Genomic DNA, 57671 nt, shown 5'->3' with positions numbered 1-57671 from the left:
AGCAGTGACATAGAAGTAGAGGAGATTTTTTAAAACCGTATTATATCGCCTGTTCAATTTTTTGCATGATTGCAGCTTTAAATAATTTAGATAAAAATCTAGAACATAAAAAAGCCGAATCCTCTTGATTCGGCTTAAAAATATCATTTAAAAAATTATTTTTTCACATCTTTCATTTCAATTTTTTTCGCTTCGGGTGTCACTTCACGCGCTTCACCATCAATAATGCTGGAATCGCGACGCTGTGAACCGCCCTGTTGCATGTCTTGCATTTGACGCATTAAATCGGCAAATGGATTCTGACCCTGAGCATCACCACCCATGCCATTCATATTGCCCATCATGCCACCCATCATTTTATCCATCATGGCTTGCTGACGTTTGGCCATGGTTTTCATCATGACATTTTTAAATGCATTCTGAACGCCCGGAATCAAAATCAGTAATGCCAAAACATCGGTTATTAAACCTGGAATCAGTAGGAAAAAACCGGCCAGAATTTTAGGCAGATTATTGGTCAATGCAGGGTCGCCACTCATTTGCCCCATTTGCATCTGCTGCATTTGCGGCATTAAACCCGCTGAATATTTACGAATCAGGTTCATACCGATAAAAAAGGCTGCAACAAACCAGAAAAACACGTACCACATGCTGCCGACGAGGTCGCCCACGCCAATCCAGACAAAGACTTCCAGGATTAAGCCAACCAGTACAATAAGAAATAATTTCATGAAAATTAATCTAATCTCAACAAAATGAATAAGGTGTAGTCATTTACGGCTTAATCACCATCAAGCTTTTTTGCTACGCTTATGTAACAATATGGGCATTATTTTATTTTTAAAGGCTTTGCATGTCATTAATTATCGGTATTGACCCCGGTTCACGTTTAACAGGTTATGGCATCGTCGAAAAAGATGGGCAGAAACTGACTTTTGTAGATGCAGGAACCATTCGTACCGAAACTCCGGAAATGCCTGAGCGTTTAAAACGGATTTTTGCAGGTGTGGAACGGATTGTTAAATTTCATGGCCCTACTGAAGCCGCAGTCGAACAGGTGTTTATGGCACAAAACCCGGACTCTGCTTTAAAACTCGGTCAGGCCCGTGGTGCAGCCATTGCGGCTTTGGTCAATCTGGATTTGCAGGTTGCTGAATATACGGCCCGCCAAATCAAGCAATCGGTCGTGGGTTATGGGGCAGCGGATAAAGAACAGGTACAGATGATGGTGATGCGGATTTTAAATTTAAGCATTAAACCACAGCAGGATGCTGCCGATGCACTGGCCGCAGCCATTTGCCATGCACATGCGTCAGGCAGCATGAGTAAAATGGCGGTACTGAATGCCTTAGGGGGCATGGCCCGTGGTCGTAGCCGATATAGTGTTCGCAGACGCTAAGTTCATTCATGAAAGATATGGCGCAAAATCCTGACGCATTTCCCGGACTGAGGGTTGCTTGCTATAGGTAAAAGTGATTCTCCGCCCAAAGTTCCTGAAGTTCTTTTTCTGGCTCGGATCAATTCGGATCAACACCAGCTCATCCAGTTCGTTACGATGGTTAATTTCACAAATTATAATGGTTTGATTCTTTTCAATGACCTTATATTTGTTGAATTCTTTTTGCACAATGTCTTTAAATGACCTGCTCGCTGAACCTGTATCAGCGCGCTGCGTATAAATAACGATGAATATACATACGATCACGACTATAGCCACCACCAGATATTTATCCATCTTTCCCTCTTAGATCATTATTCTCATTACGTTTTCATTGAATACAATATTTTAAAATCTTTCAGATTCGAATCTGGCTGAACTGGTGTTTGAATAATATGGGAAACTTCTGCCCGATAAGGCCCTGCCCAACTTCGCTGCACAAGTTCCTGAATAGTCAGTTCATCACCGACAAGCATGGCCTCCACTTCACCCGTGGGCAAATTTTTCACATAACCTTTCAGTTTTAATTCCTGGGCCTGCTGTTCAAACCAGCGACGATAACCGACACCTTGAACCTTGCCCTGAATAATGAGTTTGATCGCCTGATTCATTTGTGACTTCCCTGATTCACCACATGATAAATTGCTGCATGCATATGATGGGCCTGCAAACCGCGCATGCCTTGTTTCGCTAGCCAGTCTCCCGCCAAAGCATGCAAGCTTACAATTTCATGCAGCTGGATTTTCCCGGTAAACTGGGCTTTTAAGCTGGCAGTCATACCGGCCAATACATCCCCCATACCGCCAGTTCCCATGCCTGCATTACCGGCGGTACAAATCCACAGCTGATCTTGCAGAATCAGACTGCCTGAACCTTTCAACACCCATTGTCCGGCATATTTTTCCTGAAGTTGATGAATGGCGGCTATCCGGTCGCTTTCAACTTCTTTGACCGAGCAAGCTAACAATTTTGCTGCTTCACCCGGATGTGGTGTGGCATAAGTATCCGATTTTAATGCTTCTGGATGCTCGGCTAGAAACCACAGTGCATCTGCATCCAGCACGACCTGTAAATGATCGGCGGCATTGATTTTAGGGAACCATTTAAAATATTGCTGTTCCGACCAGCTGTCACGGCCAAGTCCCATCCCGAAACTCACCGCATCAACATGATCTAAAAGTTGCTGAATTTCGACTTTAGTCAAGGCATTGATATCACGCAGCATGATATTCGGTGCACGGGCCAAAATCGCGGTGTGATGTTTTTCATGGCAGACAATGGTGACTTTGCCTGCACCCGCACTAAAGGCCGATTCTGCCGCCATCATCACTGCGCCGCCCATATTTTCATGACCACCCACCACCAGCACATGGCCATAACTGCCTTTATGACCAAAAGCCTCACGCTGTGGCAGAGAAATAGACCTTGGCGAAAGCTGGGCAATCGGCTGTAATTCAGCATCGGCAGGAATGAGGGAAATCACCTCCACCTGTCCGGCAAACTCTTTGCCTTGACCGGTAAAAAGTCCTGCCTTTAAGCCTAGCGCGGTATAGGTATAATCTGCCTTAATGGCACAAGGTAAAGGCTGACCGCTATTGGCGTGTAAGCCGCTTGGAATATCAATGGCGATTTTCAGACCTTTTTGAACATTAATTCCTTGAATGATCTGTTGCCAGTCTGCACCCAGCTCACGGTTTAAACCAATACCAAACAGTGCATCAATATAAGCGTCATATTTTTTTTGAAATGCAAACCCTGCATAGATGTTGATTTCAGCATCTACTGTCTCCTGATAGGCAGTGTGCAAATCTTTGGATGCACCCAATTCAGCTGCGTAAATCTCGACATCAAAACCGTATTGTTTTAGATATTTAGCCGTGAGATATCCATCTCCGGCATTATTGCCCTGCCCACAGCAAACTGCGATATTTTGTATATTCTGTTGCTGAAAAACAGGAACTAAGCGCCGTGCAATGCTCCAGGCCACTTGCTGCATGAGGCCATAAGAACTGTTTTGCCGGGCAAACCAGCGTTGCTCCCAGGCTTGAATACTTTGGCTATGATAAACAGGGCTATGGTAAACTTGCTGAGGCATTGTTTTTCCTTTTTTATATCATTATGGCTTCTTCCACAGCATCACAAAAAATTCCTTTAGATCAAACCGATCCTGAAGCGCTGAAGGCGTGGATTAAAGCCCAGGCATTGCAATTAGGCTTTAGTGATTGTGTCATTGCCAAACCGGATGCTCAAGAAGAATTGCCACGTTTTCAGGAATATTTAAAACGTGGCTACCACGGTGACATGAAATTTCTGCAAGAAAATCTAGAAAAACGTGCCGACCCGACTTTGCTGGTTCCGGGGACCAAAAGCATCATCTGTGTACGCATGAATTATCTGGTCGAAACACCTAAACCGCGTTATGTACCGGATGAACCGAATGCCGCCATCATTGCGCGTTATGCCCGTGGCCGTGATTACCACAAAACCATGCGCGGTCGCTTAAAGACTCTCGCCACGAAAATCCGGGAAAAGGTGGGAGATTTTGAATCCCGTCCCTTTGCGGATTCTGCCCCAATCTTTGAAAAGTCCTTGGCTGAAAATGCCGGCATGGGCTGGACCGGAAAACATACCCTGCTCATTCATAAAAAATCAGGTTCATTCTTTGTTCTGGGCGAGCTATTTACCTCGCTGGATTTGCCCTTTGATGGTCCAAGCAGCAAGCACTGCGGCTCGTGTACAGCGTGTATTGATATTTGTCCAACCCAGGCGATTGTTGAGCCCTACATGCTGGATGCACGTAAATGTATTGCCTATCTGACCATTGAATATCAAGGCATCATTCCTGAAGAATTGCGCCGCGGGATTGGCAACCGTGTATTCGGCTGTGATGATTGCCAGCTGATTTGTCCCTGGAACAGTTTTGCCAAGAAAGCCACAATTGAAGATTTTAATCCGCGGCATGGTCTGGATCAGGTGAGTTTACTGGACTTATGGCATTGGGATGAACAGACTTTTTTAGCCCATACCGAAGGTAGTCCACTACGGCGTACCGGTTACCAAAGCTTTATGCGTAATATTGCCATTGGTTTGGGTAATGCGCCTTTTTCCCGTGAAATTATGAAAACTTTAAAGCAAACTCGCGACCAGCATGATGAGATTGTGCAAGTCCATATTGACTGGGCAATTCAAGAACAGCGGGCCAAATCTAGTTCAATAATGAACCAGAATTAACAGCTGTCATTCCAGTTTTTTAATTTCAAGATACTGACAAAGTTTTGCCCTAATAAAAAACATAAACTCCAGATCAGGACAAACTTATAAAAATAATAAAAAAACTTTGCAGTGATATTTACATTAAACTGGTTCAGTTTGCGACTAAATATAAAATCTTACAATAAGCATAAATTTTAAAAACCCAGTGTGAGATACTCTTATTTTTGGTCGTTTATGCCTTTGGATTTGCCATAAATTATGTATGATAAACGCAATAATGAAGATGATTATGGAATTTCACTAATGAATGTACGTAATGACTGGACACGAGAAGAAATTCAGGATTTATATAACCGGCCTTTTTTAGATCTGGTTTTTGAAGCACAGCGCATTCATCGTGAACATTTTGCTGCAAATACCATTCAGGTCAGCACCCTGCTTTCAATCAAAACAGGTAAATGTCCGGAAGACTGTAAGTATTGTTCACAATCTGCACATTACGATTCAAAACTGGAAGCCGAAAAACGTATTGCCGTGGACAAAGTAATTCAGGAAGCCAAAGAAGCGCTTGCTTCTGGCTCATCACGTTTCTGCATGGGAGCCGCGTGGCGCAATCCGCATGAACGCGATATGCCCTATGTGCTGGAAATGGTAAGAGAAGTCAAGTCACTAGGTCTGGAAACCTGCATGACTTTAGGCATGCTTAATCAGTCGCAAGCAGAACGTTTAAAAGATGCCGGTCTCGATTACTACAACCACAATCTGGATACCTCACGCGAATATTATTCCAATGTGATCAGTACCCGTACCTTTGATGACCGTTTAAATACACTGGACTTTGTCCGTCAGGCCGGCATGAAAGTCTGTAGTGGCGGTATTGTCGGCTTGGGTGAAAGCAGTCAGGACCGTATTGGTTTGTTACATGAGTTAGCCACATTAGCGATTCACCCTGAATCGGTACCCATCAATATGTTGGTGCCTATTGAAGGTACGCCACTGGCTGATGTGGAAAAACTGGATGTCACTGAATGGATTCGTACCATTGCAGTTGCCCGCATTATTATGCCGAAGAGCTATATCCGCCTGTCTGCGGGTCGTGAATCCTTATCTGATTCTGATCAGGCACTGGCTTTTATGGCGGGTGCCAACTCGCTTTTCTCTGGTGAAAAACTTTTGACAACCCCGAATGCCGGTGAAGGCAAGGACAGACAGTTATTTAGCAAGTTAGGTTTAATCGCAGAAAAAGCCAAGCCAACAGTCAAAGAACTCTCCGTCGATGCCATGGCCAGTTAAACTGAGTAAATTAAAAAAAAGCCCACTTGGGCTTTTTTTATTTACTTTTTTATTTAGCTAGAGGTAAGCAAAAGGCCATAACGTGCATTTAAATAATTTCCCCTACGGATAATGTCTGCCCCATTGGCATGGTAAACCACCAACTCCTGAGTAAAAGTGTCATAACTGAACGAATCAAAACAGTCCTGATGATGACTTAACCAGACCAAAGTGTCTGCCAATTGATCAGTAACAATGTAAGTATCTGCGGTAAAATCAATGCTCATGACTACAATTTCAAATAGCTTTAAATTGGTAGTTTAATCTTTTTTTCAATTTTTTCTAAGCATTAAAAAGTGAGCCTGAAGCTCACTTTTTAATGTTCCCCATAGTTTCATTTAAAGCGGTTTATTCACTCCACACTTTCTGCATTCCTTATGATGTTCCCCTATCTCTTCCATGTGTTCATACTCATACACATGTAAGCAAAATAATTTCATAAGTAATTGAAGCATCTTCCCAACTCCCTTCTGATTGTTTTTAAAATTTAAATTTTTTAAAAATACATTTCATCCCGAAATATCAATGTGATTAAAAAAACATCACAATTTATTTATTACCATATTTTTATGAAAATTCAAATAACTTAACTCATAATTTTTCAATAAAATTACACAATAAACTTCATCTTAATGACTTAAAAAAGTAAGGCTGTTTTTAAAAAGTATGTGGCTATTTATGTTCAACGTCATTCACTTAAGATATATCCAGAGTCGGTATCATGACCGATTGTACAAAAAGAGAAGCTCTACACGGTTAGACATAACCCTATTAAAAAAATAGTTTTCCGAGAAAGCCGGGTATTTATTTCTACTTTTTACTATTTTCAAGAGGCAGCTTATTTTGCTTCTATTTTGATAGGCAATAAAAAAGCCCAATACTGAATTGGGCTTATTCTTTACTCTTCAATTTCGATGGGATCTCCATCTTCAGGACGAATATGGCACGTTCCATCATCTGCCGGGTCAACACTTGAACCATCTTTAGTAATGGTGTTGTACATTTCATCCTCTTTCTTATCATTGATAAATTCTTCATCTTCAAGATCTAGAGGCTCATCATCATCTTCGAAATCCAAGGGCTTTTCTTCATCTATCATGGCGATCCATCACTTATTTAACCAGGATGACTTCATATTCAAACATTCGATAACCTTATTCAATAGTGGCTTTGTTGCAGAAACCCATGACCACGGATTTATGCAGGCCTATAATCTGGCAATGAGTAAACCCACCACTAAAATCTATCAAACAGGCAATTGGTCTTTTTACAACCAAGCCTTGATTAATCGAGGAAATATAACGCTTTGGTTTGATGACAACCTATTCGATCAGATTTTTGAAGTGGAATATATTGATTCAGTCTATATCGATGGGCTTTTGATACATAACAATGCCGTCAGACAGTTTCAAAATGACAAGTGCATGCACCTGTTCCACCTAGGAAAAATACTAAGCCCTGGAACAACTCAAGGACAAGTTCCTGTGGGCGAAATGAATCGCTGAAGACAATAAAGCATTTAGATTGGACAATATGGAAAAAATGGTCGGGTTACCATCGTCGAAGTCTGGTAGAAACCAAGATGCCCAGCGTCAAATTATCAGCAATAAATTGTCAGCAAAACATTTTTCAAGTCAGGAAATCCATGCACGTGTGGCAGTACTCAATAAATTTACTGAATGAGGCAGACCACCTACCCGAGTTGTATCTTAAATTTGGATGGTTTGAGAAAAGTTCAGCTTTTGAATATTTGTGCAAAAAATCCAACTTATATTTTTTAATATAGAATTTTATGACCCTCTATATTTTACCTTAATTTTTATTATTAATCTTAACCTTAAAAGAGACTTAGTGTCCTCAGCAAGCTTGAAAAAAAACTGAAATTAGGGCAAATTACACGCAACTCAAGAAAGTTTCAAAAAATATACAAATAAACACATTATGAATAAAGAATCTTTTGTTTTTTGCTTAGGAATAATCTCAGGTATTTTATCAATAGGATGTTCTAATCAAGTATATGCTGATGATTTATCAGGCTTATTTAGCAAAGCAAAAAAGTTTTCACCCCATCTTCCACTCGCCCATAGTCAACAAGAAATAGCCAGGCAAAAAATTAATCAAGCTAAAGCAGCCCATGAACCCAAAATAAACTTTAGCGCACAGGAAAAGAAAGGAATAAGTGCACGCAGTGCTGGGGAAGAAATCGATTATCGGTTACGAAATTATGCGATCCAGATGTCATTTCCAATTATTAACAACTCTATACAAGAAGACATTTCCTCTGCAGAAATAGCTGAAAAAGTTGCTTTGATACAATCTCAAGTGACCTATGATGAACTGTTATTAAATATTGTTGATCAATATTTCAAGATATTAAATCTGGATTCAAAATATCAGTTAATGCAGCAACAAAAAAAATTGATTGATGAACAAAAAAGAATGGCGATTGCTAATTTTAATCAAGGTATGGTTTCAATTACCGATTTAAAAGAAGCCGAAGCCAAACTTACAACTCTACATAGTCAAAAACAAAGCCTGTATCTGGAAATTGCTCGAGAAAAAAATATTTTGTCGCAGTTCATCGGGAGCAATGATTTCACAATTCAGCAGATCCAAAGTTCTATTGCAGTACTTCCCATTTTATCCATATCGGATCAAGATTTTTTATCTCGGCTCTTGCTAAAGAACAATAAGCAAATCCAAATATCGGAACTCAATTTAGAAGCAACAAAAATAGAGCTAAAACAAGCAAAAGCTGCCAGATATCCAAACCTGAATTTTTCAGCAAAACTTAGCCGGAATTTTGAATCTCAAGATACGGCTTTTTCAAATAAACAGGATGGCTGGGACTATTTATACGGGTTTGAATTGAATGTTCCCATGTATAACTCCGGAACCCATTTTAAGATTAAAGAGAAACAGGCTTCTGTTGATAAAAGTAAGCATGAATTAAATTTAGCCATTCAAAAACAACAAAGCCAAATGCTTGAAAGTTTTTATACCACGCTTTCATCCATCTCGAAAGCCAGTGGCATGAAGGAAGCGGAATCGTCATTATTGATGGCATGGCAATCCAATAAACGGGCCTATGAAGTAGGTATGCGAGTGAATGCAGATGTACTGGAAGCACAATCAAAATACTTTGAAATAAAACAAGAAAGAATAAGTGCATGGTATGAAGCCTGGCAAAATTACATTAAATGTAAAATCATACTCGGCACTTTCACGGATGAAGATTTATTGAATATAGATCAAATTTTTTATGTAAAAAACTAATAAATTAAACGTATATGACAGACAATAAAATGCTAGAGCAAACCATAAAAATGCCCGAACCGATTCAGCACTGGCTGAATAACCTGAAGCAACTGAATATTAATGTCATGGATGTTTGCTTTGAAAATTTTTTAAGTTTTGGAACTCAGCCATTTAAAGAAATTCCAATGGAAGAATGGAACAGCATCAAAACCATGCTGTCTCAGGAAAAGCCAATTCATCTTCAAAGTCGAAATTCAGGTTACTTGCTGGGCTATCTACTGAACCAGCAAGAGTCTTTATCCTGTTTTGGTCTTTATCTGGCGCCTCCCATTAATGAATCTACCTTAGAAATCATTCGTACCAGTCTGGGTTGGGTATTTTATCAACATCAGAACCAGCAATTGCGTCAGGGCTGGAATTCGGAACAGCTGCTTGAAATTTTTGCACACGTTATAAATCAATCAGAATTTCGAATTGCGGCACAAGAATGGATTAACCAAACCACGACCTTTATTCGGAACCAATTTTCAGAATATGAAAATATTCAATTGAACTATTTTTATGTTCAACCGGCAGATCATGTCGAATGGCTGGTGTCGTCAGATTTGTCCTGGACCGAAAAAGGTTCTGCCGATATGCAAAAAATGAAAGAAATCGCCCTGCAGGCAGTGATGCTGCAGCATGAAATTAATGAGCCGTTCTGGTGGGCATATCCTGTCTTTAACCATGGGGTTGTACAGGCTGTGCTGGTGGCGAAAGACCGAAAATTTGAACAGACATCCGATCATACAGCGCTCACCATGTATTTGCAGAATAATGTTGATTTAATGCAGCCCTTATTATCTTTATGGAAAAATGCGGAACAAGGTCTGGTTCAACACGGTATTCGTACGGGTCGTAATTTTTTTGGCAAATATACTCAACAAGGTAATTATGCCTGGAAAATCATCACCCTGTTGCTTGGAATTTTTCTGCTCGGAATTACCCTGATTCCTGTCGATAAACTGGTTACTTCAAAATTGAATGTTGAAGGAAAAACCAGATGGATTATCGCAGCTCCGATGCAAGGATTTATTACACAAGTTCTGGTCCGTCCCGGAGATAAAGTCACAGCGAACCAGACCTTAATTAAACTTGATGATACAGACTTAAAGATTCAACTGGCGGAACAACAGAGTTTACTCGATCAGGCACAGCATCAATTTCGTGTGGCGATGGCTGAACAGAATCTGACCGATAGCGGTCTTGCTGCCAATCAGATAAGACAGCAAGAGACAAAGATACAAACCATTCAAAGAAAATTAATACAGACCCATGTTGTCTCTCCCTTGCATGGAACCGTGATTGATGGTGACTGGGTACAGCAAACAGGAACACCTATAGAAACAGGAAAAGAGCTGTTTCAAATCGCATCGCAGGATGCTTATAAGGTTATCCTTCATGTTGCGGATCAAGACATTCATCTGGTTAAAACCGGGCAGAACGGTGTTTTAAAACTCACCAGCTTTCCTGATCAAACTTTTAAATTCAAAATTACACGAATTATGCCAGTTGCTACCGTGCAGAATAATATTAATGGATTCAGGGTTGAAGCAGCCTGGCAAAACTCTCCCCCTGCCCTGACTCCAGGTATGCAAGGTGTGGGAAAAATCACCGTGGGTCAAACCAATCTGCTATTCCGCTGGTCAAGAGATTTTATCAACTGGATGAAACTCAAGATCTGGTCTACCTGGTAAGCATATGCAAAGCCTGTTTTCTGAACATTGGCATGTCGTTCGCCATCTAAGACCTCAGCTACGTCAGAATGTAGAAGTATTACCACGTATCCTGCGCGGGAAATCATGGTTCCTGCTGTTTGAGCCGATGTCACAACGCTTTGTTCGGGTAAATCCTGAAACCTGGTACGTCATTACTTTGTTGAACGGCCAATTGAATGTTGAACAAATATGGGATAAGGCGGCAGAGCATATTGAACAGCAAAATGTTCAGTTTAATCAGCAACACAGAGCCATCAGCCAAAATGAATTGGTTCAATTACTCAGCCAACTGTACAATAACGACCTACTGCAGACTGAAGTTTCATTTGATGCAGAGGAAATGTCCAAACGTTATAAAAAACATAAATTTAATAAACTCAAACAGTCTTTTCTGAATCCAATCAGTCTCAAAGTTCCGCTCATTTATCCGGATGTCTTTTTCAGTCAATGCAAAAAACTTTCTCAAGCTATATTTAATGTGTGGGGAGTGATGTTATGGCTACTCATTGTTATTCCAGCATTATTGTTGTTGGCAGAAAACTGGCAAAGTTTAAGCAGTAATTTATCAGACCGGGTTCTCTCAACCAGTAACCTTTTTATCCTTTGGCTGACCTATCCCATTGTTAAAATTATTCACGAATTTGCACATGGTCTTGCCATAAAAGCATGGAATGGAAATGTCAGGGAAATGGGATTGATGTTTATTCTTTTTATTCCTATTCCCTATGTAGATGCTTCTTCTTCTAACCATTTTGTTTCCAAGTGGCAAAGAATTGCGGTTTCGGTTGCTGGCATCATGACGGAATTGTTACTTGGTGCCCTTACAATCTACCTATGGGTTTCAACCGAAACAGGACTCATCCATGCCTTTGCCTATAATGTCATCTTCATCGCCGTCGTTTCTACGGTACTGGTCAATGGTAATCCATTGATGCGCTATGATGGCTATTACATTCTTTCAGACCTGCTGGAAATTCCAAATCTTGCAGGCCGGGCAACCAAATACTGGGTTTACCTTTCAGACAAATATCTGTTTGGAGCCAATACCGCCCAGCCCCCCTTTGCCTCCGAGAAGGAACGGTTCTGGCTCATCGTGTACGGATTTTTCTCTCCCCTGTACCGTATTAGCATTATGCTGGGTTTGATCTGGTTTGTGGCACAAAAATATTTCATGTTTGGTGTCTTGCTTGCCATTATTTCTGCATTTATGACCATTGTCATGCCTATCTACAAAGGCATTAAGCATATTTATCAGGGGGCAAGTTTGTCTAAATATCGCGACCAGGCCATTCAGCGTTTTCATTGGATCATGCTAGCCCTTATTTTTATCCTCTGCATTTTGCCATTTCCTTATTACACTACCCAGCAGGCCGTGGTCTGGTTACCCGAGGAATCCATGATCCGGGCCATGGAATCAGGTAGTTTAAAAACCATTCATTTAAAAAATAACCAAATTGAGAAAAATCAAATTCTTTTTACCCTGGAAAATGCTGAACTCACCGAAAAATATCACTTGCAAAAATTACAGGTTGAAGAAGCGGATTACAAAATCAGGCAGGCTTCTCTTGACGATATCGAGTTACGTGAAAAACTGGAATTACAAAAACACGGTCTCGATCAGCAGCTTCTGCAATATAAACTGAAAGTTAATCAACTAGATATACATAGCCCGATTGCCGGACAGTGGTTTGCTAAAGACCATATTGAACTTGATCATAGATTTTATAAGCGTGGTGATATTATCGGTTATGTGATAGACCAGCCCGCTCAACTGATTCGTAGTGCCGTCATCCAGCAAGATTATGAATTAATACAGAATAGACTGAAAGGCATTGAAATTCGTTTTAAAAACCATTTTGATACTATTTACACAGGACAGATTGTTAGAAGTACTCCTCAAACCCAGAAGAAACTTTTCTCCTCGGCCCTGGGCAGCCAGGCTGGTGGCAGCATTACGGTAGACCCGACAGACCAGGAAGGTGCTTCTGCCTTACAGAATTATTTTGATCTGGATATTCAGTTATCCAAACCCATCGATTCGAATGTGTTTGGAGATATTGCTTATGTTCGGTTTGACTTGGGCTATTCACCTTTAGCATTGCAATGGATCAGAAAATTGCGTCAGTTATTCCTGGAGCAATTCTATGTCTAACCTGAGCGTGATTAAAAATCTGTCCTTACAGCCTTTTTATTTGTCTTATGTTTCCAGAGAAGAGCAAAAAGATCAGGAATTACATAAATTTGAGATTTTTTTCGCAAATTTGATGGGTTGGATCCCTGCAAAAAAAATTTCACGGAAAGTCATCCAGCAATTTTCAGAAAAAATTGCCCTCCATAAAGCTGCGCTTAGCCAACTGGATCATCAGCAACTGGTCAAAACTTTTAATGAGGCTTTGAGCATACTCTTAAAAGTCAAAGCGAGCTATGATAATGTCGCTATTGCCTTTGCCTGTATAGGGGAAGCTATTTCAAGGGTCTTTAATATATATCCCCACCCTGTACAGTTTATGGGCGCTTATATTCTGCTAACTGGTCGGCTCGCTGAAATGCCTACTGGAGAGGGTAAAACGCTGGTTGCCGGCATAGCAGCAATCTTTATGGCTGCAACAGGAAATTATGTCCATGTTCTCACCACCAATGCTTACCTTGCACAGCGTGATGAAGAAGAATTACGGCCTTTATTTGAATTTTTTCATCTAAGTAGCGGTTCAATTAACAGTGAAATGGAAATTCCTGAACGCAAGCAGAATTACCAGCAACAGATTTGTTATGTCTCTGCCAATGAAATTGTATTTGATTACCTGAAAGATCATATTTCCGGCAAAGGCACCCAGCCCCGTCAAATTGAAAATCTACGAAGTTTGAGTTTTGGACAGTCTGTTGCAGAAGAAATGATCATACCTGCCCTGCATTTTTGTATCGTCGATGAAGCAGATAGTGTATTTATTGATGAAGCCCAAACACCTATGGTGATTTCACAGGAGGCTGAAGGCTTGATCGAACCGGCAATAATTCACTGGGCTATTGCACAAGCAAGAGAGCTACATCCCAATATTGATTTTGAAATCCGGGAGGCGGAACACCACATCCATATTGAACATATCCCTGCACAAAAGCAGCTTGCCTTACCTGATGACATTCGCCCGATCTGGTACAATCATGCCTGGAAAATGCTTCTTGTTCAGCAGGCATTGACGGCATTACATCTTTATCATAAAGACCAGCACTATATTATTCAGGACAATAAAATAAAGATTGTCGATGAAAGTACGGGCCGAATCATGGCGGATCGGTCATGGGAACAAGGACTCCATCAACTGATTGAAGCCAAAGAAGGGGTTGAACTCTCTAAAGGACGAGATACGCTGGCAAAAATGACCTTTCAACGTTTTTTTAGACGATATTTGCTTTTGTCTGGCTTAACAGGAACGGGGCTTGAAGTGTCCAGGGAACTCTGGATGATCTACCGTTTAAAAGTCTGTCAGATTCCCCCCAATATTCCCTCAAAACGACAGCAATATAAACACCGCTATTTCAAAACCAATGAGCAGAAATATAAAGCCATCGCCAGTCATGCTCAGGCTGTCGCCAATCAAAATCGTGCTGTATTGATTGGAACCCGAAGCATCGAAGCATCGGAATCCATTGCTGAAGCACTCACCCACCTAGATATTGAACATATTGTTCTTAATGCCCGTCAAGATGCTCAGGAAGCTTCTATTATTGCTGAAGCTGGCCATAGCGGGAAAATTACTGTAGCGACCAATATGGCAGGTCGCGGTACAGACATCAAACTGCGCCCAGAAACCAAACAGGCCGGTGGCTTGCATGTCATTCTGACTGAATTCCACGAGTCAGCCCGGATTGACCGGCAACTTTATGGACGGGCCGGACGTCAGGGCGATCAAGGCTCTTGTGTAGCCTACGTATCTGGCACTGATGATTTATTACAGCAAAATGCAAGATGGTTTGTCTGGTTGTTAAATATTATTCCTATTATTTTCATACAGCATTATTTACTCACTGTTGCAGTGAAACACATGCAGAAAAAATGTCAGAAACGCGCTTACCGTAACCGGATAGCCATGTTTAAACAGGATAAAAAACTCAATTCACAAATTGGTTTTGCGGGGAAAATCTACTAAATGAAATATACACTACTCTTACTCGCAGGCATCAGCTGCCCTATTTTTGCAAATACGGTGAATTTCGCCTGCATGGTTCAACCTGCACAGATTGTAGAAATCAGAAGTCCGGTTACGGGAACCTTACAACAATTACATGTCAAGGCAGGAAGCCCGATTAAAAAGGGACAAGTACTTGCCCAAATAGAAGCAAACGTTGAAAAATCAGCGACTCAAACGGCTTATTACCGTACACAAGTAAAGGGGAATCTGGCTACTGCGCAGGCTAAAATTACTCATGCAGCCAAAAAAGCTGAGCGTATGAAGCAACTAAGTGCTGAAAATTTTGTATCCAAACAGGCCTATGATGATGCAATGAATGAGTTAAATCAGGCTCGGGCTGAACTTCAAGTTGCAAAAGAAAATTTAAAACAGGCAGAATTTGAATATAAACAAAGTCAGGCAGACTTAAATCGCAGAAAAATTTATAGCCCGTTTAACGGAGTGGTCATGCAGCAGTATATTTATGCCGGTAGCATGGTCGGACCGACTGAAGGGAAAAACCCTATTCTAAAAATCGCCCAGACCGATCTATTTAAAATTAATGCTATCATTCCTTTAAAATATTTTCGCTCAATTAAAAAAGGACAAGTTGTCAAAATTGTACCTGAAGCACCATTCGACAAGTTAATAGCTACTGTAAAGCTTGACCATGTTGATCAGGTCATCGATGCCAGTTCTGGAACATTCAGTGCAGGTGCTACGATTAAAAGTAATTCAGTAAAGTTTCCAAGTGGAATACGCTGTAAGATGTACCTATAAAGTACATCTTACACACATGACTAGTTATTCTTTTTTTTGATAGGGAGCTAATGCAGTGCCTGCTTCTCTAACTAAATCCATCAATAGATTATATTCTTTATAACTGTCATTTAGATATTCAAGTTCAGAATCTCTTTTTTCATTACTCAGAATGTTTTGATGAAATTGATAACGTTCTTCTAGATAGTCTTTGTCTAATCCTAAAGCAATGATCATGAGTTCCTGGGACCAATGCATTTGCACTAAAATATTATCTATAACATCTCCATAAGCCCATGCCTGTAGACTTTGCAAATTTCCATTTGAAAAGTATTTATGTAAAAACCTCACAAATTTGTCAAATTCCTGAAAAAACTTTTTAACCCCATAAGTACTTTCCCATTTACAACGAATAAAATCAAAATTTAGAGCATATGTGCCATGCGATTCTCTTGTTGTGTCTCGAATATCTGGTATATCGATTCTAAATTTGAGTTTCTTTCCAAACTTTTCTTTTAACTCAGGTGTTAAAAAGTGATTAGTCAAATCAAACTTAAAATCTACATTGGGCGACATCGTAAAACTAAATAGAATAAAATGTAGTTGATAAGAAATATTATTACATTCTTTAAAAAATGAGAAAAAACGACAAGGACTGTCTATTGCTGTTTTTGCATCAGGCTCACACATTCTAGGTTCTATAAAATCATAGCTATTATAAAAAGTATGTAATTCATAATTTTTTAGAATAGGATGATATGAACACCATAACTGAAATAATTCCTCTGCTTTTTTTATATTTCGCGGTGCTTCAATATTATCCAAATCAAAGCTTTGCTGTTCAGAACTTAAAGGCTTTAAATAAGTCTTTAGAACTTGAGCCACTGCATCATCTGGAACCTGTAAAACGCTGAATCCCCATACTGCAAAGCGCGGTTCATAAAAACCTACTCCTGTTTCCTGAACAGCTTCATAAAATACCCGATACAGTGCATCGCCCTGAGCAATATGGTCAAAATTATCCAGCTCTAGAACCGCACAAGGGTCGGCTAAAAGGGCTTGTTGTAAGCTTACACACCATTGTTTGGTTTCTTCTGTAAAATAATCACTATAAGCATCATCAGTCACTTTATTGAGCATAAATTCAGCCCAATCTCTAATCTTTTTTCCCTTAGGCGATGTATTTCTATGCTTTTGGTAAAGCTCATAGGCTGTACGTTCAGATTCATTTAAATCTGGAAATTTGCCTGTAACTTCAGGTTCCCATAAATAGACTGCACCTAATGACATTTTATTTTCTCTTAATAATTTAAATATTTAAAAATAAGAGATATCCATCCATACATAGATATCTCTTTTCCCACTTATAACAATGTTTTCCAATTCAGCTGTGCTTGCAATTCCAGCGCTTTCAGCCAAGCATCTGATTGTTTTTGTTCACGTAAAATCAGCCAATCATCGTCTTCATCCTGACTTGATTTCAGAATATTAAAATCAAGAGAAGTATTGAACTGAATTGGGCATGCCCACTGCGCTTTGACAGCTAAAGATACAGAGGAAATGTGATTGCTCCATGTGGAAACAAAACCATTCAGCAATTGCCATGGCGTTACACAAGCTGTGCCACCCAACATATTCACCTGAATTGTGGTTAAGCTGCTTACAGCATGCTGATTACTTTGCTCGATCGCAGTCGCGCGAACCTGAACACTCATGTTCTGACTGCTATTACTCGCAAAACGTAACTGTGTTGCATCCCACAGGCTGATATCAATCCACTGCTGTGCAGACTGTACCGTGATATAACGAGTGCCATCAGTCAGTACAGTGCCCTGACTCAATCCAGAAATTTCCAGTTTGATGGTTTCAGAACCATCTACATCAGTTGAACGGGCAGCCAGCACAGGTAAATACGTTGTTTGGCCGATTGCCGCATAAACAGTATTTGCCGTTGAAATATATGTTTCTACCAGACGAATATTACCGATAAAGGCACTACGACCCGTTAAATTACCTTCAAGCTGAATGCGGAGTACACGCTCTTTGCCATTACCATTGAAATCAATATTGTATTGTTGCCAATTTAATGCCGTCAGATCACTTGCCGCATCGAAAGATGCAATGCGTTGGCCATCCAGGTAAACACCGATTCGACCATAATCCGCAATAAGACCAGGTAAGCCAGCCATATCCAGACTCAAGTTATAGACATTGCCATTGATAGTACTAATGCGTCTTTCAATTGCATTTTGCTGATACAAGGTGTCTTTACCATCATTCAGTCGAATCCAGGCATTTGATGTTTTACCCTGTAAGCTGATAACTTTTCCAGCAGTATTTTTAATCTGGTCTCCAGCATGCCATACCTCAAATGCATCAAGTTTCAGCAACTGGTCACTGCGTCCTGCCCAACCATCCAAATTACTTAGGTATACCACCGTTGCATTTTTATTCAGTACAGCGTTATATACCCCACTCCATTGCGTTTGGAACATTTGCAGGCTGATTAAAGCATTCTGCGACTGCTGTGTTTCCAAAACCGGTGCATCAGCCACAGCCTCAATCTGCAATTTCAACTCGTGAATTGCAGTTGCGACATCACCATTTGAACGTTCAATGCTACTTGCAACGACCTGCACCTTAATTTCATCACTGAAATCTTTTGGAGGAGTCAACTGCAAAGTTTGGATATTCCATCCGCTAATATCTGCCACGGTTTTCTGTTCTGTTACGACAAATTGATGTGTACCATCGGTGAGTAAACTGCCCACAGGCAATCCAACCAGAGCAAGCTTCAACTGTTCAGAACCATCAGTATCCTGCAAAGTTGCCTTTAATTCAGGCAGTAACATGCTTTGATCTTCTTTACCCTTGTTCAAGGACTTCTGGGTTGAAAGCATAATATTATCAATCATTGCACCACGACCATTTAGGTGAGTGAGTGGTGCATCAATACGAATCTGAATATTTTGTACTTTGCCTGTTCCTACGAAGCTGAACTGTACATTTTTCCAGTTCAACTGGTCATTCGGACTGGTATTGGCATACGTCGCTATGCGTTTGCCATCGACATAAATCGCAATTTGGGTAAAGCATTTGCTATATCCCAGACGACCGGCATAGTCAAAGCTCAAGTTATAGCTGCGGCCAAGTTCGGTTTCGACATTTCGAGAAATACCGAGAGTCTGAGCCTGGAACAAGCCGGCATCATTCAGTTCCAGCCAATTTTGACCATTGCCTGCTTTTGCCTGTACAGTTTTTGCTATGCCAAAAGCATTATCCATACGGTCATTGTTACTCCAGATTTCAAAGCCGTCTGTACCAAACAGATTGCAATCCAGTCCTTTCAGTAAGGTCCAGCCTTCAAACACATTCTGTTCAAGTAAAGTTGATGTTGAATCCTTATTGATGGCACTTTCCCATCCAGTCTGGAAGATAATTTCCTGAGTTGTAGTTGAACCTACAGATACAACAGGTTGATCAGCCACAGCTTCCACCTGAATATTCAAATATGCAGACTCGCTGTATAACTGACCATCAAATGCTTTATAGCCAATTTGTGCATAAATCTGTTTGTTATTGCCTAGTCCTGCAATGAAAGCATCACTAGCTTCATTGGCAGCCGGAACAAATCGGATATGCCCTGCATCAAAATCTGCTTGACCAAGAAGAGTCAGTGAAGCTACTTCAATCCATTGGTTATCTTTAAACTGTTGTAATAACCCTCTTTCAGGCAGTGAACTAATCAATAGTTGTAAAGTGCCACCATCAATATCACTAAGAGAGAAATCTGACCATTTCAAGATAAGTGCCTGATCTTCCTGTCCTTTAACAATGCCAGATTTTACTGTAGGCGCATCATTCACAGGTTTGACTGTAATATTGACTGTAACAATCTGAGACTGTTCCTGACCATCAGTAACAAAATAGCTGAAATTATCAGTTCCATAATAATTTGCAACTGGCTGATATTGGTAACGACCATCTGCAAGCAGAATCAATTGACCATGCGCCGGATCACTCGCAATCACAGTCGTTAAGTGATCCCCCTCTACATCAGAAGCAGTCAGTAACGGATTAAAGATTAGGGCTGCATCTTCGTCAGTCACAAGATTTTGAGCAGCCAATACCGGTGCATCATTCACAGGATTGACAATAATCAGAACATTTACGCTTTCTGAATTGAGCTGACCATCAGTCACGTAATAACTAAACTTCACTTCACCATTGAAATTCGGCTCAGGAATGAAGTGATAATAGCCACCACCCGCTGCTGTGAATTGCCCATGTAGTGGTGATTCAGTAATAACAATACTTAACTGATCACCCTCAACATCTGCGGCATTTTCCAACAGATTCAACATTAATTGGCCATCTTCAGACATCGAGATAATACGTGGTGTCAGTGTAGGTTTATCGTTTACTGGCGTAATAACCAACAGAACATTCACTATTTCAGACTGTAAAACACCATCCGTCACATAATAGCTGAATGTCACTTCACCATTAAAATTCGGTTCCGGAACATAGTGATAAAATCCTGGCAGTGTTTCGGTTAATTGCCCATGCAGTGGTGGATTCACAATTACCGCAGTCAGGGCATCTCCATCCACATCTTTTGCATTGGTCAACAAACTGAAGACAATCTCTGTATCCTCTTCCAGTGTCCTGATCATCGGAGATGCCATTGGAGCATCATTCACAGCACGGATGACAATAGACACCGTTACGATTTGAGAGTTTAGCTCACCATCACTGACCAGATAGCTAAAGCTGTCAGTACCATTGTAATTTTCATCAGGTACATACAGATATGCACCTGTAGAAATTTGAGTTAAACGGCCATTCTGTGGTTGTGACACAATGACTGCTGTCAAATTCACACTGTCTATGTCGGATGCTGTCGCAAATGGATTGAAAATCACGGATGTATCTTCATCCGTCACCAGCTGCTGAGCAACGAGCTCTGGTGCATCATTCACCGCATGAATCAGAATGTTGACAGAAACGATTTGTGAACTTAACTCACTATCGCTCACGCTATAACTGAAACTGTCAGTGCCGTTATAGTTTGCACCTGGAATATATTGATAACGTCCATCTGCAAGCAGCTCAAGTCGTCCATGTTCAGGCTGAGTCACGACTACAGCTGTGAGCATGTCACCATCTGCATCATGTGCTGTTGCCAGCAGATCAATGACAATGTTGTGATCTTCATCAGTCACAATGTTCTGGCCAACTAACTCTGGTGCTGTATTTGAAGCCAATACCTTAATACTGATATAGGTTTCTGAAGTTGCATCACCATCAGAAAGTACAATACTGAAGCTGTCACTACCCACAAAGTCTTTATCAACTAAGTAAATATACTGACCTGTTTGTGCATCAAAACTGATCACCCCAAACTCAGGCTGTACAGTGATTGAAACCTGAATACCATCATTTTCAATGTCTTGTACGTACTGGTCAAAATCAAGTACTAAAGGCTGACCTGCAATAACTTCCCAGTCAGGCTGCTGAACAAATTCAGGAGCATCATTCACAGACTGAATATTCAGCTGAACTGTAGCCACGCGAGATTCCGTGCCATCTGTGGTCACAAAGTAATAACTGAATTGGTCTTCACCAAAGTAATTTGCATGCGGTGTATAGCTAAACTCACCATTGGCTTTCAGAATCAGTTCACCATGTTGCGGTGCATTGACCAGTACCACATTGTCCACGGCCTGATGAATCAGCACATCGTTATTCAGTACATTGCCTGAAAGGGCTGTATCTTCATTCAGTTGGTACTGGTCATTAATCGCCATACTTGCAGCAACCATACGAATGTTGCTGAGCGTTACATGACTGTCTGCTTCACCAAAGCCAAGCAAGTCGAATGACAACAATACATCACGACCTACAAGTACCTGATCCAGATTAATGAAGAAGGTTTGTGTCCCATCTGCATTTATAACTCGTTCAATACCTTGGGCAAGTGCATAAGTTCCATTTGCCTGTAGGTTAAACAGAGAATCAGTATTATTTAAGTCGCTGACTTTAAACAATGCTTCGCCTGTTTGAGCTTCCAGTAATGCGACTTCAAAGGCATCGTCAGGACGGTTGTTGTAGTCTGACAGTTGCTGATCTTTTACAGTAAAGGTGAGAACGCGGTCATATTCACCCACTTTGAAGGCTTGGGAAAGATTGGTGTGTTGATTAGTACTTTCGTAAAGCTGCACATCCTGACCATTTAGGATGATTTCACCTTGATTAAACCAATGACTTCCGCTTTGGCCTGTTGAATTAATATCAGTGAACTGTTCATTAATATTAATAGGTGCTTGCCATTTAGCAATATTGATAACAGTCTGTGTTGAATCAACTCTTACAGCAGTGTTATGGCGATTTTGCAGGAAGGCAATATCAGCGGCACTTGGTAGACGTCTTTCACCTGTATCCAACACACGAGTCATTACATCATCTTGTAATTGTGGGTCAAGTCCAAGTACATGTCCTAACTCATGAATAAGTACCGTCAATAAATCCAGTTTACCATGTGCAGAACTACTTTCTTCCGCCTTCAAGCTTAAACTATCACTAAGTGTAAATTCACTATTTTCCAGTGGTGTGGCATCAATAAACCAACCCCAACCCGCGCCAGTGGCATCCAGAGTTATTTGTGCACCTTCAGTAATTGCTGCAATGTTTGTACCTAGATCTGCAATCTTAATTTGTGCTTGATCAAGAATCTTTTGTGAAGCACCAGCATCTATCCAATATTGTTTAGCTATTGGTAAGATTTCCTCTATTTCTGTTTGAGTAATTAATGAGGTCGAGTTCCCTTCGGAAGCAACAAGCTGGAAGTTTCCTGTATCAAAAGTCACATGAAAACGGGCTTTTTCAACTATGTTTCCTTCAGCATCTTTTTTACCAAACAGCATTTCTCTTAAAAATGCTAAACGCTCATCGCCATCAGAAAAATCTCCAACTAATTTAGCCCCTTCCCATTTTTTTACAGGGCCATCTTCCCCCACTTTCGTAGAATACTTATCCTCTACTTTTTGAAGTTTAAAGTTCGGATCTTGTAAGGCATCCAAAATATGTTTTTTAAATAACTCTAAATCCTTTGAAGAATATAGTGAGTGTAAAATATCTACATTGGCATTTTGTTCTGATTTTAAACGGTATAATTGATTATACAAATTATTAATATAAGCATGCCTTGCGCCATTTGCGAAACTATCCTCAAAATAATTCCCAACATTTTCTTTTAGGCCTGCAAAACTTAGTGAGGCTTTTCGATCTACTAATACATCTCTTAATCCACGCCCATCATTAAAATCCCATGTTCTATAACCTTCAAATTTTACATAATTATAGAACTTGTTATTAACGGTGCCGTCCGCATTTCTGTAATTAGGATGCTCACCGATTAAAATATATTCATAGTGCTCATTATTCCCAACACCTTTATCAAATAATGCATTTGGTGCACCTCTATCAAATTCTATTGATGGTAATACATTGCCATTTTTTCCTGTATCATTTCCGATGGCACGTTTAACAATCGCAATTCCACCCTCACCATTTTGAATGCCATTAAAAGCCTCATAAACTGAAGCTTTATTTGCATATACATTAATATCATGCCCTAGCGTATCTTTTTTAGATATTTCGTTACCTGAACGAGTCACTAGATCTTTTGGTGCAGCGTCTGGGGTAGCCTCTGCACAATTAGTATTATGAACCCATAATCCTCTTTTAGTAATAAAATAAGTGTGATGATCTGCAACTTCAAAATTATAAACTTTTAATGTGAAATTTTCTTTCAAAACATGAATTTCATGATTATCAACCATAAATGGACTAGATGAGTTTTCTCCAAGTACCCCACATAGCCCTAGATCGGAGTATTCAAATAAATCAAAATATTCAACATCTTCAATCTCAAAACCTTTTTTATCAGCATCAAATAAATTACGTGGATGGTAACTACCAGCAACATTAGGTTTACTTGTTTTTCGTAACGGATTAACCATGAAGACTAAAGCAAGTATTTTAGGATCATTAGTTTCTATAATTTGCCCATTTTTTAATTCATCTAACCTTGTCCATCCTACTCCTTTAACCCAAAATGGATGATTTGGTGTTGCCATAGTACTAAACATTTTCCCTTTACGAGAAATTTGTAATAATTTTATTCTTGTTAATTTAGAAATATCTGTATCTACACTAATTTCAAAATAACTTAACTCCCAAATTTCTTTATTGTCATAAGAAACAGTTCTTACAACAGGTTTATAGCAAATTTCTCCTTCTCCATTCTCTGGCTTAGACAGTACCATATCTCCGGTCTTAATATCTTGGATAGAGACTAGTCCTTTATCAGTCATTACTCGTGTCCCTGCGGGGAAACATCCTCCTTGCTCTACAGTGGAGCGCATTTCTCGAGCACCATTGGTTTCCATATCTTGGGCAAGTTGATACAGCAAATCATCCTCTATACCATCAAAATGACGGAGTGTCATTGCATCATCAAGCATCTTTTTATCACTACTATCTGCTATTATTTTTCGATTTAATGCTTCTCCACTGTACCCCTCTTTTGCATATTTAGATTCTAAATACTTATAATCCCATAATGGCTGGTCGAGCTCTAAACTAGCAAACACTCTTTTATCATAGACAGCATTTCTTGCAGAGTTAATAAAAGAGTTGCGCATATTGATAGCAATAAATGCTAGTTGTTCAGAATCAAGAGAAGAGTTTTTTTCAATATTTTTGATACGGGCTTCCAATTCCAGTGATTGTTGATTCAACCACTCTTTAGCCTCTTTTAAATTCATAGAACCAAAAGATGGAATATCAATTTTATTGCCAGTTATAGCAGAGGTATATTGACCACCATTGCCTAAAGCCAAACCTGCTCCAGTAGAGTCCGCCTTCGTATAAAGAAGTTTCGGATCTACGTCTAGTCGAGGTGTAGGCATAACTATCTTATAGTCTAAAGTGTTATTTACTGTTGGCGTCTTCCATAAAACTTTAGCACCTAAATGCAAGCGGCCAGCTAAAAACATTCCTGAACCAATTAGCATATCCGTGCTAACTGACTCAATAAATGCGTATGCATTATTATTGCCAGTAGCACCATCAGTTACCTTATAAATTAAAGATTGGGCAAAAGTATCTACAGCTGCAAAACTAATTGATTCAGCTGCCATTGCACGCAAACCAGTACCATATCTATTCTCAGCCAAAGTTCCAACTCTTGCGCCAATATACATAGCTCCAATGGTTCCGCCAGCATCTAAGCCCGTTGACCAATAAAATTGCTTATCAGAAATTTTACCTGCTTCATTTAAGTTAATCCGTTCCGCATGTCTTTCAACAAAGCCAAGTGAAGCAAAGTTCCATCCTGTATAAAGTCCACTTTTTAAAGAATATGAAGCATCATGTGCATCAAATTCTCCATTTTGAATTTTTTTGGCAATTGCTGTTTTGGATATACCTAACATATCTGTATAAACATTATCTTCTTCACCAGTTCCATAATAAGGATGAGTGACTAAGTCAAAGTATTTTCCATAACCAGAAGCTTGTAAATTTACAACTTGAGTAGTAGATGCGTATTTGCCAATCCCTAGAATCCATCCAAAAAGTTCATCAGTATTTTTACCATCACTTGAAGTCCCCTCAATTTTTTGAGGCGGAGCTATTTGGACACGTTTATTGCCCTCTATTTTTAGGTCAAATGGTTTAGAGGTATCCCCCTTATTGTTTTTATAAGCAGACTCTGCCATTTCAATTAATTTTGCAGCATTCCAAACAAATAAATTTTTATTAAATCTTGTTCCTGCTATTTCTCCATTATCATTATAAATATATTGATCTGTCCAAACATTGCCATATAGCATACCGTCCAAACCAATGTGTAAATCCCAGATCATGCCTGGAACGACCATGCCATAACCAGCCAGTGGTGTAGTTGAACCTAAAAATACTGGTTTCCCATTTTTACCAAATGGATCTTTCACAATACCTAATTTTCCACCAAACTGCTTACCAGCTCCAAAGTTATCGTCCCAATTCCATATAGAAGAATCTAGTAAACGATAATCATCACCTACAATTGCATATTCTGTGGTCTTTCCACTTTCATCAGTATATTGAACCAATACATTTCCTGAAGCAGACTGCACCTCTTGCATAAACTGATTGTAGTTAGCTGCATAATAATTATTGTAGTGTGGATATAATGAATGATTTGTTACATGTATATCAGCGGCCTGTAATTTACCTTTATCATCAGCTCCAACTTTTATGGATGTTAAACCTGAATTTTTATCTTTCGAATTAGATAATATAAATTCGGCATTACCTGCTCCAGATGAAATATATTGAGGAAGCTTTCCTTTACTTCCAGTCACGGATAATTTTGATTCATCAAGAACAATAGTTTTTCCTTTATATTCTCCATATTCATCAATGTCATTTAAATCAATAATATAAACATTTCCACCCGGCATATTCGCAGAATTACCATATCTACTATTTGAAACAGGTGAAGTTAATGCTAAATAACTGCCGTTATTAATTGCCATATCCCAATACCCATTAGTAGGGATATGACCAATATCTATCGTTTGTTGGAGTGTTAAAAAGTCGCTATCTAATTGATCAATATTAATTCTGACTAATTTACCAGCATTTCCTGCAAAGAAGCCACCAGCACTTACGTAAAGCCAATTATTATCAACCACTAATGAAGTAATATTTTCAGGCATCCCCGGAATATATAATTCATGTACGATCTCAAGTGTTTGTGTGTCAAGAACAAGGATTCTGTCATCTTTTCCACTTGTTGGATTAATAATAAATGCTAACGTACCGTCATTTGTATATACGATTTGATCAGAAACATGACTAATCATTGAGACAGTTTTTCGTGACTGTTTATTACTTAATTGGTAATCTTTAATGGATTTTATCAATACAGTTTTTACGACTTCTTGACCATTTTGATCTCGTGCAGGCTCCCCTTTTTCATTTTTCTCTTTAATTGTTCTAAATATATTAATAGAGTCATGAGTTGTAACAATTACATCTTCAGTACCTAACTTCCAAGCTTGAACAGGATTACTATCAACAGGCAGTCCGGCTAACTGTGATCCACCTTCTCCACTGCTCTTAGCAATGCGCTCTATGTAAACTAGATGCATTGATAAAGCAACTCCTTCAGGCAAATCAATGGTTACAGTATCCTGTAACCAACTTGAAACATTAACAGAAAAACTCTGCCAAATTAGTCCCCTATCCGGTTCAACATCATTTCCTGTTGGTTTATCGATCTGACTACCTCTAGGGACTAACCAAACTTTAATATCAAAATTATTTGATGCTTGCATTTCAGGAATAATATTTTTTGCAGTAATTGATAACTTACGAGTATCAGCATCATATTCAAGCTGAGTAATAACTGGTTCTGATGCAGCTGAAGCAGGAATATCCGGGAAAGTAATTTTAGAATTAGCTAAATCAAATGCATTTTTCGGAATTTCTTTTTTAAAAGCACCAGCAATTGTATAGTTCATCATTACCAAAGGAGAAGCAGTAGTAGCAAATATGCCCGCTGCTGCTGCTGCCATGAAAGGTGTAGCTGTTAAAGCCATAGCAATACTTGCTTGTGCTGCCCAAATCATCCTCTCATAATTGAATCCTTTTACTTCAATTTCACCGGTAGTTTCTGCATTTGTAGTGTTATATGAAAGAACATATGCCCCACTATAAGTAGCACCTGTATAGGGAGGACTTGACGTTCTCGCTAAACCATCCTCACCAATAACACCATTATCCACTAACCACCAGGTATCGTGTTCTGTACCATCTACATCAGTAATTTTACCTTTTTTCCAAAAGAAAACTTCTGTTCCTGCTTTTAATTCTTCAAATTCACCTGATTCAGGATTTTTTGCTTGACTTGGGACTTTAATCGCCAACTGAAGTGGCAAATTCGCTTTATCATCTCCAATCTCAATTTCAAAAGCAGCCAATGAAGTTAGAACATCTGGCGCAGGTAATGGCATACCCAAATCATCTAATGATTTAGACTTAATCGAAACCTCAGTGCCTTCTGCAACTGAACCAGGAGCTACCATCAGAACGTTGCCTTGTTCATCCTGTACCACAGCCCCTTTCTTCGCATCTACTACAGCAGACCCTATTTCTGGCTGCTGAATAATTAAGCTAAAGCTATATTGATGACCATTATTTATCACCGTCACTTGAGCGATACCGGTTGCTTTTGCATGAATCAATCCATCAGCACTAATCTCGGCAATATTGCTATCACTGATATAGTATTTTGTCCCTGCTAATGCCGCAGAGACTTTATTGCCATCTACATCTGTGACTTTCAGTTGACGCTCACCATTTAGTGGCAATGTCACAGCTTTAGGATAAACATCCACTTCAAAGCCGTTTTCATCCAGTTCTGGTTCATCACCATATAAACTGACAGAAATTGCATTCACACCTTCAATACCGCGTGCAGACACATGAACAGTAGCAATACCTGCCTTTTTAGCAGTCACATTACCCTGTGCATCAACTGTCAAGACATCTGGGCTATCACTCATGAACTGTAAATAATCAGGTGTTAAGACCACACCATCTTCATCTTCAAAATCACCAGTAATTTGTAAGGTTGAACTATTACCTAAAGCAAGCGCAGCCAGACGGTCAATATGGATCAGTACCAGTTTTGCATCACTGACATAGATGCTCAGCTCAATTGGTTTGCCTTTGGCATAACCATCATCGGCCTGTAAAGTCACAGTGGCATAACCAGAGAATCCAGCTTCCGGTTTGAAGCTCAAATTCTTGCCATTTGCTGACAATTGTGCCGTACCATGTGCACTCGAAATAATATTCCAATAAACAGAATCTCCTTCACGATCCACTGCAATCTGATTCAGGGCACCGCTTACAGTCAAGTCAGTATGCGTTTTGAGCACTTGCTCACCATCTGCAATCACATTCACTGGTGCCTGATTGGTTTTCCAGCCATAGTTGGCATAGAGAATTTGCAGATCGGTACTATTAACAATGCCATCTCCATTCAAGTCACGTAGTTGTGAAGATGTTTGTGCCTGTTGCCACAATGCACTGTCCAGTCCATCGACAGAACCATCAGCATTCATATCACCGGCAACAGACAGACGAATACTCACCATTCCTTCTGCAGTTACGGCAAGCTGCTTAAAGCCTGCACTGGTCACTCTAACCAGAGTAATCAGTTTGTTTCCAATGCGTTGCTGTGAAATAACTGTTGCATCATTAATTGCAATAGCTTGAACATTACCAACGGTTTCCACTGCAATAATGACAGCTCCAGTTGCACCCATTGATTTAATGGTTGAAGCAAGCTCTGACTCACGAAGTGCAAAGTCAAAGTATTGTGTAGCATTGTCAATCTGACCCTGCCACTGAGGCTGAGTTTCGGACGAATTCATCCAATCCACCGTCGCCCCCAGATAAGCGCTTGATTTCTCTAGATACAATTCTCCTGTCTCTGCGTAAACATAACGCTGTACCACTTCGCCTGTAATCAGGTTGCGTACCAGTTCCAGCTGATTATTTGAGTTGTAACGGTACAACAGGCTGATTTGATCACCTGTTGCAGTCTTGCCCGTAATCTGGCTGATTCTGCCTTGAGTATCTCGTTTGAACTCAATGAATTGCTGAGTCTGACCGCCTGTTAGAACAATATTATTCTGACCAACCAGCCATTTTTCACCATTGTTAAACTCTACAGACATCACCTGACCAGACTGATCAAGCAGATAGCGAACACCTTGTGGTGAAGTCAGTACAAAGTATGATGGTACCCAAGCCAATCCTGTACTTTCACTATATAGACTCTGACCTTGTAGAATCAGATTATCGATCATCCTTTGTTCTGTACTATGCGCAGTTAATGTCCAACCTTGATCGGTACTGAACAATGGCGTTAACTGGCTGATTCCAGAGTTTTCCCCATTTGCATAAGTCCGCTGTAAATCCAGTCTGAAATTCAGGTACTGCATTTGCTGTGCTTCAAGACCTGTAAGCCCCTGAGGAATCTGCAACCAAACTTGTGCACCAGTCTGCCAGGCAGCAACAGTACCAATACTGGTCGTTAAACGCTGATTATGAGTCAGCTGGGTATCGAATACATTGGTCAGCCAGTTAGAGAAATCACCCTGAGTATTGTCAGCTGTCATGTATCGAACAATATCAATATGCTGAGAACCCAGTGCCAAGGTAGCATCGACGCTGGTTGTCAGATTCAGTTGCTTATGACTGCTGTTAATTTCTACATTGGCATAAATTTCTTCGAGTCGACCTGATAAGTCCCAAGCAGTTAGACGTAACTGATATGCTCCATTTGCCAACAATGCAGGATCAAGAGCCAAAATATCAACGATTTGGTTGTTATACTCAGCTTTCAATGAAATTTCCTGCAACGTATGCCATTGCAAATTCCCAGCCTTATTGCTGGCAATTTCAAGCTTGTAACCCATCAATTGCTGTTCTTTAACCAAGGCTGTAATGTCTGTCAGATCGTGTATGACAACCGGCTCATTGAGTAAGGAAGCCCCATTTAACTGCCCCTGCCATGACAGCACCGGTGCAACGGTATCCAATGGATCACGTACTCGAATCGTTTCCGTTTGCTGCTGAGTAAAGCCATCAATATCGGTAACTGTAGTTCTGATTTCAATTAGCCCAGGCTGCTTACCAGCAAGCTTGATACGTCCGGTTGAATCCAATGCAACTGTTTGCCATTGCTCTGTTCCCATGGCACTGCCACGGACTTCAACAATAGTTGATGCAATTGCGCTGAAGCTATCGGCACGTACGGTTGCAGTTACAATTTGACCAGCAAGAACTGGAATGGCTGGTGTCGTCTCAATATGTAAATCAGGCGTATAAGCATTACGTTCTGCAACCACATTGAACGTAATGGCTTGACGAACGGTGTCATAGCCATCTGAAACCCGGGCATAAACAACAAATTTTCCTATTTGCCCTGGACCTGGAGTCCAGTTTAATTTCCCTGTTAAGGCATCATATACCGCACCTTCAGGTAATTGATCGAAACTGACGGTTAAGCCCTGGGTCTGCATATTTCCGTCTGCATCGGATACCCAGATATTACCGTCTTTACTTAGGCTATTTTGGGCAGCTTTGACAATATTCAGCCCAAAATCCTGACCTACAAGTAAAGTGCGGTTGGTACTTTGAATGGATGGCGCTTTATTCACATCCAGCACACGCACCTGAACTTTTTTCAGTACAGAAATCTGTCCATCGCTGACCATGAATGTCAGATCAAAGGCTTGCTGATCGGCATTGCTGTTGTTGACCATATCCGCTGTCGGTGTCCACTCTACATAACCTGTAGTCGCGTCCACCAAGATGCCTGCTGGTGTATTTTCATCATGCACCAGCTGATAACGCAGTGCGTCATTATCCGCATCCTGAGCCAGCAGGTTAAAGGACAACGTTTCACCTTCATAGACCAGTTGTAGCGGTACACTACTAAAGACTGGCTGCTGGTTGACATTGCCGACATTGATACGCAGTTTCTGGCTGAGGGTGGTGCTGCCATCGGTTGCTGTGACAGTAAAGTTATATTGCCCCAGTTCGGCTGAAACAAGACTGCCCTGAGCCGTAAACATGCTTGGCAACCAGCTGAAGGACAATTGGCTTTGACCATTACCCAAAGATTGAGTCGTAATATTTACACCACGAGGCAGCTGACTGAAGTACCAGCTTAACTGGTCCTGATCTGCATCTCTGACCTGCATAGTCCAGCTGAGCATTTGCCCTTCCTGTGCCTCAATCACCAGTACATCATTTTCTTGATGTGTAGTTCCACCGGCGTTGATCTGAATATCCAGCAGTTCTGGCGCAGCATTGACAGCACGTACAACAATTTTGATATCGCTAACTGCAACACCAGGAACAGGTACATAATCTGCTGGCACACTGTAGCCCAGATTCTCTGGTGGCAAACCAGTATCAGAAACCTGAACACTCAAATTATACTGACCGACCTGATTTGCTGTAGGTGTCCAGACAATTTCTGCATAGCCATATTGATTACTTTGAATCAGCTGGGCACCTGCCGGCAAGCCCTGCACCACGTAACTCAGTTCATCCTGATCCAGATCCGATACAAATACCGGAATACGAATGGTTTGACCTGCTACAGCAACACTGGTTGCTGGAACATTCAGTATTGGTGCCTCACTATAACTTCTTACTGTCACCACAAAGCTTTTACTGGTCACCTGTATCTGGTTGATGTCGCCATCACCATTATCGAATGCGGTTAAATGGATGGTGTAATCTCCACGATGCCCCTCGGTTGGTGCAAAGCGGATAATCCCTTTCACTTCAGGACCAGTTTGAACCTGAACATACGTTGCAAATGGCGGCAAACCTTCAATCTGAAGGTCAATCGGGTTGCCATCTTTATCTGTTGCAGAAACCGGTATTTCGAGTACTGCACCCTTATCCACAATCACACTTTGCAGATCACCAATTTCTGGTGCACGGTTTGCATTCAATACATGAATGGTAAAAATACGCTCTGTGGAAAGCGGCATTCCTGTTCCATTTCCATCATCTGTAGCCACCACACGAACTTTATATATCCCGGCTTGCTGATAGCCCGGATTCCAGTAAATTTCCAGTGTCTCAGGATCAAATACAGCGCCTTCAGGTAAGCCTGACACTTCATAGCTCACAGATGGTGCAATATCCGTCATCTGAACGGCTTCACTTTGACTATGAGACTTGAATGCCGGTTCGAATCCAGGATTGTCCGGATCAAATGCAAAGACACTTAAGCGAACCCCGGAACCTTCCAGTACGGTCCAGTTTGCAGCAGATTCAAACTGTGGTGCGGCATTGGCATTATTGACGATCAGTTTTAAGGTTTGTGTTGCTACCGTTCTGACCGGGACACTACCATTTACAGGGGTATAGGTTGCCACCAGACGCAGAGGAATGTCATATTGACCTTCCTGAGCGAAACCGGGTGCCCATTCCAGCCAGCCAGTTTCCTTGTTTAATACCGCACCGCTTGGCAGCCACTCAGCACTGTATTTCAGCTCGATGTCATAGCCTGAATATTGCTCCAGGCCATGTGCTAATTGACCTGCAAGTTGCAGGCTGAAACGCTCGCCTTCTCGTAACTGCTGTTCAGCTACAGGTAATAGAACCGGTTTTTCATAGCCATGTTTCACGGTAATCTTGAACTGGTAACGGCTTTCATGCTTGCCATCTGATACCACCAGCTCAATTCCTTCATATATACCGGCTTGGTCATAGGCTGGTGTCCAGCTGAGCATACCGGTAGCTGCATCAAACTCTGCACCTGCTGGTAGATTGCGTACCAACATAGCAATACGGTCACCATCATGATCCGCCACCAACAGTTGCTGCGCCAGGCTTTGCCCTTCGGTCAGAGTAATATCACGAATGATCGAAATGACCGGAACATGGTTGGCACCCTCGACTTCAAGCTTCAGACGCTTAAAGGCCACTCCACCACGGCTATCTACGACTTTAATCAGTATTTCACTGTCTGTACGATCGCTGGTATTTGGTGTCCAGCTCAATTGTGCATGCGAGACATAGCCCTGATCATTAATTTGACCTTCGGCTTGATAGCTGATGCTGACACCTTGTGGCGCTTCAACCACACTCCACTGGAACTGATTGCCATCAACATCGACAGCATCTAAATCCAAAGTCCAGGTCTCATTGACTTTAGCGACTAACTTGTTTTCATCGTAACTAATCACAGGTGGCTGATTGTCATACGGTAGTGCATAGACCTGATGCGAAAGATCAAATTTAAGCAGGCGTGCAGCATCTGAAGAAAGCGTTAAATCTTCCGCTTTCACCACAGATACCGTAATACCAGACAGACTTTCACCTGCTTTTAATGTACCGCCATGTGCCTGTAAATAACTTCCGATATCAAGCAGCCACAACTCATCCTGAATGCCCTGTCCCTGCTGACCTGCAACAATGCCACCATTGAAGTAATGCCCCGGATCAAGCAGCAGTAATAACGGTCCCTGAATATTGTCCTGTCCGATATTGGTCAGTTTTACATCATAGCTGACCGTACCATTCAGACGGTCAGCACGGGTTTTATCAAATTCAATGCTGACAAAGGCACTGTAGTCAGTCACTGTGGTAAATGCCGCAGTATAGACACCTTCGAGTCGGGTTTGCTTCGCACTTTGCAGATTAGATGAAACCTCAATCCGCCACTGACCTGCTGCCATATTTGGCAAGGTCAGAATTACGCTATTGGTCGCTTTATCCCATTTTACCGCTTCAGGCATCAGGGGTTGATTAACATTTTTACCCAATCCTACAAAACGGTAATTTTCAGGATTCAACACGCTTGCAACATCATTGCTGTCATTGCTGTCATTGCTGTCATTGCTGTCATTGCTGTCATTGCCATTATTGCCCAGCCACATCGCCTGATCAAAACCAAGCGTTGCATAACTTAATGGCAATGGTAAATATGCACCATCCTGAATTGAACTGGAAATAACCGTTGGGGCTTTCAACAATGCAATTTCATCAATGCTGTGGGTCTGCGCAACCAGAATGCGCTGGTCATGGGTAATCAAGATTGATTCGCCACGTGAACCACCTTTGGCTAACTGAACCGCCTGATGCTTGGCAAGGCTGATCATCCATACTGATGAATTTTCAATTTTGACCAGTGACTTGCTGTTGTTGGTCAGCTGCTGACTGTTATTCGCAGAAGCAAACAGTAAGCCTTCAAATGCCGTTCCTTTTTGACCAAATACAAGACTGTCGATTAAGCCATTTAAAGTATATTCAACTTCAGCGCGGCCTTTGGTCTTGCCTGACAACGGCATGCTGATGATATCGGTCTTGCCTAGATTGGAAAGAATATTGGCACTGGTCCAGCGTACCGCCCATAAACGACCATCCAGTGCAAAGGCCAGATCGGACACCAGCGAATTGGAGAAATGCGTCCAACGCTGACTTTCAGGGGCATTCATATCAAAAATTTCAATGCCATTGCCTGATGATACATAAATACGGTCTGTTTCAGGCTCAACGGCGAGAGCATGCGTTAACGGCTCATTCGCAGGTCCCTTGAATCTTTCAATGATCTGGCCTGTAGAATAATCGAGCAACCACAAATCGGCACCTGTCAGTACCCACAACTGACCTTTGGAATCAAGTGCCATATCCATAATTGGCTGGTCAAAGGTGAATAATGGTTTCTGCGTTGTGCCACCCTCTTCACTATAAATGAAGAGCTGATTACGGTATTGTCCTGCACTCACTAAAATACTGTGATCTGGCAATTCGATCATTGCCAGTGCACCCACTTCACCTTGACTGGTGTTAAAACCACTTGCAAAAGCATTCAGGGTAAATGGCGACAGTACTGAATTCAGGTCTGTACTTTGATTGTTATCGACTTGTCCGGCAAAGCCCTTCTGCGCTTCTGTGAACAGTGCATTATCTAAATACTCACGATCCTGAGCAGCCTGAGGCATCTGTGCAGTCTGTTGCACTGACTCATTACTGCCAATTTCAGCCAGAACCTGCTGACGGGAGCCATCGTCTGGAATAACGGCGTTACTCACCTTGGCGGTTTCCTGATTACCCGCAATATCTGTCGCAACGGCAAGGAATTCATAATATGTTCCTGCCTGACCAACAAATAAAGCTTCACCTTCGGCCTGTGTAAGCTGTTTTTTCCAGATTTTAAAATCACCGCCATTTTCTGACACATACAAAGTGACATAGCGGATACCACTCAAATCGTCCTGGGCAGTCCAGTTCACTTTATAATGCACCTGACCTGCAACCGGACTTTCCTGTGAAGTTACGTTAAGCACAGTGGCCGGACGATGATTATCCAGGACATAAGTGTAAACCTGACTATCTACCGGTGGCGTATCATTCAGATAAACACGCGCCTGGTTAACAATTTCCTCACCCGATGCCGATGTTTCTAGCGACTGAACGGTATAGCCGACGAAACCTTTATTATTTCCATCAATTTTTAATAAAGAATGCAAATCCAGTTTTGACACTTCGCCTGTCGCAGGATCAATGGCCTGAATTAACCAGTTCAATACTTTGTTTTCAGCATCTACACCGGCACTGACCCGAAGAATAAAACCAAGATTGCCAGTAAAATCAAAATCGCTGGTAAAGCTGCTGCGGTTCTCTGGAACATGAATATTAATGTCGCCAATTTTAATATCGGTCAGGCGTACGCTATAAGGATCAAGCTGTTCATCAATCTGAGAAACCAGACGAATCTGATTTAAAGAAGTTTCACTGCTATTCTGGAAACTGATTTTATATGGCAATGCGGTTTCTGCCGGCACATAAGATTTGCCATCCGTATGTGGCATAACCGAAGGCCCCTGTACACGAATCACCTCGTCATTCACTGTCGCCATTTGCTGCAAGTACTGTTTTAACGCCAGTGCCTGAGCGCCTACCGGATTGAAATCTTCATCCAACAAGCCCAGTTTACGCAGGTATTCAAGATATGACTGATCCCCTACAAATACATTGAAGTTAATAAAGTGAGGGTTGCCCTGATTGTTCAGCAATAAGTCTTCAACAGTGATATTTTCAGAGACCGGTATTTCTACCGAGTCTCCTTTATCATTAGTACGTATTTCGTAATAAGCCACCTTGGCTTTTAAAGCTTCCGGATCGCCCGCCCATTTGGAAGTATCGCCATACCATTGCTGAATCTGTTCAAAGAATGCCTTAATGCTCGCCTGTGATTTATAACTTTCACCCGCTTTAGACAATAACAGGCCAGTTGCCAGATTCGCCGTCAGACTGAGTACATTAATGTTCTCACGAATGGCCGGTGCTTCATTTTCTGGACGCAATAACCCTGCTTCCTCCAGTGCCGCAAGCCAACCTTGAATCCATTGAGTCTCATCAGCCGCCAGTGCTTTCAAGTTCATGCTGGCGGATGCATCTGCCACAATAGCATCACGCATTTTCAGTGCATGCTGAACCTGGTCCTGAATGAATTCAGCCCGGCTGATTGGTGTAGCCGCCGCGGTAATATTGAAACGGAATGCCAGTGCCATGGCTTCCTGATCAGTCAGTCGCTCTTCCGGATCAAGGAAACGTGTTGCCAGTCCAGGCTGAATTTTATTGAGATCATAAACACCATTATCCAGCAGACCTTGCGTTTTCCACTCAGGATGAATCATGTAAAGCTGTTCTCGCAGCCCTTCAAAATCCATTTCAATCCATTCTTTCAGACCCGGGTAAGTCTTCAGGCTAAAGGTAAAACCTGTAAAACCAGCAGCGTTAAAGTCAAATGCATACCCTGGAGCAAGGTTAATACCGGCAGTATTCAGTGTGCTGTCCAGACTAGCCCATGGAATATTTTGCAGCTGGCTCTGATCGGTTGGCGTTACGCCATATTGCTGGGTATTGGCCTGATCGCCATAGATAATGCCTGTAGGCTGCCCCCCCATATTTGAGCCAAAAATCAGGAATGGTAAATTCAGGCCTTCAAGCAAATACTCGTTATAGCCCATTTCTACTGCACCAATATCAATACGCACATATGGCGTATCCACATTGGTCAAGCTTTGCAATGAGATACTGTATAAAGAGCTGTTTCCTGGCTCAACACTGTTCAGTCCACCCAGACCAATAGTGACATCGGGCTCAATGGCACGCTCAACCAGATAGCGATACGCTTCAGTCACACGGTCGCCATTCGGATTGACCACTACAATGTCATACAGGCCGTGTGGCACTTCACGCAGGTCAAATACCGCACGGATATGGGTAGCATCAATCACCTGCCAGCGTTCCGGCTCAATTTCAAAGACACCCGGACGGCTTAATTTCACCAGTGCCCCGGACGCAAACTGCGCACCATAAATATCTACCGTCACCCAGCGATAATCGTCCGTACCTGTTCCGCCCTGATCTGGAGTTACTTTGGTAATGGATAACGGTAAAGTTTCGGCAATAATGCTTGCAGCCGTATTTTTCGCAGAGTTGCTTGATTTAACCAGAATATAATAGCTACCCGCTTGTGTAGTCGGCACCACGATTTCCTGATCAGGAGAGTTTGCCAGTGTATAAGCATAATCATACTGACCGCTTCCCGGTACCGCTTCATAACGGATATACAGTTCGTTGGACCCTTGAAGAGCACTTGAATCCAGGCGGACACGCAAAGTTTCGCCTTCGTTGACATCTACCTTGTATAAATAGCTGTTGCCACTGCTTAAAGTCAGGTCCGTGCTGGTATTCAGCAATAATTTTGGCACTGTCACTGCAATGCTGGTTGCAGAAGCCGTTTCGTTATTTGCTTCATTTGGCGCAACATTCAAACCGGTTTCGGTATAAATGATATTGCCTTCATAAACTTCATTATAAATATCAGGACGTATAACGATGTACCATTGTCCATCCTGAATAGCAGGAAGCATTGCCTCTACAGAACCGGTATAACTCCCCTGAGCTGTTAAACCGCCATTATGGATATAACGCCCGAGTAGAATATCCTGATTATCCCAAACATTGTCCCTCGATAAGTAAACTGCATCTGACCACTGGCCATGTGCCTGATACTCGGACTTGTTCTGCACGGTATACTGAACGCTAAGTTTTTCGCCTGTTTTCACCTGACCCGGCATCACGATGTCTGTGACTTGCAAATCGACAGGGTCTGGCTGAATAATTAATAAGGGCTGCAATGCTGCAGTAGCATTATTTAAATCGTTATCGAACTCAAATACTTTTCCTGTTGCACCATCACGATAATAAGCCGGATCCGTAATCACAAAGACGTAGTAGGTTCCCTTCATTTCTGTCGGGATCTGCGCCTGAATTGAAGCTGTATATTCAGCTTCCGCAGCCAGACCGGTTGTGTGATTGACATAGCCCAGAAGTCTGTCTTTGTTTAAATCGAGTACACGGTCTGTCGAAATATAAATCAGGTCAGTCCAGGCTTTTTGATCGGACGGTGTTTTTCCTCCCATGTTTTTTACCACATAGGAAATGTCAACTTTCTGTCCTGAAATCACACTGAGTGGGCTGTTTACCGAGACCACCTGTAAATCAGGTGGGCTGACATAATTAACATTCAGCTCTATCGTTTTTTCATTATTGCCTTCATCTTTGAATTCTAAAACAGCACCCTGATCGTATTGGCGTACCCTATCAATGGTATCCAGCGACTTACGAATTGAAGAAGGAACTGGCTCTTCCCAGTCTTTGGTGTAGTTGGTGTCAGCTTTGACAATAATGTTGAATTTTCCACCAATTGCCGATGGAAGGGTGAATATGGCCGACTGGGTATAACTTTGCCCAACCTTCAGCACATCAGCCTTGCCTTCAGCATTGTAAATCTTGGTTTGTTTGACTCTGGAGAAAACCTCAAACTCGCTACCTCGATCCACGACCGGATAGTCCGCCATATCAATGTTATCGTCCAGCGACAGGTAGATACCGTCATACCAGGATGAAACGCGGGTATCCCGGGTACCATTATTGGTGACTGTCCAGGTAACGGTAATTGTATCTCCCGCATCTGGGGCCGGATTTGAAACCTGAATATCCTGAATGACCAGATCAGGCTCACGATAAATAATATCCAGTGAAGTCTGTTTTATATTGTTGGAAACAACGCCTTTTTCAAATACGGTGGAGAGATAATGTTGAAGTGCACCATCATTCGAACTTGGCCATGATTCAGCTTCAGATGGATAATAGATTCTTCCATAATAATCAATTCTCGCATCACTGATCACATAAATATAATATTTGCCATCATAGCCGGCAGGGACATTGAACTGTCCTGTAGAGGTATAGGTCTGTCCAGACTTCAGCCCCTGAACATTCGAATGGGTAACTGAACCAATCACTGTAGAGTATTCAGACATATAGTTTGGATATGCACTAATCAGTACATAATCAGTCCAGGACTGGGTTCCAGCCCATACATCTGCCCCGCTGTTTTCTACAGTCCAAGAAATATTAACTTTTTCACCTGAATAAACCTGTGAATCTACTAGTACTTCTTTCACTGCCAGATCAGCTGGTGCGTTAACAACTTGCGAAGCAATAGATAGGCTATTGTTATCCTTGGCCTTTTCTGTACGAACCTGATTTTTCTGGTTGAGCAATTTACCTGTATTGGTTTCTACAACTAGATATAAGCCCGAAACAGACGGCGCCAGCTCAGCAATACTTTGTTCCACCGTATACGTTTCGTTATAGCCCAGTTTTCTGTTCTGGGTGAATTCCCCCAGTTTCCATTTAATCTTGGCTTTGCTTAAGTCGGCATTGTCAGCTAACCAGACTTCATCGGTCCAGCTACCTTCAAATTCGTCTGCGCGGTTTTTCACGGTATAGCTGAACTGATAAGCATTGCCGGTCTGCGTCAGTGCAGGCGCTTTCACTTCAGTTACAGTAAAGTCTGGTGGTGTATAGCCCAGAACACTGATTGCTCTTGCCTTGAAATTGTTATTATTAAATTGAGTTGGATCATCCAGGTTAATGTTGCTGGCAAGTGTATCTTCCAGAATCACATCATAAGTATCACTCCAGACGGTAATATAGTACTGCCCTGAATAGGTACCTTCTGGAATGGTGACCGTCAGATTCCCTAAATAGTCTTCCCCTATTTCAAGATGTCCAGTATGGCGAATTTCACCAAGCTTAATATCGCCTTTGGATGGATTTGGCTGACGTTTATCTACAGTTAGCCAGATACTGTCTACCCAACTATTGATACTGCTGTCATCGCCCTGAGTTTTGGCCGAGCCCTTGTTGGTTACTTTGTAGTCAACCGTAATTTTACTGCCATGAGTCACCTGATCTGGTGCAACCACATCACTAGCAACCAGGTCTGCAAATGGAACCGGTTCAACAAAAATTTTCTGTACACGGGTATTGTTGGTTTCATTTGGATATTCATCTACAGAAGATGTTTGATCCGCCACCACAATAATGTACACATCACCACGGTAACGCAGCGGAATGGTGAAATCTTCCGTCATGGTGGTATAGCTTTGCGTCGTTGCCAAAGCTGAACCACTGTTATAACGACCAATCAGGATGTCATCCGAACTGAGTTTTCCGTCCAGGGATAAATATACTGAATCTTTCCATTGGGAGGATGTCACCATTGGTCCCATGTTAGATACGGTAAATTTCGCACTGATTTTTCCACCAGCAACCACTGAATCCGGTATTTCAATATCTGTCACACGCAAGTCTGGACGTGCATTCAAGTCAACACGCAGTACACCATCAGAAACCAGTATATTGTTCTGTCTGTTGCCAGCCAGTTCATAAACCTGGTTCGCTGTATTGGTGGTGACTTCCAGACGCCAAGCCCCTTCTAGACGGGCTGGTAAACGAATTTTTTCCGTGCGGGTATATGTTTTGCCCATTTCCACACCCTGGGTATAACTGTAGTTACCCAGTGCAATGGCATTTTTGCTGTTATCTAGGGAAACCAGTCGTACTGAATCATTCCAGATCCCCGTAGCATCCTTCAGGCCAATGTTACGCACAGTCCAGCTAAATTCAATTTCCTGACCTTCAAATGCAGATTCCGGAAGAACAATATTCTCTACTGCCAAATCTGGATAATCTGCAAGCTGGATACTGGTTGATACACCGTTATGGGTGTTGTTTTTATCGTAAATAAACTCAAAAACATTATTACCATAATCGGTAGCCACATTCAGGTAATAAGTACCATTTAAGCCATCTGGCAATCGAATATTCAGGCTGTGCTCATAAACACCCCCTGATGCCAAATACCCCAAATGTTTCACAGAACCAAGTTGCCAAACTTGACCGCTACCATCTGCATTACTGCTGAGCCAGATATTGTCTACCCAGGTGTCTTTATCTGTAATGCCAATACCATGATTAGCAACCGTCCAGGAAATCTGCGTTGAAGTACCACTGTACAACTGGCCTAAATTTTCCACCTCAACATTGACAATCTGCAAATCAGCATAAGCCTTTGGCATGACATTGACTGCATGATCCGTCTTGAGTGTGTTGTTCTCTTCCAGTCCATTTTCCCAGACCTGTTTCAGGCTGTCCGTTTGTACAAAGACAAAACCATTTCGCGTGAAATTCGGACCAAAACGGTATTCTACAGATGAGATATAGGCTTCATCTTTCTGCAATGCACCATCACGCTCCACTTTACCCAGAATAATGTCATCTGCATTGCCTAAAATATTGTCGGTAGAATAGACAACCGTATCTGTCCAGGTTGTATTTATGCCTGCACCTGTTCCCATATTGGAAACCGTCCATTCCACTTTAATCAGTGCCGGATCAGCAATGGTCTGCTCAGGAACACGGATATCCTTCACCACCAAATCAGCATATAGGGCTTTGGCTATATCCAAGGACTGAAGCGCAATATTGTTCGTTTCTGCATCTTTTTCTGCATTGCTATTGCTGGCATCCGTCACAATAATCAAGCGCCATTTGCCTGACAAATCCAGCGGGAATTTATAATTCAGCACAGAAGAAACAGATGACTGACCTGCAATTTCCGTATGAATGACTTCACCAATTTTGATATCTCTGCTATCCGCGACATCATCCAGCGACAGATAAACCACATCTTTTACATTGCCAGCTTGAGCTGTACCTTGGTTATAGGTTGTCCAGGAGATTTCAATTTCCTGGCCGCCCTGCAAAATACCGGAAGTTTGAATATTGCCAGTCACCAAATCTGGACTGATCATTTCAATCAAGGTATTTGCCGTATGGCTCACAAGATTCAGCTCACGCACATAATTGCGCTCATCTGAAATGACTTCCAGCTTCCACTGTCCCAAAGCAATATTCGGCACAGTAAATGTGACTTCCTGAACGACTTTTCCATCCTTCACAATATTTCTGTTAAATGATGATGGCGAGATTGAAAGAGTACGAGTTTCGCCAGGATTATTGACATTCACCAGACGCACGCTGTCATAGACTAAACCGGTGAAATCGGCCGTTCCGGTATTATGCAGCGTATAAGACAACTTGATCTGCTGGCCGGATTGCCATTGTGACTGTACCTGAATATCCGACACCTGAATGTCTGGAAGTTTTTCACCTTCAAGAGATAACGGCGCGGAGACCACAGTATTGTTAGCGGTGTGTTCCGGCTCATAGGCAGCACCATAACTGTCAGTTTTGACGAAAATATAGTATTGTCCCAGCGCTTTATTCAGAGAGAAATCCAGATAAGCTTCATATGATTCACCAGTCGCCAAAGCTCCCGCACGTGTCACTGAACCTAAGGTTGTTGCTGTGGAATCAAATACAGATTTAGTCGAGATATAAACTGTGTCTACCCAACGGTTAATGTCGGTACTCAAGTTTCCGTTATTGCTGACTTTCCATACAATTCGGCCTGATTCATTCATTCCAAGCGTGGCTGGAGATGAAATAATTTCCGGAACCAGATCTGTAAAGGTTTTGACAATATTAAACTTGGCTGAAATAGCCTGATTGTTCGCTCTAGTGTCAGGCTCCTTGACACTTTGATTCACATCGCTAGTGACAGCAAGATAATACTGTCCTTCAATACGCGTCGGAATTTTAACGGAGACATTTTGTTGATAGTTTTCACCCGAGTTTAACTCTTTCACCCGATTAAAACTGGCCAAAATAATATCGTCAGCATTGCCAATAACCGAATCACGGCTCAAGACAATTCGGTCTACCCATTGTCCTTCAGCGACCTTGTCACCAAGGTTACTGACCGTCCATTGAATCTGGGCAGCATCACCCGAACCGATCTCTGTCGGTACAATAATGTTGGAAACGGCCAAATCGGCATACGTTCTGGCTGTCGAGCTAAAGGCTGTAGTCTGGCTGTTATTGGTTTCGGCATTACCTGAAGCATTGACTTCATAAATCACGCCCTGACCGGTAATGTTACTGTCAGCAACCACTTCTATAATGAACTGACCAATACCGACAACACCTTCAGGCATGGTAAAACTGAAACTGCGGTCACGCGTTTCACCTGCCAGTAGTGGCAATGCAGCATCCCCGTTAAATGCCACAGCAAAATTCAATACAATCTGACCCGCACTGCCATCTGCATTTTTGGCACGGATAACAATTCGGTCTTGATAGTTTTGAGGTGTTGCCACACTGCCTTGGTTTACATCTTGCCAGTGGACCGTGACCAGATCGCCTGCCTGAATTTGTGACTGCATCAGCTGTAAATTCTGAACAATCAGATCTGGCCCGGCGCTTACTGTAATGCGGGCTTCATTGTCATTTTCCAATGAACCTTGTGAACTGTATTCTGCAATAGTATTTAATGCATCTACCTTAACCTTGATTGCAAATTGCCCAATTGCATGTACATCGGATGGCCAGATAAAGTCAAAGCTACGCTGGAGATGGCTATTCGCACCCAGACTTTGTTCAGTCATGAAGACTTCTTCGCTGACAACGACCGCTCCCGTAGTAAGATTGATAATCTCAACACGTTCCACCCAGTTGCCCTGAGCTGCCACCTGACCTAAATTTTTAACATTCCAGTTGAGCGTAACAGTCTCGCCTGCCTGCCAGTTAAGTGCTGGAGATAACGCTAACTGTTCTACCGTTAAATTAGGATAGTTTCTTAATCCACTGCTGAACGCTGAAGACGTCTGGTTATTTTTTCTGGTTTCGACGGTTTCTTTTTGATGATTATAAAAATCTGCCTCGACAATAATTTCAAAATCGCCCGCCCCTAAATTTCCTTCCGGAAGCTTAATCAAAGCGCTACGAATCACCAATTGCTGAGCCAGGATACTGCCTTGCTGCTGTTCAGAATAAGACACCAGACTTTCAGCAACAATTTCGCCTGTATCTTTATGTTTAACCAAAATACGGTCGGTAAAATCACCAAATGTGCTGATGTCACCCGTATTGGTGAGCGTCCACTGAATCTCAAGCTGACTTCCTGACTGAATGGCATTGCCGTCGGCACTCTGCACACTCAGATTTTGTGCAGCCAAATTAACCCGAGGCTTATTTTCAGTATCAATGACTATAGGATTGGATGGTGCATGTACATACACTGCCATACGGAATGGCAATTCAATATCGCTACGATTTAACTCATCAAACAAGATACGGTACTGACCAGACACCGTCGCAACAAACTCTGAACCCAGGTTATTGATATCATTTCTGGAAATGACTTGCTGACGACCATATGGGTCAATCACTATAAGCTTGGTCGTATAGTTCTGTTTCCACTGTCCATTGTAATAGCCATAGCTTTGTGTAATTAACTCATCAAAATCGATAAATATACGATCCCCGGCATTTGCCTCAATCTGATATGCCAATAGCTCGCCTTCAGGTTTAAGACGGTCTTCAACAATCTGGCCACTGCTCAACTGTTGAACCTGTTTTAAATCTAAAAGTTTAAAACCATAAGCCTGCTGGATAAATGACGTTGTTTTAACCTTGACGGTATAAATACCTGCGTTAAGTGATAAAATGCTGCTATTAATGAGGTAATTAGAATAATCAGAAAAAACCACGCTGCCATTATGATCAATAACGGTAAATAAAATATTTGAGTCAGTTGCAGCTAATAAATCAAAGAGTATTGTTGATTTTTCATTTATTTGCAGATGGTATGTCATTTCCTGATTTGCAGCATTTAAAAGACCTGATGTTTTGTCATTTAAACGCAGCTGAGGAATATTCGTTAAATTGATACTATCCAGCTGGAACGAAACAGAACCTGAATATTGATAATATTCCGAATTGTACCCATTCGATATATCATCGAAAACAATATAATAATGCCCACCATGTTTCAGGCTAATCAAAGAACCATCCTGTGAGGAACTCAGATTGTTTCCAGCAACAGTTTGACCATATTCATTGACAATTCTATAGAGTGGCGTAGTTCCAGACACTTGTCCAAGACTATTGAACTGTATGGTTTGACCAGCTTCTGCATAAAATTTAAATACACGGTTGGCTGTTGCATTTTTTGAATAATTGAGGGTTACAGATTGACCTTGCTGAATCTCTGTTGCCTGAGCTGACAGATTGCTCCATTTGAACTGGATATTTTCTGCATACGATGTATTGCTGACGATATATTTATACACACCCGCTTTTAAATAATAAGCAGCATTAAAGCCTGTGCCCACCACTCTTGTTTGCGAGTCGAGTACAGAAACTTGATAATTATATGAAGAGTTATAAGTTGACTGGATGCGGTCCAAATAATATAGACCATCAGTGTTTACTTCAAAATAAAATTCCTGCGATGAATTTGCATTGATACTGCCAGACCAGTTTTCTGTAGAAGTAATACTGTCAGGAATGGCAATCTGCTCAGTAAACTGAGTAATTGGACGAATAAAGCCAGACTGACGGCTAAACCCAACAGTATTTGTTCCAGTATATGCATCCTTAGTATTTATTCCTGTTAACGGGTTATAACTATTATTCTGATAGCCGCTTAATCCAATATAATAAATACCTGTTGTGGTAGCGGTATAATAATAACTGCTACCTGCATATTGCGTAGAATAAACAACGTTACCTGCCGAATCAAAAATTCGTGTAAGGAAGTTACTATTTGTATATGAGGTGATATTTAAACGCTCACCTGCAACCAGCATAATCTGATATAAGTCGACATCTTTATTGGTATTTAACCCATCACCAATAGTAGTCGTAATTTTAAACTGTGTATCCGTTTTAAAATTTAGCTCTTTAGCTGTAGCAAAGGTATCCCCGGCATCGTTGCTTGCTGACAGATTCACCTTGGTCCGGTTCAGCGTAATACTTTGTGTGCCAGCATTATTATTTTTGAGTTCCAGATAATAAATACCGGTTAAAGCAGCAATATGCTGTACAGCACCCGCTGCTCCTGCAACCAATTCATTTCCAGATGCATCCAATAGACGGATTTGTCCTGCTTGAGCATCAGAAAGCATTGCATTAAACGTATCACCCTGATTCAGCACAAATCTGTACAGATAAGGCTGATTGATGACAGGCTGAATAATGTCCATTTCAGTCTGACCATTTTGCAGGAACACTTCCTGAGCAGTATTTAAGGTCTGACCTGCATGACTATACACACCTGTTAGATCAATACGGGCATCAAACTGTAATGTAGCTGCCTGATCACTATTTGAATTGACTCTTAATGAATAATGTCCAGCAGCAAGATAAACTCGTGCAAGTCCATTCGTAGACGGCAAGTTGTTATAACTGAAAAGCTGATTGTTATTTTGATTCCACAAGGACACTGCAAGGCTGGTATTGCTCGAAGCGACATTCTCCAGAATCAGCCAACCTTCATTCCCCATGCTAAAGCTGTATTCAGCCTGATCAGACCGTTTGGACATAGAAAGATTGACGTTTTGTCCGGACTGTAATGGGGCCAGAATATTTAAAACAGGTACAACTTGTACGTTGAAGGCATTCACTGTACTTATGCCTGATCTTCCAACGACTAGGTAAGCTCGATTGTTAGGGGCTACAAATGTAGTGCTGCTACTATAATCATTGCCTGAAATTAAAACCTGCCCATTCGTATCTACAACCTGATACCAAAGGTTGGTACTGGTCGTAAAATCAAGACTGTACTTTTGACCTGGCTGCGTATTCAATTCAATGAATGCCAGATTCTCACCAATTTTCAATTCTGAGCTAATATTGTCAATACTGCTCACTGCCAACGATTTAGCAATATAATCAATCAACTTAAATGAATAATTAGGGGTGGAGGCATTATATCCCTTGAATACAAAACGGTAATTGCCTGCTGCTAAGTATTGTACCGAATAAGCATTTGAACCAACGAGCGTGCCATCTTCACGAAGAATACTAAAATTTGCATTACTCCCTAATCCAACATCTAAAATAAATGCTGTCGGTTCATCCAAGCGGAGTGCATAAGTATGGACATCGCCACCTTTGGTAATCTGACCCGAGATCTGATCACCAATCTTAATAGTTTGCACCTGCTCAACAGGTTTGGTCACCGAAATGGACGTTGTTCTTGCCGTTGTAGATGAATACCCCCAAACAACTAGAACATACTTGCCAGATTGTTTAAGTGTATATTTTTGTGCGCTATCACTATTTCCATATTGATTAGACGACACCACTTTAGTGCCTGAAGGATCATATAATTCCCAGCGAATATCCTGATAATTCACACCTGTATTTCGCAAATCAATCAGCCAGGTTTCACCTGCTTGCCCAGTCAATGTTTGCACATTTGCTGTTTGACTATTGTCAACATTCATTGTCAACAAGTGGTCTATTTGAATTTCACCAGCAGTGGTGTCCAGCAAATCGACTAAAGAGAAAGCATAATTTCTAGTATAATCGCTATAAGAAGAAACGGTAATCTCATAATTACCTAATTCCAATTCTAAATAATCACCATTATTAACATATCCATTATAGATATTATTCCCAGTATCTTTGTTTTTAATGATTAAATAAGCATCCTCATTATATCCAATCATCTTAAATACAGATTCTTGAGCAATATTAATACTGTAATGCTGTTCACTACCATAACCCAACAAACTACCAGAAACTATAGCACCGGTAGATATCTCAATATTTTTTTGTTTTTCAAGTAAGCTAAAAGAGTAATTACCTGTGAGGTTATAATTATTATAATTGAAAGGTCGAATATAATAATAACCAGTCTGATTAATAGTTAACCCAGAACCGTAACTATAATAATAAGGGGTATTGAATTTTACCACAGCCCCATTTTCATCATAAATCACCAGACCATTATAAGTATAGGAATCCTTATAAAAATCATAAATTTTATTTTTATCCAGATAAACTTTAAAGATTTTATCCGGTATCCCATTATTCAATGTTACAGAGGTCTGAGTATTAAGAATCAAATCAACTAATTGATTGACTACCGTTGTTTTAAAGCTAAATAAATTCGCAGTATCATTTGGATTATTAGTATTGCTGACAGTCAGTGTATAGGTATCAGCTGCCAACATATAAAGACCATAATTTGGATTTACAATTTGACCTTTACTGTTTTTAATTTGATAAGAATTACTTGCACTGGTTAAGGACAGCTGTTCAAGCTTCAAAGCAGTCAATTGAGCTAATGTAAACGTATACGTTTGCAGCTGATTAAGCCCGATAAACTGATCATTCACAATTTGATTAAGCTCAATCACTTTCGGCTGTAAAATTTCTTGAGCAATAAAATCGAGTTTGTAATCAACCTGAGTATTACTTGAATTTTCAACTAATAGAATGTACTGGTTGCTCACGCCTTGAGCCGGCAGGGACTGATACACAGACCAAATACTGTCACTGGAGAGTTTTTTCCCATCCTGACTATATAAAGTATATCGTAATGCCGACAAATTCTGCGCTGAGGAATAATGGCGCAACCAATACTCGGCATTGCTATCTATCTGCAAATTAAAAAATTGATAACCGCCATTCGCATTTAATGTTGCAACAGCTGTTTCACTGTGCTCAATATTTGCAATTTCTGATTGATTTTGAATAACAAATTGAAGATTTTTCCCAGCTAATTTATTAGACAATTCAATTTTATATTGCCCGGACTTCAACCAGAATGCTTCAAGTGCCTGACCAGTTGCCGTATTTAAAGTCCGTGGCGTGCCTTCGAAAATAAAGCCATCCGAGCCTGTTATTTTCAAATATTGATAGGCTGACTCGGTAAAATCAAAACGGATAAAACCATCTGCTAATGTGCTGAACTCAAATGCAAGCTGATCATTTAGCTCACTTTCAGCTATAGCCACCGTCTGATCAAGACTTATAGCTTCACTAACAACGGATTGAGTGACCTTATTTTCCTTAACAACCTTAAACTGAATATTTTCCTGAATGTCAAAACCGGCATTTTTAACTGAAATATAAAAATATGGCTGTGTTTTGATTAATTCGAGAATCTGATTTTCATCATTATAATCAGGATAAATTCGCTCACCATCCTGAGTCCAGAAATCAAATTGAAGATCATAATGTTCTGAAATAAGATTAAAAATAAACTGGTTATAATTTTCTGTATATACAGCAAAGTAGTCCTGATACACGCGATAGAGTTTCGACTCTCCTGCCGCCAGCTGATCTATTGTCGTATCAGTATCTGTAAGCAGATTCACTGCCTGAGATGCAGGTATTACATTGAAAGCTACATACCCTGCCTGCCACTGCGAACGTAGCAGCAACTTATATGTACCTGCCGTGAAATAAACCGATGACAGACCGGTATCACCGCCATATTCCACACCACGTGCCTGCATTGGCTCAGAACTAAACCACTCACTTTGCAGACCAGGACCTATTAATTGCCATTGCAAAGCTGTAGAATTCGAAAACTCAAGAAAATATGCTCCCGAATTTTCAATCGTTAAAATAACTTCCTGATCCTGATATTCAGCTACGAAGTCAAGCTCCTGCGCTGTTCTTTCATTTGGGCTTACTAAAAGCTGAATTTGCTTTGGTAGTTTTAGAAGAACCAGTTCAGTTTCTAATTGATTATAATTTTCAACGATCAGCCAGTACTTACCACCCAATTCTGACAATGCCAATTTTGATGTTTGATAATAATATTGATCATCTAACTGATGACCATTTTCATCAATTAATTTAAATCTTAAATTACCAGTTTCCTGATGATTGAGTTCAGCAATATCAATCCAGTAATTAAATTCAGCATCAGCATTCAGTTCAAAGATCTGAAAATACTCGCTTTCAATTAAGTTTGGATTATCTATAGATAATGGTTTAGCTTCACTCTGCTGTGCCAGATTAAAGATCAAATCATAGCCATTTACAGATATATACTGAAAATCGAATTGAAGAGCATATTGACCAGCTTCCAGGAAATATAATCCACCATTCATATCTGCTGAACGAGTTACATACTCCCATTCACCATTTAAAACACTATAAAGATTAGAGGAATAAGGCAATGGCGAATTCACATCTAGTGCATACCAGCCCGTCTGCTCAACATTAAAATTGAAATACATTCCATTATAAAGATCCGCATCTGAAATATGGTTTTCAGTATTCAGATCAAGCTGCGTAATTTTGTCTTTTATAATAAAATTAATATTCTCAATAAGATCTGCTGAGATATTCGAAATGGTCAAATAAAGTGAGCTTGACTGATCCGAATATGGGTAAATTTGAAATACCTGTGCAAGATCATAATAGGAATTAATGTGGTAACCATCTTCAGTCCACAAATCAAGCTGAATGCCGGAAAAATGACTCAACCCTTTAAATATCAATTCATCTTCAGCATCCATTGCCAGTTTATAGAACACTGTTTCATTTGTAGCCAGAGAATCAAGCAAAACTTCATTATTCTTGATAACCTGATTTTGTATCTGCGAAACAGGGATAATATTAAACTGATATGCTGTTTCTAGCCGCTCAGCATTATTGATGATTAAATGATAAACCCCCTGTCTTAAATACAGGCTATTCACCCTGTCATTATTATCATAATATAAAGATGGACCTGTTAAACTCCAGCCTAGGACATCTGCACCCTGTTCTTGGGAAATAAAATAAGTGCCATCCTGCTGAATATTCAGCGTAATTACCTGATGTTCCAAATCAGCCGTGATTTTATCATTGATTGAAACAGTGGCATCAATACTTACTGAAATTGTAGAAACTACAGGAATCACAGAGGTCGTGCTATCCTTCTCTTCCAGCTTAATGGATAGATTTTGCGCTAATTCCTGCTGCTCATTCCAAATGACCAGAATATATTCTTCTTGACCATAAAGTTTTTGTAGTTGAATGGCTTCGGATGATAAATATCCTGAATTCCATTCAATACCATCGCTGGTATAAAGACGGAAATAAGCTCCCGCCGTCTCTGTCAGCAACTGTAATTGATAGTCTTTGGCATCGGCAAGATGAACAGAATACGTCTGATAACCAAAATTCGACTGTAGATCCAGCTCAACTGCCTGATTTACTTCAAGCTGTGGTAACTGAGCATTAGCATGCAGAGTGAATTGGAAAATATTCGCTTCATCCAATGCCTCCCCATCATTTTCAACACCTTCAGCCAGTAAATTCGGCCTGTTGTATCCCGAACCGCCTTGAAACTCAAGCTTATACGCTCCTGCTTGTAAATAAATGGTATGAAATGCTGTCTGACTTTGATAATTGACATATTCAGGCCAGCCATCGAATACCCAACCCGATTCATTACTAATACTTAATTCAGCATAATAACGATTGTCGAATTCCAGGGTTACCCAACCATCTTCAAGTACATCAAATAAAAATACAGGTTCATTTGACAGGTCATCATAACTAAATTGTTGTTTTTGGTTTAAATTAATACCCAGGTTTTTATTTTTGGATTCAAAAACAATATTCTGAATATCTTCAAAAGCATAATTATGAATAGCTAGATAAATATAATCTGCCCCTGCATTCAATCTAAATGGATATTCAAGATCATAAAAATGATTATATGAATATCCATAGTCATCAAATACGCTTAAAGATAAGTCTGATTGCTCTGTCTTAAGTTTAAATTGCAGATCCCCATATACCGAATATGGTATTTTAAACCATGCTGTACCATATGCCTCAATTGCAGGAATAGACCACTCAGGATCAATTTGATTCAGTTCAACAATATCAGTAGCAGCTTTAATTTTAAGTAATAATGCTGCATCCGCACTCCATTGAGAATGCAATATAATTTTATGTGTGCCTTGACTTAAATAATAAGATTGAATTTGATGGCTTGAGTTTTCATAATTATTAAGTTGATTTTGTTCTACAGCAGCATATGCTTCTGAGAGAGAACCATTGGACTGCTGGTCATTGATAATAATTTCTAACCATGCCCCATTGAGATAACTATAATCAAAGTAATATAAACCGGCCTGACTAACTTGAAGTTCGATTTCCTGATCTTGATATGACCTCATAAAAGAATAATCAATCGAGTCAGTTATACTCATATTGATGACTTTCTCAACACCAACCAATCTCAAGTCTAATGGCAGATTATCATCATTAGATTCAATAATCAGGATATAGTCCTTTATCCATTCTTTTTTAGGCAGGTAAATTTTTTCTGAACTAAAATTACCACTTACAATTTCAAAACCATCTTGACTTAATACTTTAAATTTAGCCGTGCTAAAACTATTATCAAGTTTTAAATAATATTCTGAGTTAGCATCCATATTAAAATGATAAATCTGGATACCATTACTGTTATTTAAATCAATCTGTGTTGTTACATTCGTACCTAGTTTCGAATATTGATTGATATCACGAATATTAAACTCAAATACAGTGTTTTTAATTTTATTTTTAAATTCAATAAAATACTGACCTGCAATCAACCATTGTCCTGTTACTTTTAAAGCGTCAGCTGAAATAATTTCGCCAGCAGGCCCAATAATTACAACTTCTTCATAAACATTTTGAACAAACTCAAAACTAACAAAACTATCCTGTTCAAGCGCAAGACTGTAATTAATATTTCTTGGTAAATCTTTTGCCTGCTGAACCACATTTTCATTTAGTGCAATATTCTTAACAACATTTACCGGGTGCAGGTATTGGTTTTTTTGATATTTTAGAGTGATGTCCTGTATGCTTTCATATAAACTTTTATTTACAACAGAAATATAAATTTTATTTTGCTTATAATCCTGATAAACATTTGTTCCATCAGTTAAGTTCTTAGCAAGCAGTTGACCATACTGATCCCAAACAGAAATACTTAAATCAGGATGGGTAGTATTTAAATTAAAAGTATATTCATCCAGATAACTAGAATCAATTGCATATACAACGGATTCGCCTGCAGCAAGTATACCTATTGTATAATCTTGATCTGGAGTTATAGTTGCTAATGATTTGGCAGAGACAACTTCAAGATCGTATTCACCCTCCAAATCATAATTCGAAATACTAAACTGGTATTTTCCTTCAGTCAGATAAACTGCCTGTGGTGTAGACTCCCCTTGAGAAAATTCATTATTCCAGTTAAGATTCTCTACACCAGGACCATTTAATACCCATGAAGCATTCAACAAGTTCTTTTCAGGATAAATGAAATATGTACCCGCCTCTGTTACAGTTAATTCAACTTCATGGATATTTGCCACACCATTAAAGTTAAATTGCAGTTTGGTATTTTCTTGAAGTTCAACCTGCTGAGTCGTTTTATTTGAGAAACCTAATATATATGAATAATATGAGGCATTGTTCAGTGATGAATTAATCCAGACATAGTATTCTTCATTTTGACTCAGTTTTTGCTGTATAAGCCCCGGTTGGCTTATAGCAGTATCAAGAACAATATTACCATACCGGTCAAGTAAATATACTTTAGGGATATCAGATGCATTTAATTCAATACTTACATTGAGAGTCCCTCTACTCCCGGCATATCCTCCGCTATTTTCATAATATGGACTATAGTTCCTGTTACCATAAGAACTAAATGCCAGATAATATTCACCACCTTGGTTAAATCTATAACTAAGTGGAGAGTCATCAGCTGATGTTACAATATAGCCATTCTTATCAAATACTTTTAAATATCCATCAAAACCATAACTATTGGGGGTTGAAATTTTAATTAAATCACCGTTTTTTACTTGTATTTTATAAAAATCGACATCTGCATAGTTTGAATTATTATCACCAATAGTAACTTGAACTTGCTTATTTCTAATAAAATCAAGTTGTTTTGCATTATATATAGAACCGCCCACATCGGTATAAGTATAATTAACTGGTGCTGATGCTATATATTTTATTTTAATTGCTACTTTTTCTATTTTACTGTTCTCAACAGTATCAGTAATATTATAGCTCTCGCTTAGATTAGAGCTAACACCTAAATAATAAATACCACTGTTTAGTACAGAAAAATCTAAATCATTACTTTCCGATTTCGCAACTTCTTCACCATTTTCATTAAATATTCTGATTAATGCATCTTCTCTATTTTTCTCCAAGTAAATTTTGTCATTTTTATTTAATACTAATTCGTATAGTTCAATGCCTTGTTCTGAAAATCCAGCTCCAATTGTTTTTTCAGAAATTCCTTCCAGATTTAAATATTTTGCGTTGTAAATATTTGTTGCGTAGAATTCAGAAATAAGTCCCAATAAATCAGAATTTTCAGCATTTACTTTTATAAAGCTCGATGCATTTCCATTATTATTAAAAATTAAATTTTTATTGTTTTCATCAATTACAGCATCTACTTGAGCACTGCTCTTTAACTTAAAGTCAATTTCACCTTGAACTGTACTTAAACTATTGATGAATAGTACATATGTCCCCGCATTTAAAAATTGCGGTGCTGTTTCCGTATCACTTTGATTTGTGCTCTTATTTGAAAAAACTGTATTGCCAATACTGTCTTTAATGAGCCATTCCGTGTTTTCAAGCCCCGTCGTGAGCTGGTCAAAACCAATCCACTGATTCTGCTCAAGGGTAAAGCTATACTGTGTGGACTGAAAAGGCTTGTTAAAATTAACAGTTGTTTTTTCATTCAAATTCAATGCAATAACTTCAGGTTTCGAAGCATGTAGTATAAATTGGCTTTCAAGACTGTTTTGGCTGTCATTCCCCTCAATAGATAACCAGTAAGTTCCTCCAGTTAGCGCCTCAAAACCTTGATAATCTGATGTATTCAGACGATTTTTTATAAGATTGGCATTTGGATCAAAAATACTCCAGGTAGCATTACTTGTTTGGCTTTCAAAAAATACACGATCGCCCTGACTTAACTGCACCTTATATAAAACTGCTTGACTGGAAGGACTAAGTATTAGTTCTGTTTGTTCATTTAAATTCAGGCTAACAGCAGCACTCTCCCCCAGCATTCTGAATGTATAATTGCCTGTTTGATCATTATCCCCATCAACACTTAATTGATAAGTATCTGGCATAAGGTCGAGAAATTTATGACTGTCTTGTTCAAGCTGAACAGCCGAGAAATTTTGCCCCAATTCCTTACCTTTCAGAGACCAGTTAAATTTGCTCCCTTCCACCCCATCAAAGAAAAATTTTGTTTTTTCGGTAATGACGAATTCGTACTGCTTCTGCTCACCCGGTTTTTCAATATTACCGTTTATTTCATAAACCCCTGGCATTAAGTCAGCTGATAAGAGTAATTTTGGTTCCAGCTGCTCAATTGTCCACATTTGTTCCTGAGCTGTGTGCTTGCTATTACGACTCATGTTTACCCCTAATTCTTATTAATAAATTATCAAAGTTGTTTTAAAACAATGGTTTTTAGTTGACACCATTGTAATTAGTGTATGATTATCAATCAATTATTTTTCCAGATATATTTACTTACTCTGTTAAATCAATCCTGAAAGCTGTTGCCGTTTCCTGGCAGTTTTACTGGCGGGTTGCTTTAACCATGCGTAATAACCACTATGATGAACATCCAAAGTTGAACATAAACGACGAACAGGCCATATCTTCTGGTTGTCCCGAATAAAGGCGTACCTCATTTGGACTGGCTTGCGAAGTACACCGCGGCCTTTTTAAGATGTCTCTTTCTTCTGTAACCCTTTGCAGCTCTTTTTTAACTTTGCTAACTTTGCACTTGGGTCATTAAACTCTGTTGTCCTGGGTTGCTGTGGATCATAACGTTTTATCCAGGCATATAGACTATGTGTGGTAGTTCCTAGGCGTGCAGCAACATCAGCAACACTATGACCTTTCTCTGTGACCTGTTTTACTGCTTCAATTTTGAATTCTTCAGGGTATCGTTTACTGCTCATAAGCACCTCGTTAATTAGCCATTTTATCTAACTAAAAGGTGTCTACAAAATCGGTGGCTATTCAAAGAATCATTCCTATCACTACTTATGTTGAAAAGCTCTTATTAGATTTGAAACGATCCTCTGACTCAGAATTTGTATTTAGCAGTTCAAACTCAGAAACTGGACATATTATTAACCCCTATAAGAGTTTGAACAAAGTTTCCGAGCAGTTAGGAATAAAACTTACCCCTCATGGGCTTAGACGCTCATATGAAACCCTTGCAATCTGGACAAAAATTGACAAAGGTGTATTAGCTCAAATCGCGGGTCATAAACCTAGCGCCTTGGTTGATAAACACTACACTGTAAGACCAATGGATATGCTTCGAGAAGCATTGCAAGAATATGAAGATTGGATTTTAAAAACTTCAGTTTCCACATATTAATATTCAATGCTTAAATGACCAAAAACATTGCTTTTATAGATTCAATACTGCTTCACGATGAGATTACCTATGTCTATGATACAAGGAGAATTCTACCTTTTAATAATATATCTCTAACTAACTCTAACATTTTAAATTTTTAGTGGGTTTTAAAAAAAATGAAAGCATATAAAAAAGTCACGTATATTCGTGGCTTCTCTTCATAACATTAGATCATCAGTTAATACAACCAGAATAATATTGGAATATTTTTTTATTAAACTAGGGTGTGTTGACACTTTTAGCTTAAAAAAATAGCGAAGTAGTAAAATCAAATCTTTACTATTCGCTATGCCTCGTACCATGCTGACAGATCAACACTGGCAAAAGTTGAAAGTTATTCTGCGTAATTTATCCATTCACCACAACTC

General features: G+C 40.3%; 19 protein-coding genes and 2 pseudogenes (1 of these 21 running past the window's edge). 11 read left to right on the top strand and 10 right to left on the bottom strand.

The annotated features are described in order from the left end of the window. Together H4I94_RS00105 and H4I94_RS00100 are read right to left on the bottom strand one after the other, a co-directional pair. Positions 1-11: the start of a LysE family transporter gene (locus H4I94_RS00105; protein ID WP_261180877.1), read on the bottom strand. Its footprint begins 631 nt before the window's first position; only the first 11 of its 642 coding nucleotides appear in the window; the start codon lies at positions 9-11; its stop codon lies beyond the left edge, outside the window. A 144-nt stretch (positions 12-155) separates the two neighbouring features. Further along, positions 156-731 carry an FxsA family protein gene (locus H4I94_RS00100; RefSeq protein ID WP_261180876.1) on the bottom strand — a complete coding sequence of 192 codons (576 nt, stop codon included), beginning with the start codon at positions 729-731 and terminating at the stop codon, positions 156-158. A 122-nt stretch (positions 732-853) separates the two neighbouring features. On the opposite strand from H4I94_RS00100, the gene ruvC reads away from it, so the two are divergent. Continuing rightward, positions 854-1399 (top strand): crossover junction endodeoxyribonuclease RuvC, encoded by a 546-nt coding sequence (ruvC, locus tag H4I94_RS00095; protein WP_261180875.1) that lies wholly within the window; start codon positions 854-856, stop codon positions 1397-1399. Positions 1400-1405: 6 nt separating this feature from the next. On the opposite strand, the gene H4I94_RS00090 is transcribed toward ruvC, so the two are convergent. The 3 genes from H4I94_RS00090 to H4I94_RS00080 are packed head-to-tail and all read right to left on the bottom strand — an operon-like array spanning position 1406 to position 3533. Beyond that, entirely contained in the window at positions 1406-1735 is a 330-nt protein-coding gene (locus H4I94_RS00090; RefSeq protein ID WP_261180874.1) for a hypothetical protein, read from the bottom strand. 26 nt (positions 1736-1761) lie between these two features. Then, the gene (locus tag H4I94_RS00085; RefSeq protein WP_261180873.1) at positions 1762-2049 is read right to left on the bottom strand and encodes an acylphosphatase; all 288 of its coding nucleotides are present in this window, start codon (positions 2047-2049) and stop codon (positions 1762-1764) included. Next, a complete protein-coding gene (locus tag H4I94_RS00080) occupies positions 2046-3533 on the bottom strand; it encodes an NAD(P)H-hydrate dehydratase (protein WP_261180872.1) in 1488 nt (495 codons plus the stop codon). Before H4I94_RS00080 ends, H4I94_RS00085 begins: the two co-directional genes overlap by 4 nt. 23 nt (positions 3534-3556) lie before the next feature. Between H4I94_RS00080 and queG the strand changes: the two genes are divergently transcribed. Together queG and bioB are read left to right on the top strand one after the other, a co-directional pair. Beyond that, positions 3557-4669: a tRNA epoxyqueuosine(34) reductase QueG gene (gene queG, locus H4I94_RS00075; RefSeq protein WP_180176761.1), complete on the top strand. Its 1113-nt coding sequence runs from the start codon at positions 3557-3559 to the stop codon at positions 4667-4669. 285 nt (positions 4670-4954) lie between these two features. After that, positions 4955-5944, top strand: a complete 990-nt coding sequence (bioB, locus tag H4I94_RS00070) for a biotin synthase BioB (protein ID WP_092819500.1) — start codon at positions 4955-4957, stop codon at positions 5942-5944. Between the two features lie 53 nt (positions 5945-5997). On the opposite strand, the gene H4I94_RS00065 is transcribed toward bioB, so the two are convergent. Beyond that, positions 5998-6210, bottom strand: coding sequence for a hypothetical protein (locus H4I94_RS00065; RefSeq protein ID WP_261180870.1), 213 nt, complete (start codon positions 6208-6210; stop codon positions 5998-6000). A 671-nt stretch (positions 6211-6881) separates the two neighbouring features. After that, positions 6882-7082 carry a hypothetical protein gene (locus H4I94_RS00060; protein ID WP_261180868.1) on the bottom strand — a complete coding sequence of 67 codons (201 nt, stop codon included), beginning with the start codon at positions 7080-7082 and terminating at the stop codon, positions 6882-6884. Between the two features lie 220 nt (positions 7083-7302). Between H4I94_RS00060 and H4I94_RS00055 the strand changes: the two are divergent. The 6 genes and pseudogenes from H4I94_RS00055 to H4I94_RS00030 form a co-directional block, all read left to right on the top strand. Further along, positions 7303-7666, top strand: a pseudogene (locus H4I94_RS00055) (transposase); the annotation flags it as partial. A 258-nt stretch (positions 7667-7924) separates the two neighbouring features. Then, positions 7925-9259, top strand: coding sequence for a TolC family protein (locus H4I94_RS00050; RefSeq protein WP_261180867.1), 1335 nt, complete (start codon positions 7925-7927; stop codon positions 9257-9259). Between the two features lie 50 nt (positions 9260-9309). Next, entirely contained in the window at positions 9310-10977 is a 1668-nt protein-coding gene (locus tag H4I94_RS00045) for an efflux RND transporter periplasmic adaptor subunit (RefSeq protein ID WP_261180866.1), read from the top strand. Positions 10978-10981: 4 nt separating this feature from the next. Then, entirely contained in the window at positions 10982-13150 is a 2169-nt protein-coding gene (locus tag H4I94_RS00040; RefSeq protein ID WP_261180865.1) for a hypothetical protein, read from the top strand. Further along, the gene (locus H4I94_RS00035; protein WP_261180864.1) at positions 13143-15143 is read left to right on the top strand and encodes a hypothetical protein; all 2001 of its coding nucleotides are present in this window, start codon (positions 13143-13145) and stop codon (positions 15141-15143) included. Before H4I94_RS00040 ends, H4I94_RS00035 begins: the two co-directional genes overlap by 8 nt. Continuing rightward, positions 15144-15944, top strand: coding sequence for an efflux RND transporter periplasmic adaptor subunit (locus tag H4I94_RS00030; RefSeq protein ID WP_261180863.1), 801 nt, complete (start codon positions 15144-15146; stop codon positions 15942-15944). Positions 15945-15968: 24 nt separating this feature from the next. On the opposite strand, the gene H4I94_RS00025 is transcribed toward H4I94_RS00030, so the two are convergent. The 3 genes from H4I94_RS00025 to H4I94_RS00015 all read right to left on the bottom strand — a co-directional run bounded on the left by H4I94_RS00025 (position 15969) and on the right by H4I94_RS00015 (position 56833). Then, the gene (locus tag H4I94_RS00025; protein WP_261180862.1) at positions 15969-17213 is read right to left on the bottom strand and encodes a hypothetical protein; all 1245 of its coding nucleotides are present in this window, start codon (positions 17211-17213) and stop codon (positions 15969-15971) included. Between the two features lie 74 nt (positions 17214-17287). Continuing rightward, positions 17288-56278: a tandem-95 repeat protein gene (locus H4I94_RS00020; RefSeq protein ID WP_261180861.1), complete on the bottom strand. Its 38991-nt coding sequence runs from the start codon at positions 56276-56278 to the stop codon at positions 17288-17290. Between the two features lie 315 nt (positions 56279-56593). After that, positions 56594-56833: a transposase gene (locus H4I94_RS00015; RefSeq protein WP_261180860.1), complete on the bottom strand. Its 240-nt coding sequence runs from the start codon at positions 56831-56833 to the stop codon at positions 56594-56596. Between the two features lie 53 nt (positions 56834-56886). Here H4I94_RS00015 and H4I94_RS00010 point away from each other — a divergent pair, with 53 nt between their 5' ends. Together H4I94_RS00010 and H4I94_RS00005 are read left to right on the top strand one after the other, a co-directional pair. Beyond that, a complete protein-coding gene (locus H4I94_RS00010) occupies positions 56887-57261 on the top strand; it encodes a tyrosine-type recombinase/integrase (protein ID WP_261180859.1) in 375 nt (124 codons plus the stop codon). 330 nt (positions 57262-57591) lie between these two features. After that, positions 57592-57671 (top strand): annotated as a pseudogene (locus H4I94_RS00005) (IS5/IS1182 family transposase); the annotation flags it as partial.

The organism is Acinetobacter sp. T_3_1 (genome assembly GCF_025377055.1).
Taxonomy (GTDB): Bacteria; Pseudomonadota; Gammaproteobacteria; order Pseudomonadales; family Moraxellaceae; genus Acinetobacter; species Acinetobacter kookii.
The sequence above is the reverse complement of the archived record's forward strand: the minus strand, read 5'-3'. Positions and strand labels throughout refer to the sequence as shown.

Bases quoted from the DNA above. Each gene is read 5' to 3' on its own strand.
- H4I94_RS00100 (WP_261180876.1), bottom strand. From the start codon at position 731: ATGAAATTATTTCTTATTGTACTGGTTGGCTTAATCCTGGAAGTCTTT.
- ruvC (WP_261180875.1), top strand. From the start codon at position 854: ATGTCATTAATTATCGGTATTGACCCCGGTTCACGTTTAACAGGTTAT.
- H4I94_RS00090 (WP_261180874.1), bottom strand. From the start codon at position 1,735: ATGGATAAATATCTGGTGGTGGCTATAGTCGTGATCGTATGTATATTC.
- H4I94_RS00085 (WP_261180873.1), bottom strand. From the start codon at position 2,049: ATGAATCAGGCGATCAAACTCATTATTCAGGGCAAGGTTCAAGGTGTC.
- H4I94_RS00080 (WP_261180872.1), bottom strand. From the start codon at position 3,533: ATGCCTCAGCAAGTTTACCATAGCCCTGTTTATCATAGCCAAAGTATT.
- queG (WP_180176761.1), top strand. From the start codon at position 3,557: ATGGCTTCTTCCACAGCATCACAAAAAATTCCTTTAGATCAAACCGAT.
- bioB (WP_092819500.1), top strand. From the start codon at position 4,955: ATGAATGTACGTAATGACTGGACACGAGAAGAAATTCAGGATTTATAT.
- H4I94_RS00065 (WP_261180870.1), bottom strand. From the start codon at position 6,210: ATGAGCATTGATTTTACCGCAGATACTTACATTGTTACTGATCAATTG.
- H4I94_RS00060 (WP_261180868.1), bottom strand. From the start codon at position 7,082: ATGATAGATGAAGAAAAGCCCTTGGATTTCGAAGATGATGATGAGCCT.
- H4I94_RS00050 (WP_261180867.1), top strand. From the start codon at position 7,925: ATGAATAAAGAATCTTTTGTTTTTTGCTTAGGAATAATCTCAGGTATT.
- H4I94_RS00045 (WP_261180866.1), top strand. From the start codon at position 9,310: ATGCCCGAACCGATTCAGCACTGGCTGAATAACCTGAAGCAACTGAAT.
- H4I94_RS00040 (WP_261180865.1), top strand. From the start codon at position 10,982: ATGCAAAGCCTGTTTTCTGAACATTGGCATGTCGTTCGCCATCTAAGA.
- H4I94_RS00035 (WP_261180864.1), top strand. From the start codon at position 13,143: ATGTCTAACCTGAGCGTGATTAAAAATCTGTCCTTACAGCCTTTTTAT.
- H4I94_RS00030 (WP_261180863.1), top strand. From the start codon at position 15,144: ATGAAATATACACTACTCTTACTCGCAGGCATCAGCTGCCCTATTTTT.
- H4I94_RS00025 (WP_261180862.1), bottom strand. From the start codon at position 17,213: ATGTCATTAGGTGCAGTCTATTTATGGGAACCTGAAGTTACAGGCAAA.
- H4I94_RS00020 (WP_261180861.1), bottom strand. From the start codon at position 56,278: ATGAGTCGTAATAGCAAGCACACAGCTCAGGAACAAATGTGGACAATT.
- H4I94_RS00015 (WP_261180860.1), bottom strand. From the start codon at position 56,833: ATGAGCAGTAAACGATACCCTGAAGAATTCAAAATTGAAGCAGTAAAA.